Source organism: Pseudomonas sp. Pseu.R1, from assembly GCF_045764065.1.
GTDB lineage: Bacteria > Pseudomonadota > Gammaproteobacteria > Pseudomonadales > Pseudomonadaceae > Aquipseudomonas.
In genome coordinates this window covers 6,289,350-6,346,706 of record NZ_JBJGEE020000001.1, presented here as the reverse complement: position 1 = coordinate 6,346,706, position 57,357 = coordinate 6,289,350, and the positions used below count along the sequence as shown (strand labels likewise).

Below are 57,357 nucleotides of genomic sequence, written 5' to 3'. Positions count from 1 at the left end.
TGAGCCTGTTGCGGGCCTTGCAGATGGGCGTCGGCCAGTGCGGCGAGTTCGGCGTGCGCCTTGTCGCGCCCGGCCAGGTAGCTGTAGCCGGTGCGCCCATCCGCCAGGCGCACCACACAACGGGTCACCGTCATTTCGCCGACGTTGAAGGCAGCGCCGCTGCCGCCCATGCGACCGCGCACCAGCGTCATGCCGACTTCCGGGGCGCGGATCAGTTGGTAGTCGGCGTCACGCAGGGCGGCTTCATGGGCCAGCAACTCGGCGTGACGGGTACGGGACAACACGCCAATCCAGTGCTGGCGAGCGGTCAGTTCAAGAGGTATCGAAGCAGTCATTGAGTCCGTCATGGGCGACATCTCCGTCAGGTGATGATCTGGTACTGGAAGCGATCCGAACGGCTGGTGGAATGGGCAATCTCCACCGGGTGGCCGTCCGCATCGCGGGATAGGGTCAGCACGGTCAACGCGGGTAAATGGCGCGGCATCAGCAGCACGCTCGCCTCCTCACGGCTGGGCAGGCGAGCGCCGACCAGGCTGAACGCGCGAGTCAGCGTCAGATCACGGGACTTGAGGTATTGGCGCACTGATCCGCTGACGTAATCGGCCATCAGGTCGGCGTGGCTGGCGCAGTAGCGGTGACGAATCAGGCTGACCGGCAGGCCATCGAGACGCCGCAGGGTTTGCAGTTCGATCAGCGGCGCATGTTCTTCAAGGCCCAGATGCTTGGCTTCTTCACGGGTGGCCGCGCATTGACGCCGCTGCAAAAGTACGGCCTCGACGCCATGACCCAACGCAGACAGCGACTGGCTGTAGGCGCTTTCAGCAGCCACCGGGTACAGCAGTGGTCGCCCCAACACCTGCGTGCCTTTACCTTGGCGGCGCAGCAGGCTGCCTTCGCGCACCAATTCATCGATAGCCCGGCGCACGGTGTGGCGGTTGACGTCGAAACGGGCCGCCAGTTGAGTTTCGGCGGGCAAGAATTCTCCGGCGATGTAGCGGTTCAATTCGCGCCGCAAGGTATCAGCGAGTTCCCGATACCTCGGTTCTCTTTGCAGCGGTTCCCGCTGCGGGCGTTCGGATTGTCTAGACAACTGCATGGCTAAAAAAAGGGTTCGCACCCTCTCCTGTCAGAATCGTTAGATGAACTGCTTGCGCAGGCGCTGGGAAAAGATGTCGATGACACTGACCACCACGATGATCACCAGCAGCACCGAGCAGGTCTGGGTGAACTGAAAGGCGCGGATGTTTTCCCAGAGGATCACACCGATGCCGCCTGCGCCGACCATCCCCACCACCGTTGCCGAGCGCACGTTGGATTCGAAGCGGTACAAGGCGTAGGAAATCCACAGCGGCATGACTTGCGGAATCACCCCGAAGATCACTTCCTGCAAGGCACTGGCCCCGGTGGCGCGCACCCCTTCCACCGGCCCCGGATCGATGGCTTCGACCGCCTCCGCGAACAGCTTGGCGAGCACACCGGTGGTGCTGATCCACAGGGCCAGAACACCGGCAAACGGACCCAGCCCTACCGCGACCACGAACAGCATCGCGAAGACCATTTCGTTGATGGAGCGGAACGCATCCATGACGCGGCGCAAGGGGTGGTGAACCCACCATGGGGTGATGTTTTCCGCGCACAGCACACCCAACGGCACCGAACAGACAATGGCCAGAAAGGTGCCCCACAGGGCGATGTGGACGGTGACAAGCATTTCCTTGAGGTAGGCGCGCCACTCGTGGAAGTCAGGCGGGAAGAAGTCGGCGGCGAAGGTCGCCATGTTGCCGGAGTCGCGGTACAGGGCCAGCGGGTTCATCTCGGCGCCGTGCCAGGCCCAGGCCATCATCGCCAGAAACAGACCCCAGCCCAGGTATTGCGGCCAGGTGCGTTTGCCGACCGCGTCAGCGTATACAGCGTGTGTGGTCATCAGGGGATCTCGATATCGAGTGCATGAGAGACGGGCGCGACGACTCAACGTCGCGCCCTGCTGGTTAGCCCGCCTTGGCGGTGCCCTGCTTTTCCAGCTCCGAGATGCGGTCCTGCAACGTCGTCAGGCTGGCGTCGATCTCTTTAAGGCGGCTGGCCTTTTCATCAGCGCTCAGGCTGGTGCTGGCGGTGGTTTCGGTCTTCTGCTTGAACAGTTCCAGTTGGCGAATGGTCAGCAACTGGTCATCCGAGGACTTGAGGAACTTGCCCATCTGCATGTTCTTCAACACGCCCTTCTCTTCCTCGGTGTCGCCATAGGTCGCGAAGAATTCGCGGATGGTGTTCTTGGTTGCGTCGGACAGGCCCTTGCGCCAGACCATCGGGTCGGCCGGGATGATCGGCGACTTCCAGATCACTTTGAGCTTGGCCGCGCTTTCCGGCTGGGTGACCTCCAGGCGGTCCATGCTTTCGGTGTTGAAGGTGGCAACGTCCAGTTGACCTTTGGCGACGCTGAGGGCGTTGACTTCATGGCTGGAGTTCAACGTGCGCTTGAACGCAGTGGCGGCATCGACGTGGTTCTTGGCGAACACGTAGTAACCCGGCACCAGATAGCCTGAGGTGGAGTTCGGGTCGCCATTGCCGAAGGTCAGCTCTTTGGCGTGCTTGAACATGTCGTCAATGGAATTGATCGGGCTGTCCTTGCGCGCAATGATCAGGCTCCAGTAACCCGGCGCGCCGTTGGCAGCAGCGGTCTGGGCGAAGATCTCGCCACCGGAACGGTCCACCGCTTCCATTGCCGCCTTGTTGCCGAGCCACGCCACATCGACCTTGTTGAAGCGCATGCCCTGAATCAGCCCCGCATAATCCGAGGCAAAAGTGGCGTTGACTTTCAGGCCGGTCTTTTTCGACATGTCGTCGAGGAACGGCTGCCACACGCTTTTCAGGTTCTGGGACGATTAGGTGGACATGATGCCGAAGTTGATAGTGGTCTCATCAGCGTGCGCGGTGCCCATCAGGCAGCCTGCGACGACGGCGGCAGACGCGAACACGCGACCGATACGGTTCAACATGAAATGCTCCTGGTACGTGGGTTGAGGTGTTGTGTGTTGTGTGTTGTGTGTTGTTGGATTTCGATCAGGCTTGAGCCAGCATCAAGCGCGTCGGGCGCTCGGCGCTGCGGGCCTGGTCGGCGAACATCAGGCTGGCGTCGGCATCGGCACCGTATAGGTCGTTGAGGAACTGACCGCTGAGGTCGGCACCCTGGCCGTCGAAATGAATGCGTCCGCCTTTCAAGGCCACCGCGCGTGGGCAATAGCGCACGGCGTAGTCCACTTGATGCAGGGTCACGACCACGGTTTTGCCGTCACGGCGATTGATGTCAGCAAGGATTTCCATGACCTTGCGTGCGGACTCGGGGTCCAGTGAAGCGATGGGTTCGTCGGCCAGAATCACTTCAGCCTGTTGCGTCAAGGCGCGGGCAATGGCGACGCGTTGCTGCTGGCCGCCCGACAGGGTGGACGCGCGTTGCTGAGCGAAATCCGCCAGCCCGACGCGGTCCAGATTGGCCATGGCACGGGCCTTTTCTTTGGCGCTGAACATGCCCAGGCTGCCACGCCAGCGCGGCATGCGGCCCAGGCAACCGAGCAGGACGTTGTCCAGTACGCTCAGGCGATTGACCAGATTGAATTGCTGAAAGATGTAACCGATGTCGGCGCGCAGACGGCGCACTTTGCCGTTGAGACGGCCCGAAGCCTGCACTTCGCGGCCCAGCACGCGGACACTTCCGCCGTTGCTGCGGTCGCAGCACGCGAGACCGGCCAGATGGCGTAAAAGCGTGGATTTACCCGACCCGGAAGCGCCGATCAGCGCCACCATTTCTCCGGGTTGTATAGACAACGCCAGATCAACCAGAGCGGTCTTGCGGGCGAATGTCTTGTTCAAGCGGTCGACGTGGATAGCAGCGTTCATGGAAGGCGTCTCTTGTCTGTCTGTGGGCGACGTTCAGTGCCAGTGACACTAGAGAGACGCTATGGCAGTTCAATGAACCGGCGATGACCACCGCATAACAGTTTGTTGACCGTTTGATGCCAGGTTTTTCATGGATTTTGTCGACAACTTCGATGAAGGTGGCGCTGTAGAGAGGTTGTTGGCTAGACAAGTGGGAGGAGGATCATCCAAAGCAATCCGACGCGCGCAATCTCCCATCAACGAAAATGTCGGAGGAATTGCCATAAAGACGCCAGTCACGCTATATGACTGCCATCCCAGACAACGTCCGCGAGGCTACAGTGCTTCCCGAAACCATCACCCTCAACGACGCAGCCAAGCGAATGGCCAAAATGCGCGGACGCGTTGGGCTGTGTTTCGTTGCCAGCCTTTCAATCATCGCAGGCATGACCGATGCGATCGGCTTCATGGTCGCTGGCGACTTTGTATCGTTCATGAGTGGTAACACCACGCGATTGGCGGTGGCTGCTGGCAGCGGTAACGGCGCGCTGGTTGTGCACATCGGGATGCTCATCGCCGCTTTCGTGTTCGGCAATGCGGTCGGGGTGATCGCGGCTCGAATGTCAAGGCGACGCGCCTGGCCGCTGCTGATGGCGATTGGAGGATTGCTTTGCCTCTGCGGACTGATGGATGTTGGCGCATTCCCATTCTTGTTGGCGGTGCTCGCGATGGGCATGATCAACGCTGTGGTGGAGGAAGTGAACGGGCTGCCGATCGGCCTCACCTACGTCACTGGCGCCCTCTCCAGATTTGGTCGAGGCCTCGGACGCTGGATAATAGGCGAGCGCCGCAATGGTTGGCGGGTTCAGCTCATACCGTGGGGTGGAATGCTGCTAGGCGCCATTCTTGGCGGTGTGCTGGCCCAGTCTCTGGGCATCAAAGCCATGCTCGTCAGCGGTGCCACCACCTTCCTGCTCGCCATGTTGTCAGCCGCTATCCCGCGGAGCTGGCAACTGAGTTTTATGCCGAAATAGGACTCAACGGCACACATCATCGATATACGATTGGGTCGCCTTCAAGGCGGCCTGGTCGTCACCTGCCAAATCCGTGCCTGGGTGACCGAATATGAACCATCCACGACGAATACCCATCCATCGCCATACAACTGCCGTCGCGACTGTGCGACAATGCGCGCAAATTCCAAGGTGACCCCCGCCCTCATCGCCCGGCAGCTCGGCACACTCCGTGCAGACGCTGCCGTTGACGTTTGGGCGCTGAAAAAATTCCGGCCGCTATCGTTCCGGTCTCCGGCCACCTTTTTGCTTTCCGTAAGTTATTGATAGGTAAACGCTTTGATCTCCACCGCGAATATCACCATGCAGTTCGGCCCCAAGCCGCTGTTCGAGAACGTTTCGGTCAAATTCAACAACGGCAACCGTTATGGTCTGATCGGTGCCAACGGCTGTGGCAAGTCGACCTTCATGAAGATTCTGGGCGGTGATCTGGAACCGTCGGGCGGCCAGGTGATGCTGGAGCCGAACGTGCGTCTGGGTAAATTGCGCCAGGACCAGTTCGCCTACGAGCAATTCACCGTGATCGACACCGTGATCATGGGCCACGAGGAGCTGTGGAAGGTCAAGGCCGAGCGTGACCGCATCTACTCGCTGCCGGAAATGACCGAAGAAGACGGCATGGCCGTGGCAGAGCTGGAGACCGAGTTCGCTGAAATGGACGGCTACACCGCCGAATCCCGCGCCGGTGAGCTGCTGCTGGGTCTGGGCATTCCGCTGGAACAGCATTTCGGACCGATGAGTGAAGTCGCACCAGGCTGGAAGCTGCGGGTGTTGCTGGCTCAGGCGCTGTTCTCCGACCCGGAAGTGCTGCTGCTCGACGAGCCGACCAACCACCTGGACATCAACACCATTCGCTGGCTGGAAACGATTCTTACGGCGCGTAACAGCACCATGATCATCATTTCCCACGACCGTCACTTCCTGAACAGCGTGTGCACCCACATGGCTGACCTGGACTACGGTGAGCTGCGCCTGTTCCCAGGCAACTACGACGAGTACATGACCGCCGCGACCCAGTCCCGCGAGCAACTGCTGTCGGACAACGCCAAGAAGAAAGCCCAGATCGCCGAACTGCAGACCTTCGTCAGCCGCTTCTCGGCCAACGCCTCGAAAGCCAAGCAGGCCACTTCCCGCGCCAAGCAGATCGACAAGATCCAGTTGGCCGAGGTCAAGCCATCGAGCCGCGTCAGCCCGTTCATTCGCTTCGAGCAGACCAAAAAGCTGCACCGCCAGGCCGTGACCATCGAGAAGATGTCCAAAGGCTTCGACGGCAAGACCCTGTTCCAGAATTTCAGCTTCACCGTTGAAGCGGGCGAGCGTGTAGCGATCATCGGCCCGAACGGTATCGGCAAGACCACCCTGCTGCGCACCCTGATGGGGGAACTGACCCCGGATGCCGGTTCGGTCAAATGGACCGAAAGCGCGGAACTGGGCTACTACGCTCAGGACCATGCCCACGATTTCGAAGACGACGTCACCCTGTTCGACTGGATGGGCCAGTGGACCCAAGGCGAGCAGATGATCCGTGGCACCCTGGGCCGCATGCTGTTCTCCAACGATGAAATCCAGAAGTCGGTGAAGGTGATTTCCGGTGGTGAGCAAGGCCGCATGCTGTTCGGCAAGCTGATTCTGCAAAAGCCGAACGTACTGGTGATGGACGAACCGACCAACCACCTGGACATGGAATCCATCGAAGCGTTGAACCTGGCGCTGGAAAACTACCCGGGCACGCTGATCTTTGTCAGCCACGACCGCGAGTTCGTGTCGTCGCTGGCCACGCGCATCATCGAACTGAGCGCGAACGGTGTGACCGACTTCAGCGGCACCTATGATGACTACCTGCGTAGCCAGGGCGTGGTGTTTTAATCACGCTGTTTTTCAGTAGCTCCCCGCTTCAAAACCTGTGGGAGTGAGCTTGCTCACGATGGCGTTTTGTCAGTCACTATCAATGTGACTGCGCTTCAGCAATCGTGAGCAAGCTCACTCCCACAATGTTCCTCATGCATCAGCCGGGACGGGACCACCCATGCGTTCCTTGCCAAGTTTAAATCGTTAGCCTGCTTTCTTTTCAATTTGCCTCAGGCGATGATGACGCACTCCCACCGCTCCAGCGAAGAGTCCTCATGTCTGCCGCCCTGCCGCCCCATACGCCTGCCCAGAACGTCAGTTCGATGGCGATCACCCTGCAAATCGTCTCCATCGTTTTCTATACGTTTGTCGCCTTCCTGTGCATCGGCTTGCCGATTGCGGTCATGCCCGGCTACGTGCACAACCAGTTGGGGTTCAGCGCGGTAGTCGCGGGACTGGTGATCGGCTCGCAATACCTCGCAACGCTGATGAGCCGCCCGGTGGCGGGCCGGATCTGCGACACGATTGGCACCAAACGCGCCATCGTCTACGGGCTGCTGGGCATCGCGCTCAGTGGTGTGCTGACGGTCGCGGCGGTGCTGCTGGAGCGGTCTGCGGGCGCCAGCCTGGTGATTCTGGTGATCGCGCGCCTGATCCTGGGCGGCTCTCAGGGCTTGATCGGTGTGGGCACCATCAGTTGGTGCATTGGTCAGGTGGGCGCAGAGCACACGGCACGCTCGATTTCCTGGAACGGCATTGCGTCCTACGGCGCCATCGCCATCGGCGCGCCGCTGGGGGTGTTGATGGTCAATGCACTGGGCTTCGTCAGCCTCGGACTGGTACTCACGGCGCTCGCCTGCGGCGCCTTGTTGCTGATCCGCAACAAGCCACCCGTTCCCGTGGTGAAGGGAGAGCGCATGGCCTTCTGGTCGGTGTTCGGCCGGGTTGCGCCTTACGGGCTGGGCCTGACCCTGTCGTCGATCGGCTACGGCACCCTGACCACCTTCATCACCCTGTATTACGTCAACCGCGGCTGGGAAGGCGCAGCGTGGTGCCTGACGGTGTTTGGCGTCTGCTTCATCGTGGCGCGGCTGTTCTTTATCAGCGCGATCACCCGCTTTGGCGGTTTCCGCTCGGCCATCACCTGCATGTCGGTGGAAACCGTCGGCCTGATCATGCTGTGGCTGTCGCCGAACACGACCGTGGCCTTGATCGGCGCGGGCCTGACCGGTTTCGGTCTGTCGCTGGTGTACCCGGCCATCGGCGTCGAAGCGATCAAACAGGTCCCCAACAGTAGCCGTGGCGCGGGGCTTGGGGCTTATGCGGTGTTCTTCGATTTGGCGCTGGCCATCGCAGGCCCCTTGATGGGCGCCATTGCGCTGGGCATGGGCTACGGCTGGATTTTCTTCTTCGCCGCGCTGCTGTCCGTCCTCGCCCTGGGCCTGACGTTGCTGCTGTCACGCCGTCCGGCTGTCGACACCCGGGTCTGAGCCGACGCTAGTCAGCGGCGAGCAGAAAAAGCTGAACTGCGGTCAGGCAGACCGGTCGGAACTAGCACATTCCCTCGCAACAGGAGCGAGCGCGTGACTTCCGAATCCGCTGGCGCAAGCTTTCCCCCCTCGGACATGGCCGGGGCTCGCGATGTCCACCGGCTGCGTGTACTCACGGTCAACACCCACAAGGGGTTCACGGCGCTGAACCGGCGTTTCATTCTGCCGGAACTGCGTGAAGCCGTGCGCAGTACGGGGGCGGATCTGGTGTTCTTGCAAGAAGTGCTGGGCGGCCACGACCGTCATGCCGAGCGTTACCACAACTGGCCAGTGACCTCTCAATACGAATTTCTCGCCGACAGCATGTGGAGCGATTTTGCCTATGGGCGCAACGCGGTGTACCCGGATGGCCACCATGGCAATGCCCTGCTGTCCAAGTACCCGATCTTGCAATACCGCAACCTTGACGTCTCCATCACCGGCCCCGAACGCCGTGGGCTGCTGCATTGCGTCCTGCAAGTGCCCGGTCACGATGAGGTGCATGCGATTTGTGTCCATCTGAGCTTGCTGGAAAGCCACCGTCAGTTGCAGTTGGACTTGCTTTGCGCCTTGCTCGACTCCTTGCCTGAACAGGCGCCAGTGGTGATCGCGGGAGACTTCAACGACTGGCAGTTACAGGGCAACAAACGTCTGGCGCGCTGCACCTATTTGCATGAAGCGTTCGAACGTAGTCACGGACGGCTGGCCAAGACCTACCCGGCGCGGTTTCCGCTATTGCGTCTGGACCGGGTGTACCTGCGCAATGCCACCAGTCACAACCCGAAGATTCTTGGGACTCGGCCTTGGACGCACCTTTCGGACCATTTGCCGTTGGCAGTTGAAGTGCATATGTAAAGGCGCGCTTTGTTAAACACGTACACCGTTGCAGCACCGCTTGCTGACGGTAGTGTCCTGGGCACCGTTGCCAGCGGCAGGCCAAATTGCAGAAAAGGAATCTGCGTACGCCGAAAGGCGCTTTGCCACTGTATCCGTCTGTCCGGTAATGCCCGGATTGTTTAAACCAACCGCCGCTTGATCCATCCGATTAAGGGCGAGCCACATGACTCGCTTTTCTCATAACAAGAGGTAAGTAATCATGGCTAATACCGGAAAATCGAACCCTGGCAATTTCGCCAACGATCGCCAGAAAGCCAGCGACGCAGGCAAAAAAGGCGGCCAGGCTTCGGGTGGCAGCAATGTCGCCAACGACCGGCAGAAAACAACCGACGCCAACCGCGCAGACGCCAACAAAAAAGGGGGCTCAATGCCACAAGGCGGCGCAGGGCGTAAATCCTGATCAATGGCTGATCAGTGCAATGAGCGAGGGCGCAAGCTCTCGCTCTTTTTTATCGTCAAGAAATGAACCCGTTCACTCGTCCGGATCGATCAGCGGCACCGTAGCATCGCGGTCGAACTGAGAACCGGGGTCTTCGTTGCCGGGATCGTTGTCGACGTCCACTTCCACGTCTTCGTCGTCCAACGGCTGCGGTGGGGTGTGCAGTGGGCTGTGCATGGCAGGTTCCTCATACAGTGGGCAGATTCAGCTGCCGCTGACCATCCAGTGGACGGCGTGTTCGTCGAACCTCAATTGCTCGACACGATGGGCGATACCACAGGCAATCGAGTCTTCGGCGCGAATCACTTTTTCTTCCGATGACAGGCAGCGGCCGATGTCCAGCGGCTGCGACGCCCCCTCGGTTTCACTCAGGTAAATGTTCACGTAGCGTTGCAGGTCGTTGTCCAGGCTGCGCAGGTATTCACGGATGCGTGAGTGATCCACCGAACTCTGGTTGAAGTACCAGCTCATCGGGTGAATCAGGAATCGCGAATGCGGACAGACGATTCGCTCCTGGGCCGCCAGGTACATGACGATGCCCATGGACTCGATGTTGCCGCTGTTCAGCGCGCGAATCGGCACGTGCAACGACTTGAGAAAATTGTAGAGGGTAAAGCCCAACGCCGTGCTGCCCCCAGCCGTCGACAGGTTGAGCAAAAGACCCGTCGCGCCCTTGCCGATGGCCTCCAGGCAGCGGTCGCGAAAGTGCTCGGTACTGGTCTGATCGACTCCACAGTGGAAATGGACGATGTGCTCGCTCATCGACTTCCCTCCCTTTCCGGTTGATTGAAGCGCTCTGAAAAATTGGAAGCCACGCGTTCGGGAAAAGTTGCATCGCCCAGGTTGAGTCGAACTCCTGCTTCACTGAACGATCTCTACCCCATGCCGGACAGCTCCATTGCCGGTTTTCCATGACGCCAGACAGGACACTTTCATGAGTCTGCACGACAAGATCATTGGCCGCCTCGGCTTCGGCGCCGCGCCACTGGGCAACATGTTCCGCGACATCAGCGAAGAGGAAGCCATCGCTACCGTGCAATCGGCTTGGAATCAGGGCATTCGCTACTTCGACACCGCGCCGCTGTATGGCTCAGGCCTGTCCGAGCAACGACTGGGCAAGGCGTTGGCCCATGTACCACGGGATCAGTACACCCTCAGCACCAAGATCGGACGGCTGGTCTCCGATGAACTGGACTCCCAACCCCGCAGCGGCCCGTTCACCGATGGCCTGAAGAACAAGATCCTCACCGACTATTCCGCCGATGCAACGCTACGTTCCATCGCGGCCAGCCTTGAGCGCCTGAACACCGATCGGCTGGACATCGTGTTCGTTCATGACATCGCGCAGGACGCTCACGGTGACGAGTGGATCGAACATTTCAACGTCGCGCGCAAAGGTGCATTTCGCACCCTCACTCGTTTGCGCGAAGAAGGCGTGATCAAGGCCTGGGGCCTGGGCGTCAACCGTGTCGAGCCTTGCGAATTGACGCTGGATTTGAGTGAAGCACAACCCGACGGCTTTCTCTTGGCCGGGCGCTATTCATTGCTCGATCACGATCAGCCGTTGCAGCGTTTGTTCAACAAAGCCCGTGAGCACAATGCTGAATTCGTCGTCGGTGGGCCGTACAGCTCGGGGGTGTTGGTGGGCGGCAAGCACTTCGAATATCAGGAAGCGCCCCAGGCGATGCTGGACAAGGTCGCACACATTCAGGAAATCGCCCGGCAGTATCAGGTCGACATCAAGGCCGCTGCATTGCAATTCGTGCTGGCCAACCCGTTGGTGGCGGCGGTGATACCAGGGGCCAGCCGTCCGTCGCGAATTGCCGAAGACGTTGCAGCGCTCAATGCATCGGTACCGGTTGGCTTCTGGCAGGCCATGCGTGATCAGGGGTTCATTGCGGCGCAGGCACCGGTGCCCGTAAAAGCTTGACCTGCCTCGGCCCGGTTTCTGCCCGGAGGGCGAGCGTGGCTTGGTCTGGGCTTCATCTGTCACCCAAACATTGACTCAACTGTCATTTCCGATAGTCTTGCCGCTGCACTGTATACAAAAACAAATACAAATAGCGCCGGAGATTGTTGAACATGCCAGTTGACAACACCCTCGATCCAGACCTCGCTGTCCGTGCCTCCACCGCTGAATATCCCGCACTCAGCCCCCGTCTTTACAACGATGACCTGGCGCCAAGCAGGCGCGAAGGCCGCACTTGGGGTGGATACAGTATCTTTGCCTTATGGACCAATGATGTACACAATCTCGCCAACTACTCCTTCGCCATCGGCCTCTATGCCTTGGGCCTCGGCGGTTGGCAGATCATGTTGTCCTTGGCCATCGGCGCCGCGCTGGTGTATCTGTGCATGAACCTGACCGGCGACATGGGCCAGAAGACCGGGGTGCCATTTCCGGTGATCAGCCGGGTCAGCTTCGGGATTTTCGGCGCGCAGATTCCGGCGTTGATTCGCGCGGTGATCGCCATCGCCTGGTTCGGCATTCAGACTTACCTGGCCTCAGTTGTCCTGCGGGTGTTGCTCACCGCACTGGAACCGGCGCTGGACAATTACGACCATGATTCATGGCTGGGCCTGTCGACCTTGGGCTGGTTGTGTTTCGTCGCCATCTGGCTGGTGCAGTTCATGATTCTGGCCTATGGCATGGAGATGGTCCGCCGCTATGAAGCGTTTGCGGGTCCTGTGATTCTGGTGACCGTGGCCAGCCTTGCCGCATGGATGTTCATTCAGTCCCATGGACAGATTGCCTGGTCGATAAAGTCGCCGCTGGAGGGCGCGTCCATGTGGCGCAGCATCTTCGCGGGCAGCGCGTTGTGGCTGGCGATCTACGGCACGTTGATTCTCAATTTCTGTGATTTTTCTCGCTCGGCGCCGTGTAAAAAGACCATCCGCAAGGGCAATTTCTGGGGCCTGCCGGTCAACGTGCTGCTGTTCGCCTTCATCACCGTGGTCATCTGCGGCGCGCAGTTCTCGATCAACGGCCAGGTCATCGAAAGCCCGACCGATATCATCAAAACCATCCCCAATACCTTCTTTCTGGTGCTGGGTTGCCTGGCCTTTCTGATCGTCACGGTGGCGGTGAACATCATGGCCAACTTCGTCGCCCCGGCCTTCGTACTCAGCAGCGTGGCGCCGCGCTACCTGACCTTCCGCCGTGCCGGGATGCTCAGCGCCACCGTCGCGGTCCTGATCCTGCCGTGGAACCTCTACAACAGCCCGGTGGTGATCGTGTATTTTCTGTCAGGCCTGGGTGCCCTGCTCGGCCCGCTGTATGGCGTGATCACCGCTGACTACTGGCTGCTGCGCAAGGGCCGGGTCAACGTGCCGCAGTTGTACAGCGAAGACCCTGAAGGCGCCTATCACTACTGGCGTGGTGTGAACCCGCGGGCCGTCGGCGCGTTCATTCCGGCGGCGATGATTTCCACGGTCACGGCCCTGGCACCGGCCTTCGAGTCGGTATCGCCGTTTTCCTGGTTGATGGGTGCAGCCATCGGTGCCGCCTTGCACCTGCTGCTGGCCGACCGCCGCCAAACCTTCAAAGACGTCAGTGGCGAGGCCATTGCCGTCAACACCGTTCAGCATTGATCGCAAGCGAGAGACCGTCACCCATGCGAATTTTGATCGTCAACGTCAACACCACCCAATCGATGACCCAGACCATCGCCGAGCAGGCGCGCAGTGTCGCGTCGCCTGGCACTGAAATCGTCGGCCTGACCCCGCGTTTCGGTGCCGAGTCGGTGGAAGGCAACTTCGAAAGCTATCTGGCGGCGATTGCCGTGATGGACCGGGTGCTGTCCTACGATCAGCCCTATGACGCCGTGATTCAGGCCGGTTACGGCGAACATGGCCGCGAAGGTTTGCAAGAGTTGCTGGACGTGCCGGTGGTGGACATCACCGAAGCGGCAGCCAGCCTGGCGATGTTGCTCGGCCACAAATATTCGGTGGTGACGACGCTGGACCGCGCCGTGCCATTGATTGAAGACCGGCTGAAGCTGGCGGGCGTGTACGAGCGTTGTGCATCGGTGCGGGCCAGCGGCATGAGCGTGCTGGAACTGGAGGAAATGCCGGACCGCGCGCTGGAGGCGATTGCCGGTCAGGCCGTCGAGGCGGTCAAGCAGGACAAGGCCGAAGTGATTTGCCTGGGCTGCGGCGGCATGGCGGGGTTGGACCAGTTGATTCGTGATCGCGCCGGGGTGCCGGTGGTCGATGGCGTGACCGCGGCGGTGGCGCTGGCCGAATCGCTGGTGCGCCTGGGGTTGAAGACCTCCAAAGTGCGCACATACGCGACCCCGCGCTCTAAAAAGGTGGTGGGTTGGCCGTTCAAGCTCTGACCCACGCTGCCCCTGATCACGCGTAGCCACGCTCGGTCTGTAGCAGTCCGGCTTGCCGGCGGTGGCGTCCTTGAAATCGTCGCCGCCGGCAAGCCGGACTGCTACAGGTCAAGCGGCGGGCAATGAGCACCCGGCGGCGACATAGCGATGTGCGATCTTGCGCCAATCGTTTACTATCCCCGCCGCCGGTTTCCACACGGAATTAATAGGGAATCCGAAGGCCCGTCCACCGGGCCGAAACGGAACTGTCCCCGCAACTGTAGGCGCTGAGCCCTGCTTCCCGTTTGCCACTGGGTCACCCCGGGAAGGCCGAAGCAGGACGACGATGCGCCAGTCAGGAGACCTGCCGGCAAGCGTCAATCATTCACCGGCGGGGTGTCCGGGGGAGGACTCCCGAGTGCGCCTCGCGCCGCTTTCGCTCGTCTGCCAGCGATTCGGGATGTACTTTCCACTGCCTGCGCCGGTCATCAGGTTCATTGGAGAAGCCCTCGATGTCGCTGCGCCGCCTTGCCTCATTGTTCACCGGTCTGACGCTGTCCAGCGCAGCCTTCGTGTCCACCGCCATCGCGGCGCCGACCCACTATCCCCTGACCGTCAACAACTGTGGCGTGCCGCTGACGTTCACCCACGCCCCGCAAAAAACCGTGACCATCGGCCAGGCGGCCACCGAGATGCTATATGCGCTGGGCCTGAGCCAGCAGGTGGTGGGCACCTCATTGTGGTTCAACGAGACCCTGCCACAGTTCAAGGCTGAGAATGCCACCATCGAGCGCCTGGCCGACAATACGCCCAGCTTCGAATCGGTGATCGGCAAACGCCCGGACTTCGTGCCCGTGCAGTTCGAATGGATGGTCGGCCCCCAAGGCGCGGTCGGCACGCGCCAGCAGTTTCAGGACTTGAAGATTCCCACCTACATCCTGCCCTCGGACTGCGAGGGCAAGAACAACCTGGTCGGCGCCGACGGCACGCGCACCGAGGCGTTTCGCATCGACACGCTGTACAAGAGCATCGCGCAACAGGCAGAGATCTTCGACGTGCAGGATCGCGGCCAGCAGTTGATCGACGGCTATAAGGCTCGCCTGGCCCACGCCATCGATCAGGCAAAGCAGCATGACGCCCGCAACGTCTCGGCGGTGTTCTGGTTCTCAAGCCCCGACATCAACACCGACCCTTATGTGGCCGGGCGCAAAGGCATTCCCAACTTCATGCTCGACACCCTGGGCATGCGCAATATCATCACCTCTGACGAGGAATGGCCCACCGTGGGCTGGGAAACCATCGCCAAGGCCAACCCGACGATTCTGGTGATTGCACGCATGGATCGCCGCCGATTCCCGGCGGACGATCACGAGAAGAAACTGGCCTTTCTCAAATCCGATCCGGTGACCCGCAACATGGACGCGGTGAAGAACAACCGCATCGTGATCATGGACGCCAGTGCCATGGAATCCGGTATTCGCCTGTTCGACGGCATCGAGCAACTGGCCAAGGCCACTGAGACGCCATGAACACCTTGAGCGTCGCCCGATGGCTGGGCCACGGGGTATGGGTCAGTGCGTTGCTGCTGGTGGCGATTGTCGCAGGCGTGGCCATTGGCGAAACGTCCATCAGTCTGTCGGCCATCGCTCAGGTGCTGGCCAACAAGCTGTGGGCTGCAGGTTTCCCGGTGGACCCGATCGACGAGGGCATCGTCTGGAACTACCGCTTGACCCGTGCCATCGTCGCGGCGGCCTGTGGCGCCGGACTGGCGATTTCGGGTGTGGTGCTGCAATCGCTGCTGCGCAATGCCCTGGCCGATCCGTACTTGCTGGGGATTTCGGCAGGGGCATCGACCGGCGCCGTGCTAGTGGCCATCGTCGGCCTGGGTGCCGGGGCCATTTCCCTGTCCACCGGCGCGTTCGTGGGTGCTGTCGCTGCGTTCGCCATGGTCGCCCTGCTCGCCCGTTCGTCACGCACCGGGAGCGGTCCCCATGCAACGGGCCAGATCGTTCTCGCGGGTATCGCCGGGTCGCAGCTGTTCAACGCCCTGACCTCGTTTCTGATCACCAAATCGGCCAACGCCGAACAGGCCCGGGGCATTCTGTTCTGGCTGCTGGGTAATCTGAGTGGTGTACGCTGGAACTCCGTGGTCCTGGCGGTGCCAGTGGTGCTGCTGGGGCTGGGTGTCTGCCTGTGGTATCGACGCTCGCTGGATGCCTTCACCTTTGGCACCGACTCGGCGGCGTCACTGGGGATCCCCGTACGTCAGGTGCAAATCGTATTGATCGCCACCACTGCATTGGTCACGGCAGTGATGGTCTCCATCGTCGGTTCGATCGGTTTCGTCGGGCTGGTGATCCCCCACGCCGTGCGCATGATGGCCGGGGTGCGACACTCGCGACTGCTGCCATTGAGTGCCTTGAGCGGCGCGCTGTTTCTGATCGCGGCGGACGTCGTTTCACGCGTCCTCATCAAGGGTCAGGTCTTGCCCATCGGGGTCATTACCGCGTTGGTGGGGGCGCCGGTGTTCGCGCTGATTCTGATCCGGGGGAACCGCAGCCGATGAATGCTTGCGTGGAACAAGCCTGCAGCGCACTCGCAGGGGTCAATCTGAGTTACAGCGTCAAGGGCGCGGTACTGCTGCGGGACGTCAGTCTGGCGATTCGTCCGGGGGAAAACCTGGGGATTGTCGGCCCCAACGGTTCGGGCAAGTCGACCCTGATCCGGCTGCTCGCCGGGATTGTGATGCCGTCGGCGGGCGAGGTGTCATTGTCTGGCCAACGTCTGACGTCCCTGCGTCGACGCGACATCGCGCAGCGTCTGGCGGTGGTCGAACAGCAGGCCGAAACGGACGATGCCATCAGCCTGCTGCAAGCCGTGGAGTTGGGGCGCACGCCTTGGCTGTCGGCGTTGGCGCCGTGGAGCGCGGAAGATACGCGCATTGTCGATCAGGCAATGGCCGACGTAAGTCTGCATTCCCTGCGTCATCGGGCTTGGCATACGCTGTCCGGTGGCGAACGCCAGCGCGCGCACATCGCCCGGGCACTGGCGCAGCGACCGCAGATTCTGTTGCTGGACGAGCCGACCAATCATCTGGACATTCAGCAGCAACTGTCGATTCTCAAGCTGGTGCATCAATTACCGGTGACCACCGTGATTGCGCTGCACGATCTGAATCAGGCGCTGGCCTGTGACCGTCTGGCGGTGATGGAGCATGGACGGCTGGTGGCGTTGGGATCGCCCTTCGAGGTGCTGACGCCGGAGCGCTTGCACAGCACCTTTGGCGTTCACGGACACTGGCTGACCGATCCATTCGATGGCGCGCGGATCCTGCGCTTGCGATAGCAAAGGCAAATCCCCCATCCCCGCACACCCGTTACCCATGTCCCCGGTCCATACATCTTGGCGAATGGGTGAAACCGCTTCGCTCCTCGCTTGGCTCTGACTGACGCCAGAGTCCCTTCTCTCTGGCGCCGCTCCGTGAGCACGCAAGTCGCGGTCGGCGGTGTCTGGGCCATTGCGTTTAAAGAGCGACAGCACGAGCGCGGTTACGCTAGACCACCGCTGGCAAGGTAAATACGAACGTCGCGCCGCCATACCGCGCAGGCATTGCGTAGAGCCTGCCGCCATGGGCGTGGATGATGGTTCGACAGATCGCCAGCCCCATGCCCATGCCTTTATCCTTGGTGGTAAAGAAGGCGTTGAACACCTTGTCCAGATGCTCCGGATCGACACCCGGCCCGGTGTCTTCAACACTGACGACCAGATACTCGCTGCCCACCGCCTCGCTGGTAATCGACAGCCTGCGCAGCACCTGATCGCCGGGACTCATGGCATCCAGCGCATTGAGAATCAGGTTCAGCACCACTTGTTGCAACTGCACGCTGGACCCATTCACCTGAAGCGGCGAACGGGTCAAGTGGGTGGTCATGAGCACACGCTGCTGCTCGACTTCAGCCAGTGTCAACGCGACCACATGCCGTATCACATCGTTGATCAACAACCGACGGCGCTGTTGAGCGCCCTGTCGCGCCAGCGATTGCAAGGCATTGACGATGTCTCCGGCGCGTTTGCCGTCCTGCACGATGTCGCGCAAACCGGACAGCGCCTCATCGACGCGCGGCACATCGCGGTTCAGCCAACGCAGGCTGGCGGCCGCATTGGACACCATGGACGCCAATGGCTGGTTGATTTCGTGAGCAATCGAGGCCGCCAACTCCCCCATGACCGTCACCTGCGAAACCTGCGCCAGCTTGGCCCGAGCCGTGTGCAGCGCAGTTTCGATGTCAAGACGCCGGGCGTTTTCTTCCATCAGTTCATGGTGCAGGCGAGCGGTTTCCAGCGACACCGCCGCCTGAGTGGCCAACAGTTCCAGCACGCTGGTGCCCCGTGCCGTGAACACGCCGGGCATGAGGCTGTTCTCCAGATACAGCACGCCGATTACCTGGCGCTGCTTGAGCATCGGCAGGCACAGCACCGAGCGCACGAGGTGGTCCTTGAGGTAGGCATCGTCTCCGAAATACGGGTCCACGCTGACGTCGTCGAAAATCAGTCGGTGCCGCGTGCGCATCACCCGGTACAGGATCGACACCGGCATCAGGCGCACACTGGGCACCTCGTCCGTCAGTTCCACGCGCAAGTCTTCGTCGTCGGCGTAGCCGAGCGCACACACCAGCGGCGCGTCATTCTTGACCAGCATCAGCAAACCACGCTGCGCCCCGGCATGCATCATGGTGGTGCTCATCAGGATCTCGATGAGGCGGTCCTGATCCGTTTCCTCGCTCAGGGCCTGGGCAGTTCTCATGATCGACGACAGGTCCAGTGTGTCCTGCCCGCCGGGAATGGCGATCGAGGTGCGGGAGGCCAGCAGCGCATCCCGTGATTCAGCCTGCGCCATCAACGCCTGGCGGTAGGCGGCATTTGGCGCTTGCGGCTGGCTCAGCGGCGGATTCGGGATGTCGTACAGGTGTTGCCACTGACACTGGCAAGAGCGCAGGTCGGCCAGCAAACTCGTCGCGGTCTGGTAGCGTTCGTCCGGGTTCTTCGCGATCAGCGTGTGAACCAGTTGCGCCAGCGCCGGGGGGATGTCGCCACGGGCCAGATTCAAGGCAGGCGGCTGCCGGGCGACGTGGCTGTAGACCCAGCCTACCGGGTCCTGGGCCTCGAACGGCAGATGACCGGCCAGCCATTCGTAGAAGGTCATGCCCAGTGAATACAGGTCGCTGCGTTGATCGGCATGCCGCTCGACCCGTCGCGCCTGCTCCGGCGCCATGTACGCCAGCGTGCCGCAGATCGTGTCGCCCACCGAGACATGCCCGCCGGGATGTGCTTCAACGCTCACCCCGAAACCGCTCAACCGCACCACGCCGTCGTCGCCCTCCAGCAGGTGACAGGGTTTGATGTCGCGGTGCAGCAAGCCGTGGGCATGGACTTGGGCCAGCGCGCCAGCAGCGCCCGTTGCCAGGTGCAGGAAACGCTCGAGGGTGAAAGGCTGATCGTCCAATTCGTGCAGCGGGTGCCCACCGGGATCGCTCAGCACCAGCAGCGGCCCGTCGTCGGAGGACAACAGCGCCAGCGGCTGCAACGCCCAGTTCGGCGACAGGCGCCCGGCCAGCGAAAACTCATGGGCCAGCCTGCGGGTGATGCTCTCTCCAGCCCGACGCCCGGCCCTGACCACCCGCCACTGCCCTTCACGCCCATCGGCAAAACGCACCCGGTAATGATTCAGTTCGCCGTCTGTCAGCAGCAATGTCCAGGTGAGCCGATCCAGCCACCCGGGTCCGAAAACCGGTGCAGCGTCAGCCGATCCGTTCGATGTGTGAGAGACATTACTCATGAAGGCCCTTGCCAACGATGACCGCGAGTGTCGTCAAATCACGCTGTCGCCGTGGCGGTGAAAGCAGATTAATCCCTGCGAAAAATCAGACCACCCCAACAGCGGCGCTCCGAATCATAGGCCGAACTTTAGCGCTGTCAAAGTTGACCTTAATGACATGTCAAGCGCCATACCCAGTTCAATTTCCGCCCTATGAATAAATGTGCGGTTATTCATTCGAGCACTTCACCCAGGCGCTCGTGCATCTTCAAAAGTTCGATGACATTGCGCGCATTCATTTTTGTCATCACGTGCTTCTTGTGAACTTTTGCCGTAACTTCACTGGTGCCCAGTTCCGAGGCGATCTGTTTGTTCATCTTGCCGGTGATCAATAACGCCATCACTTCCTTTTCCCGAGGCGTCAGTTGATTGAAGCGTTCCCGGGCATCGCACACTAACCGACGCTCGCTGAGATTGAGAGCGTCGGCGGCCAGCGCTTCGCGCACCAGATCCAGCAAGTGCTCCGGCTCGAAGGGTTTGGTGAGAAATTCATGGGCACCGGCCTTGATGGCCTTCACCGACATGGCAATGGTGCCGTAACCGGTCATGAAAATGATGGGGAAATGCTGGCCGCGGGATTGCAGTTCATCCTGCAGATCGAACCCGGTGCCCTGGGCCAGATTGACGTCCAGCAACAGGCAGGTGGGCGCTTCGTCCAGCGTTTGCGCAAGAAACGCCTCTGCGCTGTCGAACGCGTTGCAGGCGATGTCTTCCGAGCTCAACAACCGTTGCAGCGCGGTGCGGATGGCAGCGTCGTCATCGACGACATACACCCTGGGGGTCACTCTCATACACTCTTCCGTCGTTCAGCGGCTGACCGCCAGTGCTCTCTGATGACGGCCATGATACCCGCCAGCACTGGCGGGCACAGCCTTGAACGCAGAAACGGGCGCCGCCGGGCTGCTGTAACGCGGGTCGAGCTTGAGGGTTTCGCCGCTGATTTCCTGGGACTGAACCAGTCGCAGGCAGGCACGGGTCGCGGCCAGCATGCGATAGAAACGGAATGGCCCCTGCGCCGTCACCGTCAGCAGGGATTTGGTGGCCAGCCTGACCATGCAGTCCATGATGCAGGCTCGCGCCAGGGTTGCGCACTGCAAGGCATGACAGGCCTGCTCCAGCGTGAACGGCCCTTCCAGATCCGCCAGCAAACGCAGCACCGCGCGTTCGTCCTGGCTCAACAGGCGATAGCTCCAGGCCAGCGAGGCGTGCAACGTCTGCTGACGGGCCGGTGCCGTACGCAAGCTCGCAGCCAGCAGGTGAACGCTTTCGTCCAGGCTTTCCACCAGTTGATACAAGCCCAGCGCACAGGCGCGGGCGGCCGCCATTTCCAGCGCCAGGGGAATGCCGTCCAGACGTCGACACACCTCACCGACCAGCTCGATGCTGTAATCGTCCAGCTCGACGTCCAGGGTATTGGCCATGTGGCAATCCAGCGCCCGCCAATGACGCAAGAACAGTTGCGCTGAACCGGCCCCCAGAATCGTCTGGCGCGTCGCGTCGGCATCAGGCACCGTCAACGGCGGCACTTGCAGGCTGCGCTCCCCCACGATGCGCAACGGCTCACGGCTGGTGGCCAGAATTTTCGTGCCCGGCGCGCCTTGCACCAGTTGCTCGGCGAGTGCCGCCACGGGGTCGATCAGGTGTTCACAGTTGTCGAGAATGATCAGGCCGGGGTGTTCAGCCAGATACGCAACGAGGGAATCGACGCTGCTCCCTGCGCCCAATGCGCAGGCCAGCGCTTCGGGCAGACGATCAACGCTCTGCACGTGGGCCAGCGCCACGAAATAGACCGGCGCCTGATCACGTTCCAGCCACTGTTGCCCCAACGCCACCGCCAGGCTGGTTTTGCCCACACCGCCGGGGCCAATCAGGGTGATCAGGGCATGGGCATCCAGCAATGCCGAATCCACCTCGGTCAGCAGCGATTCGCGCCCCACCAGCTCGATCGCGGGCGGCAAGCGATGGCCGCCACTGCTGCGCAGCAGGTGAAGGGCACGGGCATCGTCGTGGGGCACGCCGTCAACGGCAGGTTCCTCGCTGCCCAGCAGCATGTAACCGCGCCCGGGAATCGTGCGAATCAGGTCGCGGTCGCTGCCCAATGCCTTGCGCAACGCCGAAATGTGCACTTGCAAGTTGTTTTCTTCGACGACCGTGTCTGGCCAGACACGCTGAAGGATCTGCTCCTTGCTCACCAGTTGTCCCTGATGGCGGATCAGCAGCTCGAGAATATCGAATGCGCGAGTGCCGATACGCAGGGCAACGCCGTCTTTGAAAACATCCCTGAGGTCCAGGGACACGGTAGCCTGACCGAGACTTATCATCGTATTCACGCAGTCCTTAGAGTGGATTCGCACGCCCTGATGTCATCGAGCGTGCTCACAGGTATTCCCCTCGCGAGCGCGATCGATGCAGCTGACCCATTTTTAATCAGCCTTCATCTAATCACTAAAAAGCACACGTCGATATTATCTGTTGGGGTAGTTACCTGTTCGTAACTTGATGAGATGAACAGTCTTGGCGGCTATTGATCCACGTCGAAGTTAGAACTGCCATTAGTTCAATGCACGAAAAACATCGTGCCGTTCTGGCGTTTGCGCCAGACGCTGGGGGTCTCCCCGACCATTCGGGTGAACACCCGTGTGAGATGGGGCTGATCGGCGAACCCGCACTCCTGCGCAATTTGTGCCATCGGCATCAGTGGCAACGCCCGCAACAACGTCTGCGCCCGCTCCACCCGCATCTGCAACAGCCAGGCGTGAGGCGCCATCCCCGTGGCCTGCTTGAAGGCGCGAGAAAAGTGGCTGCGGGTCAGCGAACATTCCTGAGCGATACGCTCCACCGACAATTCGCCATCCAGGTGATGGGCGATGAGTTCTTTGGCAATCGCCAGTTGCGCCGGCGTCAGGCTGGCGTGGAGCTTGCCGGACGGCGGAACGATTCGGCCATAACGCTCGATCGCGTGGCTGGAGATGGCCAGCAGCAGATGATCCAGATACAGCCGATTGGCGGTCTCCGGGCGTTGCAGGGCCGGTAACAGCGCTTGAGCCAGGTGATACAGAATCGGGTCTTCGACGCCGCCCGCTGCGTAACGGAACACGCCGATGCGCTTGCTGCCCTGTTCGGACTGCAACGCGTCGAGCATCTGGCGCGACAGGGTCAGGCGCAAGTTGTCGTAACCGGAACGGTGCTGACAGCGCAACTGATCGCCCATGAACGGCAGCGACACACAGCCTTGCCGATAACCGCCCGAATAGCTGAGGCGACGGCCACGCCACAGGCGATGCGCTTCGAAATCCTGCAATTGGACAATGATCGAAAACGCATCCGCGCATGGCATCTCGATGACGGCGTCCGGATCCGGCGTGGTATGGCGGATGCGGACGGCGGAGAATGCCTCGCCGTTCAACTGGGTGATCTGGGGTGCGCTCACGGTCCGGTCCTGTGTGATGGGCGATCATGGGCGCACTTTCCCCGAAGTGGGGCGACTTGCGCAATGGTCAATGATCGTCTTGCTTCACACCGTCAATGTCCCGCACGCGCCGGATGCGCCCCGCTGCCCCGTGTCAGGCGTGGTCACCGGTCGCCTGTTGACGGGCGCTGCGACCCCACCACCAGCCGATCGCCAGCACACATACGGCGCCCACCGCACTGCCCGCCCAATGCAGCCAGCCTGCCGCAGGCAGATACCCGGAGAGCACCTGGTCTTCTACCGCCATACCGCCCGCAATCCAGCCGATCAACGCGCCACCGGCGGGGATCAGCCACGGCAGACGATGCAATGCCGCGAGCACCAACCGGCTGCCCAGCACGATGATCGGAATACTGATCAACACCCCGGCCGCCACCAGGTAGACGTTGCCATCGCCCGCCGCAGCAACGGCCAGCACGTTGTCCAGCGACATCACCACGTCAGCGATGACGATGGTGCGGATCGCGGTCCACAGGCGTGTGCCACCGTCGATGTCTTCGTCGCCGTCTTCCTGATTGGCCACCAGCTTGATGCCGATCCACAGCAGCAAGACCGCACCTACCAGTTTAAGGAATGGCAACGCCAACAGGTGCACCGCGCAGAACAGCAGGATGATGCGCAACAGAATGGCGCCGATCATGCCGCCGTAAATCGCTTTGGTCTGCAATTCACGGGGCAGGCGGCGACAGGCCATGGCGATGACCACGGCGTTATCGCCCCCCAGCAGCAGGTCAATGGCGATGATTTGCGCCAGAGCGCTCCACAGTGAGGGGTCGTAAAGCCAGGTCATGGGGCAACCTTATCGAACAAAAAGAGGAAAGATCCCCGTCAGCAGCGACACCGCCAACAGGATGAAGCAGTTGATGACCGACCATTTCATCGTGAACCGCTGATTCTCGGCGTAATCGAGTTTCAGCATGCTCACCACCAGGTAGGTCGACGCCACCAAGGGACTCAAAATGTGCACCGGCTGGCCGATCAACGACGCCCGGGCCATTTCGATCGCCGTAATGCCATGGTGTTGCGCGGTCTCGGCGAGGATCGGGAGGATACCGAAATAAAACACATCGTTGGAGACCAACCACGTCACTGGAATGCTCAGCAAGGCCGTGATGACGGCCATGTACGGCCCGAAACTGGCCGGAATCACCTGCAACAGACCGGTTGCCACCGCATTGGCCATACCGGTGCCGGATAACACGCCCGTGAACACGCCTGCGGCGAAGATCAGACTCGACACCGCCAGAATCGGCGGCGCGTGCAAGGCCAGTTGTTCCTGTTGATCCTTCAGCGACGGGAAGTTCACCACCAGCGCCAGGCACGCGGCGATCATGAACAGGTAGCTCAGCGGGAACACTTCCAGGCACAGCCCCAGAATCAACGCCCCGGTGAGCACCCAGTTGAAGTAGAAGCGCCAGCCTTCGCCGCGATGCTCGCGGTGTTCGGCGAAATCGCCATTGAGGTCGATGGTGCCACCCAGCCGCGCACGTTCATGACGGCCGAACAGCCAGGCCAGCACAAAGGTCCAGATCGCGCAGGCGATCATGGCGGGCAGCATCGGCACGAACATCTCGCCCACATCCACGTGCATCGCCGTGGCCGCTCGTGCGGTCGGTCCGCCCCATGGCACCATGTTGCCCAGCCCGGAGACCTGCAACAGCAGGCAGCAGACCATCGGCAGCGACAGGCCCAGGCGCTTGTAGATCGGCAGAAACGCCGAGAGCACGATCATGTAGATGGTCGCGCCGTCGCCATCCAGCGCAACGATGAACGCCAGGAGCACGGTGCCGACGAAAATCTTCACCGGATCGCCGCGCACGGCTTTGACGATCTTGCTCACCAGCGGGTCGAACATCCCCGCTTCGGTCATGGTCAGGAAATACAGCATGGCGAAAATCATCAGCACGCCGTTGGGCGCGACCATTTTCAGGCCATCGATCACGTATTTGCCCAAGTTGGCCTCGAAGCCGCCGATCAGGGCAAACGCGGTAGGAATCAGTATCAGCGCCGTCAGGGCCGACAGGCGCTTGCTCATCAGGAAATAGATGAAGCAGGCCAACATCAAGCAGCTCAGTAGCATCAGCATGGCGAATCCTGTTTTTTATAGTTGTACAGGCGTGCCGCGCCCAACCGAGAGGGCTGAGCGCGTCTCATCGGTCAGATCAAACCGGCAAACCTTTCGCTCGTAACAGCGCGTTAAACCGTTCCGGGTCAGCCGTCCCCTTCTCGTTGGTCTCGCGAATCCCCGCCTCGCGGTCCAGGTGCGCGAGGGTCTTAGGCAACAGCGCTTCGACGTCGGCAGCCGGAATCGCGATCACCCCGTCGGCATCGCCCAATACCAGGTCCCCCGGCAGCACGCACAGCCCGGCACAGGCGATCGGCACGTTGATTTCCCCCGGGCCGTCTTTGCTTGGCCCACGATGGGTATGGCCGGCGGCGAACACCGGGACGATGCCCTCGGCCAGTTCTTCGAGGTCGCGTACGGCGCCGTCGATGACGATGCCGCCCAGTTTCACCCGCAGGGCCGTTGTGCGCACCAGCCCGCCGATCACGGCCTGGCTGACGTCCCCACCGCCGTCGATGACCAGCACGTCACCGGGCTGAACCATCATCAGCGCCTTGTGCACCATCAAGTTGTCCCCCGGGCGGACGCGGACGGTGAATGCTGGGCCACACAGTTTCAGTGACACATCGCCGTGGTAAATCTTCAGGCCACGGGCACCAATGCTACGGCCCATACAATCCCCTGCCACCGCGACAGGAATCGCGCGGAACGCTTCGATCAATTCGGCGGACACACCTTCGACGCGCGGGTTGATGCGATAGCCCACAGGCCAGGTTTGAGTGCTGCTCATGGAGGTCTCCTGATCAGTTATCGAAAACATAGGGATTGACGCAAGCACTGGCCGACACCGGCGTGCCATTGAGGTAGCCGAGCACGTTGCGCGCCGCGCCTGCGGCCATGCCAGCCAATGCCGCCGGGGTCGAACCGCCGACGTGGGGGGTCAGTACGACGTTGTCCAGCCCCAACAATTCGCTGTCGGCGGGCAAGGGTTCGACGGCCATGGTGTCCAGGCCTGCGGCGTACACACGACGCTCGCGCAGGGCCTGGATCAAGGCGCGCTCATCGACCACCTCGCCCCGTGCGGTGTTGATCAACAACGCGTCCTTGGGCAGCAGCGCCAGTTGCTCGGCACCGATGAAGCCGCGGGTCTTGGCGGTCAACGGAACGTGCAGGCTCAGCACTTGACTGCGTGGCAGCAAGGCATCCAGCGAGTCCACGCGTTCAGCGCCTTGCAGGTCGCTGTCGGCAGGCAGCAACGGATCGAACACCAGCACCGGCATGCCGATAGCCTGGCAAGCGACCGAAACACGCCGTGCCACCTGACCGAAACCGACCAGCCCCAAGGTGCGTCCGCTCAGTTCAAGGCCATCTTGTGCGCGGGACCAACGGCCACTGCGGATTTCCCGGTCCATCCAGCTCACCCGGCGGGCGGCGGCGAACATCAGGGCCAGGGTCATTTCGGTGACCGATTGCGCGTTGGCCCCCGGCGTCACGTACACCGGAATTCCCCGCGCAGTGGCGGCCTCGACATCGATGTTGCTGACACCGACGCCGTGCTTGGAGATGACTTTCAGTGTCGGGCAGGAGGCGATGGCCTTGGCTGTCAGGTCCAGCGTGCGTGAGATCACCGCATCAACCGGCTCACTGGCCAGAATCCGTTCGATGTCTTCGGCCCCCCGCTCCGCCGCGATGAACAGCACGCGGCAGTCTTCGGCGTTGAGCAGGTCCAGGCCTGCGCTCGCAAGCTTCGGCGCAGTGACGAGAATGGTGTGGGGCATGGGTCAAGCCTTCAGCTGTGGGGTGATGACGAAGCACAGCAGCGCCGCAACGGCGGTCGCTGCGAAGGCTTCGAGTCAGGTAACAGAATTCAAAAAAGCGTCGGTCACGCCGCTGTGTTCACAGGGTGGGGGGACAGTTTCAGAGGGGTGCGCGGCAGCAGCGAACATGACGTGATCTCCGGCTTTTTATTGTGATGCCTCCCGGTTCGGGAGTGCGCCGTCAGTATCACTACAGGGATTGTTTGGATCTAATGGTGAAAATTCAACGAATGATTCCTGCAAGGAAAGAGTCAGACATCCTGCGCTTGCAGGATTTCGATGAAACGCCGGGTGGCCGGAGACAGGTAAGCGTCGGCGCGATGCACGATGCCAAAGCGTCGGGGCATGGTGGTGGCGGCGTTGCGCACTTCCACAAGGCCGGTGCCGCTGGCCAGGTTGCGTCGGGACATGAAGCTCAGCAGCCCGGTTTCGTTGATCAGGTTGCGCATCGACGCCAGCGAACTGGAGACAATCGCCACGTTCGGCGCAGGCAGGCCCTGATTTCTGAACGCGGACTCCAGCCATTGCCGCGTGGCCACCGAGGGCGGCGACAGAATCCAGCGCTGTTCACACAGTGCCTGCATCGACACCTCACGCCCGGCCAACGGATGATCGGCACTGGCCACGACCACCACTTCATCGTCCATGATCGGCAGTTCGGTCAACTCCTCATCCCGCGTCCCCAACGGGCCGACCACGATGTCCAGCGTGCCTTTGCGCAGGGAGTCGTGAAGCACGTCGTTCATGCCGATCTGCATGTCCAGCAACACGGCGGGCGCCTGCTCCTGCAACACGCGGCAGGCTGCGGGCAACATGAACTCTGCCGTGGTAGCCGCCGCGCCGATGCGGATGATCCCGGCCAGGCCCTTGCCCATGGACGAGGTCTGGCGCATCGTTTCATCCAGCACCCGTTCCACCTGCTGCGAGCGTTCACAGAGCAATTGCCCGGCGCTGGTCAGGCGAATGCCGCGCCCTGCCCGTTCGAACAGCTCGGCGCCGTAAGCCTCTTCCAGACGGTCGATGCACTTGGACAGGGCGGACTGCGAGATGTGCAGCGCTTCCGATGCCCGCCCCAAGTGGCCGAGTTCAGCGATTTTCATGAAGTAGGCAAGGTCGCGAATCTGCAGATTGATGCTCATGAACACAGGCTCCGTTGCCCTTGCGAAAAAAAGTGCGGCACAGGGTAGCAATCGGGCTTGTGAAGCACCATCTGAGAGACATTGCGCGCGGTGCGAGAGCCGGCGCCCTCACTCAACCAGAGGAAACACTGAACCATGACCACTCGAACCGAAACCGCGCTGCTGGCTGGCGGCTGCTTCTGGGGCATGCAAGACCTGCTGCGCCGCTACCCCGGTGTGATCTCTACCCGCGTCGGGTACTCCGGCGGTGACGTGGAAAATGCCACCTATCGCAATCACGGTACTCATGCCGAGGCGATCGAAATCGTGTTTGATCCTGAGCTGATCACCTACCGCAAGATTCTGGAGTTTTTCTTCCAGATCCACGACCCGTCCACGGCCAATCGTCAGGGCAACGATATCGGCCTGAGTTATCGGTCTGCGATTTTCTATCTGAGCGAGGAGCAGAAAGCGATTGCCGAAGACACGGTGAAAGATGTCGATGCGTCAGGGCTGTGGCCTGGCAAGGTGGTGACCGAGATCAGCCCGGCGGGCGCGTTCTGGGAAGCCGAGCCGGAGCACCAGGACTACCTGGAACGCATTCCGAATGGCTACACCTGTCATTTCATTCGCAAGGATTGGGTATTGCCGAAGCGGTAGCGTCGGTCTGCACTTCGCAGTTTTGCCACTGCCGTTGATCTTGATCTTGGGACGCGCCCTCACAGACACCGCCAATCGCGACTTGGGTGCAGGCCGCGTGCAGGCGACGCGGAGTGGGTTCAGCCGCAGGATGCGGCGAGAGCGCCGGGACAGGGACGTCCCTGTCCCGGCTTTCTACGTGGGAATGAATCGGATGATCAGTGACACACCAACCCGTCGCTGATCTTCATGCTGTCCACCAGAAACGCATTGCTGTGCAGGTCCCAGGCCTTGGTCTGCCCGCCTTCGGCCTGCCATTCCCGCAACCCGGCTTGCAGCAGACGCAGGCTCTGTGGATCAGGCTGAGCCAGGTAAACCCGCACGTCGCTGTCCGCCTCAAGGGTCTGCGGCAGCAGACGATAGAAACGCCAGTCAGGCGTCTGCAACAGGCTGGTGAGCACAGTACGTTCGTCGGCCAGCAACTGACAGTCACCCGCCATGAAGGCTGTCGCGGCGCGGATACCGGACACGTAGGTCTGAAGCTGCGCACCCTGAAGCTGCAACGTATGAATCCAGGGACTGCCATTGGCCACGCAGACGGTCTGGCCTTTGATCGGCCCCTGCGCAGCGTTGCGCAAACTCAGTAACGCGCCCTGATCATAGGCTCGCGGTACGTCACTGAGTGCAGCCCGCTGGCGCTCCAGACCAGGAAGGTCCAGACTGCCCGCAATCACCACGTCCACCTCATCCTTGCGCAAAAAGCCCCCAACGTCCTGTGCGGGGATGGCCGTCAGTTCCACCTTGACGCCCAGGTAGCGGCCCAAGGCAGTGGCCAGCTCGCTGTCCATTTCATCCGGCTCCGAGACCAGCGCCTCGGTGCTGTATGTGGGCCGTGGATAGCTGCGAACCCCCACTCGCAACACCTGCCGGGCCTGCACCTTCGCCAATACCGGCCCCGGCACCAGCTCGGCGCCGTCGATCATCGGCATCAACCACAGCGCACACACCGCGGTTGCGCCAATCACCCCGGCCAGACTCCAACGAATCCAGCCGCCTGTGAACGCTGCCGCCAATTCATGCCTCATGCCGAACCTGCATGTTTCAATCCACGCCGCCAACGGGTGAAGCGTCGCTCCAGCAAGGCCAGCAGGAAGTTCAGCAACAATCCCACCACCGCCAGCAACAGGATCCCCGCGTACATGCTCGGGATCTGAAACACTTCTTGCGAGTTGAGGGTCAGGAAGCCCAGCCCCGAATGGGCGCCGATCATTTCCGCCGCCACCAGCGCGGTGATGCAGTACGCCCCCGCCAGCCGTACGCCGGTAAAGATCGACGGCGAGGCCGACGGCAGCACGATCTTGAGAAACAGGAAGCGTCGATTCGCCCCCATGGACAGCGCCGAGTTGATCAACAGGGTGTCCACCTGCTTCACCCCGCTGATGGTGCTCAACAGGATCGGCCAGAACGATGCCCAGAAAATGATCGCGATTTTCGAGCCTTCACCAATGCCCAGGAACAGGATGAACACCGGAAACAGCGCCAGTGCGGAGGTCTGGCGGAACAGTTGCAACAACGGGTCGAGAATCCGCTCCAGTCGCGCGAACCAGCCCATCAACAGGCCCAGCGAGATACCCAGAACAATAGCCAGCGCAAGACCCGCCAGAGAGCGAATCAGGCTGGCCTGCAAATGTTTGACCAGCGCGCCATTGCCCGCCATGTCGGCGATGGCGGCCAGTACCGCCGAAGGGGGACTCAAGTAGCCCGGGTTGACGATGCCCAGTCGCGGCAGCGCTTCCCACAACAGTAAAAACCCGACGATACCCAGTGTGCTGTCCAGCACCCGACGCGAGGCTTTGGCCCAACGCACGGTCAGGGTCTGACGCCATAGCGCAGTCGACGTCATGCTCATACCCCCACCCGAAGGCCGCTGTGGCGCGTGATCTGTTGCCAGCTTTCGTGGCGAGTGAGTTCTTCGATTTCCGCCGGGCTTTGCACGTCGCCACCCATGCCTTCACGCAACGACGCCCACGCCCGCTGTCGCAAATGGACGAACGCGTGGCTGTTGCGCAGTTGAGGCAATCGAGGCCGTGGCAGATCGATGTCGATGATCTCCTTGATGCGGCCCGGACGCGGTGTCATCACCGCCACACGGTCCGACAGGAAAATGGCTTCGTCGAGGCTGTGGGTGATGAACACGATGGTCTTCTTGTGCAGATCCCAGATGCGCAGCAGTTCGTCCTGCAAGGTCTCGCGGGTTTGCGCATCGAGGGCGGCGAAGGGTTCGTCCATCAGCAGCACATCAGGCTCGTACACCAGCGAACGGGCGATGGCCACGCGCTGACGCATGCCGCCGGAGAGTTCATGGGGGTAGCGCGAGCCGAACCCGGTCAGGCCCACCAGGTCCAGGTATTCCCGCGCCCGCTCCCGCCGCTCGTGCTTGCCGACGCCACGAATTTCAAGGCCTACGGCGATGTTGTCGAGCACGGTGCGCCACGGCAGCAACGCATACCCTTGAAACACCACGCCTTGATTGCGGTTGATGCCCTGCAGCGGCTGGCCGTCGATGTTCAGCGTGCCGCCGGTTTTCTGCGCCAAGCCCGCGAGGATGTTCAGGTAGGTGGATTTACCGCAACCCGAGGGGCCGAGGATCGACAGGAATTCGCCTTGACGCACCTGCAGGTTGAAATCCTTGAGTACCTCGACCCGCTCGCGCTGGCCATCTTCGTTCTGCGCTTCGTATTCCATGTGCAGGCCGGATGTGGAGATTTTGTGCACGGGTGCCTCTGTTGGTCTTCAAGTAAACGCCAATTCGTCTGCATCAGCCTGAGCTGTGGGAGTGAGCTTGCTCACGAATAGCCAGTACATCCGCATCGGTGGCGGCGTCCGGTCACTTTTCTTCGTGAGCAAGCTCACTCCCACAAGGGGAAGCATCGTCTATGAGCTGCTGCGGTTACGCCTGCCCCTTGGCCCGCGAATTGAACTGGTTGGTGTACACATCCTTCACGGCTACGGCACCCGGCTTGATCTTCTTCTCGCTCTCCAGGATGTCGATGTAGTACTGAATCGGCGGTTCGGTGATGACCAGGTCGTCGACATAGGCGTAACGCTCCACGAGTTCCAGCGGCGTGCCGATGCGTTGGGAGACGATTTTGCGTGCATCGTCAGGGTTGGCGTTGACCCAGTTCGCGGCCTTGACGATAGCCGCGACGAAATCCTCGGTGGCCTCGGGGTTCTCGCGAATGAACTTGCCATAGCCGCTGTACGGCGCCATGCCACCCAGCCCTTTGTCGAGGTCGTAATCGCTCCAGAGTTTGCGCAGTGCGGGGTTGTGCTCGGCGCCGCCCGAAGCGGGCGGGTGGATGATCGCGATGTCGACGTTGCGACTGAGCACGGTCTGTTCGCCCTGATTGTCCGGCACCACCACCCAGTTGATCGAATCGACGTTCACCTGATGTTCACGCAGGTATTTTTTGGTCACGAACTCGGCACAGGCGCCAAAGCTGTTGAAGCCCACGGTTTTGCCTTCCATGTCCTTGGGCGTGAAGATGCCCGAATCGGCGCGCACGAAATACTTCATGTGCGGCGCTTCCTGAAGCGTCTTGCCACCGGCGGCCACCACTTTCAGGTCCAGCCCGCTGGCGATCGCCGAAATCACCAGTGGCACCATGCGCGTGCCAAAGTCGATTTCGCCAGTCCCTACCAGGGGAATGATCTGTGGCGAGGCAATCTTGCCGATGTAATTGGGTCGGGTACGGGAACCATCGAAATAGCCCAGCGAGTCGGCCAGGTAGACCAGATCGAATGACGGGTTGTCCGGGTATTTGAAACTCACCACCTGATCGGCGCGTTTCTTGATCACGGCGGGCGCGGCATTGGCGGTTTTTTCCTGCTTGTCGCAGCCTGGCAGCATCAACCCGGCGGCGGCGGCCGTGCCCAATAACGCGACCTGTTTGAGGAAGGCCCTGCGGCTGTGATGGTCTTGCATGGTGAGCGCCCTTAGTGACCCGGAAAGATAAATGATCCCATGCGTAAACCTGGCAAATTAATAGGGCCAAGTCTTTTCGCAATAAAAGTGCGGGGACAATAATCACCTGCTTCAAGACCCGTCAATCATTGAACTCGTTATCGCTATAACGTTTTCAACTATTCATAGAGCGCTTTTAAATCAACTAACTTTCAAGTGTTGCCCCAGCAACACCGCTTCAGCAGAACAGCCCTTTTTACGCGAAAAACCCTCATGTTACGGGCCTTGGAAGGCACACCACCTCAATGTTGAATGCATTAACAACGCGACTCACCCACCACGCGGCATACCCTTTGCAGTCACAATTAATCGTTCTTTCGCGACAAACCACTCATTCAACGCTCTTGCATTTTAGTGCCCCATCGTCACGTTCAACTTTCCACTTCTTCAACTAAGGACATCACTTTTCATGACGCAGCGTAATGAAGTTCTCAAACTCGGCCTGTTCCTGCGCGCCACCGGGCACCACATCGCTGCCTGGCGCGACAGCGGCTCGCAGGCCGACGCCGGTATCCGCCTCGATCACTTCATCGATCTGGCACGCAAGGCCGAAGCCGCCGGGTTCGACACACTGTTTCTGGCCGACAGCGTCTCGGTGCGTGGCATCGACGCGCCGACCTTCGACCGAGTGATCGCGCCAAGCCTCAGTTTCGAGCCGCTGACCCTGCTCTCGGCCCTTGCCACCGTGACCTCGCGCATTGGTCTGGTGGCGACCGCCAGCACAAGCTACAGCGAGCCGTTCAATCTGGCCCGCCAGTTCGCCTCGCTGGACCAGATCAGCGGCGGTCGAGTCGGCTGGAACCTGGTGACCAGCAGCGACCCGGATGCCGCCAAAAACTTCGGCGGCGCCTCCGAGCGCGACCAACCGGCCCACGCCGACCGCTACAGCCGTGCGCGAGAATTCCATGAGGTGGTCAACAAACTCTGGGACAGCTGGGAAGACGATGCCCTCTTGCTGGACAAGGAGAAGGGCCTGTTTCTGGACCGTGAAAAACTGCACCTGGCCGACCATCACGGCGAGCATTTCCATGTGCGCGGGCCGCTGAACGTGCTGCGCTCGCCACAGGGCAGACCGGTGCTGGTGCAGGCCGGAGCGTCGGAGGATGGTCGCGCACTGGCCGCAGCCACTGCCGAGGCGATCTTCGCCGCGCATCAAAGTCTGGCCGACGCGCAGGCGTTCTACAGCGACATCAAAACCCGCGCGGCCGTCCTTGGCCGCAAACCCGAGCACATCAAGATCCTGCCGGGCGTGACCATCTTCACCGCACCGACCTCGGCGCAAGCCCACGCCAAACATCAGCGACTGCAAAACCTGGTGCACCCGCAGGTCGGCCTGAGCCTGCTGTCGGGTCTGTTGGGCGGCGTCGACCTGTCTCACCTGCCGCTGGACGGCCCTTTGCCTCAGGACCTGCCCGCCACCAATGCCTCGAAAAGCCGTCAACAGTTGATTCTGCAACTGGCCGCCGAGGGCCTGAGCATTCGTGAGCTGTACCTGCGTCTGGCGGGGGCACGCGGGCACTGGACGCTGGTCGGCTCGCCTGAAGAAGTGGTCGACCAACTGCAAGCCTGGTTCGAAGGCTACGGCGCCGATGGCTTCAACATCCTGCCGCCGACCTACCCGGAAGGGCTGGACGATTTCATCACCCTGATCCTGCCGGAACTGAAACGTCGGGGCCTGGTGCCGCAGGACGGTCCGACCGGTAACACCCTGCGCGAACGCCTTGGCCTGCCGCGTCCCGCGCACCCGGCCACGCTGCTGCGCGACCAGCCCCTGACCGTCTGAACATCCCTGTTTCCATTGGCGACTTGAAAAGAGAGCTTGAGCATGACCCATCAAATCAACGCGGCCTGGGGCGCAGGCCCCTGCGCAGGTTACGAGCAACTGGCCGAACGCTTTCGCCCGTTGTTCGCCCACTTGCGCGAAGGTGCCATCAGCCGCGAGCTGGAGCGCCGCCTGCCGTTCGAGGAACTGCAGTTGCTCAAGGCCTCCGGCTTCACGGCCCTGAGGGTCCCCAAGGCATACGGGGGTGGCGGTATCACCCTGCCGGAACTGACCAATCTGCTGATCGAACTGGGCGAGGCCGACTCCAATCTGGTGCAGGCCCTGCGCGGTCACATCGGCTTCACGGAAAACCTGCTCAACAGCCGCGACGAAGCACGGCGCACCGTCTGGTTCGAGCGTCTGGTGCGCGGTGAAACCGTAGGCCCGGCCACTGGCGAGGTGGGCGCTACGCTGCAATCGCACCTCAGCTCGAAGCTGTATCTGGACGGCGAGCAATGGCGCATCGACGGCAACAAGTTCTACACCACCGGCTGCCTGTACAGCGACTGGATCGACGTGGCGGTCAGCGACCACGATGACAAGCGCGTGTTCGTGACTGTGCGGCGCGACGCCGAGGGTGTGGAGGTGGTGGATGACTGGAATGGCTTCGGCCAGCGACTGACCGCCAGCGGTACGACTCATGTACGCGGCGTGGCGGTGGACGCCCGCAACATCGTCAGCGTCGAGGACAAGTTCCAGTATTCCCCGGCGCTGTATCAGATTGTCCACTTGGCCAACCTGGCGGGCATCGGCCGGGCGCTCAGCGGTGAAGTCGCGGCGGCGGTCGCCGGCCGCACCCGCAGTTTCAGCAACGGCAACGCGCCGCGGGTCGCGCAAGACCCGCAAATCCTGCAAGTGGTCGGCAGCCTGCGGGCCGCGGCGTACAGCGCAGGAGCCATCGTGCTGAAAACCGCCGAGGCGCTGGAACGGGCGTATCAGGCCAGGTTGAACGGCGATGCCGAACAATTGAAACGAGCGGTCGATATTGCCGAACTGGAGATTGCCCAGTCCCAGACCGTGGTCAGCGACCTGATTCTGGACGCCAGCACCCGCATGTTCGATGCCCTGAGCGCGTCGGCCACGCTGCGCCCACTGGGACTGGACCGCTTCTGGCGCAACGCCCGCACACTGACCTCGCACAACCCGCGCATCTACAAGGACCGGATCGTCGGCGATTACGCGGTCAACGGCACGCCGCCTCCGGCGCAATGGAAAATCGGCGTTGTCTGACGCCGGCCCTTTGACATGATGAACGGTTTCAGCAACCCCTGTGAACCGTCACAGGGGTCTGTGACGGCCATCCGGGTGCCCGATTCTGCCAAAGTGCCCCGCTGCCGATGACCGCTGTGCATCCCTGCGTATACTCAGCGCCAACGACACGAGACGCTTTGATCACGGAGGGGGTGATGCCAGACGAACGTCCATCCAGGCGCTCTCCGGGAACCGGCGGCGCTGCAGACCAGCCTTGGTGTGAGTACCACGACATGTCCCCGTTACCGCGGGCAGACGTGCCGAGCTGGCACTTGTCACCCGATCCTCACAGCGGCATCGCCATCGTCCCGCTGTTGTCCCCCGGCGCCCCCCAGCGGCTGGGCGTGCTGGAACTTCGATCTCACCGCCTCACGGCGCCCGCCCCAACACCGCTGCCCTGCACGCAAGCCGAGACTGCACGCAACGCCCATTTGAAAGTCATGGGTGAACTGACGGTGTCCATCGCCCATGAGATCTGCCAGCCGCTGCTGGCCATCGCGTCCAACGCCGCAGCATGTGTGCGCTGGTTGCAGCGGGACACCCCCAACCTCGATGAAGCGATCGATGGCCTGAGTGACATCCGCAAGGACTGCGAGCGCGCGGCCGGGATCGTCGCTGCGCTGCGGGCGCTGGCCAAACAGTCCACCTCCGCGCCGCAAGCGGTCGATGTGAACGAGGTAATCCTTGAGGCTGCCCGGCTGCATACCCCGTCGTTGTCGCATCACAACATCACCCTCGACATCGAGCTGCACGCCGAGCACCCGGTCATCGCCGACCCGGTACAGATCCAGCAGTTGGTGTTCAACCTGATCGCCAATGCCATGGAAGCGGTGGGCGCCCACCGTTCGACGGGCGGGGTTCTGCGGGTGTCTTCAAAATCCCTGCGCGACGGCGTGCAAGTGTCCGTCGAAGACAATGGCCCCGGCATTCCGGTCGAGGCCCGGCAACAGATCTTCGACGCCTTCTACACCACCAAGACCAGCGGCCTGGGCATGGGCCTGACCATTTGCCGCTCGGTGATCGAGGCCCACAAAGGCAACCTCTACGCCGAGGCGTCCGAACTGGGCGGCGCGATGATCCGGTTCCAATTGCCGATGGGGTGTGCGGCGAGCGACACGCGCACCCCATTATAGGAACCGGCTTGCCAGCGGTGGCGTCTGCACAATCATCGTTCACCGTGTCGCAGTCCGACTTGGTGGCGTCCGCAAGATCGCTGCCGCAGGCAAGCCATGCGGCTAAGGGATGTGCTTCACCTTCCGCTCATCTGCACCGTAAATTCCTTCCCAATCTGTACCGAAACGACACTCACTTGCCCTAAACTGCCGCCTTGTAAACGGTGTGGGCCCGCTCGGGCCAGACAGAAGGCGATTGAGGCATGCAAGGTCCCAAGGCTCATAAAACAGTGGTGATGGTGCTGTTCAACGACGTGCTGATGCTCGACGTGACCGGCCCCATGGACGTGTTCTCCATCACCAATCGCTTGCTCCCCAGGGAAAAGCACTACCACTTGCTCACCGTTTCGGAACGGCCGGGGCTGGTGCGCAGTTCATCCGGGTTGAAGGTGCAGGCCGATTTCCGGCTTGAAGACTGCCCCTGCGACATCGACCTGCTGCTGGTGCCCGGCGGTCCTGGCGCGTACGGCGTCGGGCATCCGGCCCTGAACGCGTGGCTGCCCGACGCCGCCCGCCGCGCGAATCGTTTCGGGGCGATCTGCACCGGGATTTTTCTGCTGGCCGAGGCCGGGCTAATCGATGGCTATCGCTGCACCACGCACTGGAATTACGTCGAGCGGCTGTCGCAGCGTTTTCCCGAAGCACGGGTGGAGACCGAACAGATTTATGTGGTGGACCGCAACCTGATCACTTCGGGTGGCATTACCGCCGGGATCGACATGGCGCTGGCGGTGGTCGCCGAAGACCACGGCAAGGACATCGCGCTGGAAGTGGCCAAGGTGCTGCTGGTGGTGATGAAGCGCCAAGGCGGCCAGACGCCCTATAGCCCGCTGCTGGCGGCGGTGCCGCGCGACGGCAGTGCCGTTGCGAAAGTACAGGCCCACATCGTCGACCACATCGAGCAGACTTACACCATTTCACGCATGGCCGAGATTGCCGCCATGAGTCCGCGTAACTTCGCCCGCGCCTTCCAGCGCGAAGTCAGTATGACGCCGATGCAATACGTGCAGAACGCCCGTATCGACCACGCCCGCAAGTTGCTCGAAACCTGTGACGTGCCGCTCAAGGTCCTTGCCTCCCGCTGCGGTTTTGGCAGCGCACGGCACATGCGCAAAGTGTTCAGCGAACGCATCGGGTTGTCGCCCAATCAGTATCGACAGCAGTTCGGCGGGGAATAACGCGCCCGAGGGGTCGCTCCGTACCCGGTAGCCTGAGGCGAAACGGATCAGCGCAACACCCGACCAGATTTTGTATCCCTGTGTATCCGGGCCTGCTCCGGATACGCAGCGTTGCAACTTCAGGCCTGCGAGACACACCACAGATACGTGATCGCGTTGAAATGCACGCAAGGTTCGAGGGGGATCAGCCTGATCCCTCGCCCATTGACATGCACGGAGACGCCACCATGAAACTGCCTGGACACCCTCACAGCCCCCGCCTTCAGCCACGCCGGATTGTCAGCGCCTCGCTACTCGCATTGGGTCTGTTGGGCGCGGTGGAAGTGGCCCACGCGCAGGACACGGCGGCGCCAGCCGTCAGCCATGCAGCGCCCTCGCCCTTTGGCCCGTTGAAACACATCAATGCCGGGCTGCTGGACGTGGCCTACGCCGAAACCGGCCCTGCCGACGGCCCGGTGGTGATCCTCCTGCACGGCTGGCCTTACGACATTCACAGCTACGACGACGTCGCGCCTCTGCTCGCCGCCAAGGGCTATCGCGTGCTGATGCCTTACGCCCGCGGCTACGGCGACACCCGTTTTCTCTCCGACAAAACCCTGCGCAATGGCCAGCCTGCGGCGCTGGCGAGCGATGTCATCGACTTCATGGACGCCTTGAAGATCAAGACCGCCGTGCTCGGTGGCTACGACTGGGGCGCACGCTCGGCGGACATCGTCTCGGCACTGTGGCCAGAGCGGGTCAAGGCACTGGTCTCGGTCAGCGGTTACCTGATCGGTAATCAGGCTGCCGGGAAAAACCCGCTACCACCCAAGGCCGAACTGCAATGGTGGTATCAGTTCTACTTCGCCACCGATCGTGGCCGCGCAGGGTACGAAAAGAACACCCACGACTTCGCCAAGCTGATCTGGCAGACCGCATCACCGAAGTGGGCATTCGACGACGCGACCTATGACCGCAGCGCCAAGGCGCTGGAAAACCCCGATCACGTCGACATCACCGTGTTCAACTACCGCTGGCGTCTGGGCCTGGTGCAGGGCGAATCCCGCTACGACGCACTGGAACAGAAACTGGCCATCGCGCCGTCCATCAGCGTGCCGACCATCACCCTGGAGGGCGACGCCAACGGCGCACCGCACCCGGCGCCGGAGGACTACGCCAAACGCTTCACCGGCAGATACGAGTTCCGCCTGATCAACGGCGGCGTCGGCCACAACCTGCCGCAAGAGGCCCCGCAAGCGTTCGCCCAGGCGGTGATCGACGCGGATCATCTTTAACCCGTGACACGGGGCAGCGGATCCTGCCCCGGCACCCCATACCCGAGAATCCGCTCGACATTCTCCAGCACCAGCCAGTGGCCATTACCCAGTTGCCAGTCGAAGAAGTCGGAGAAATCCTGGCGAATCAGCGCGCGCACGGTCTTGGACACAAAGCCATGCCCGACCAGTAACACGTCCTGCCCCGAGGCCCGCTGCACCAGGCCCTGCAACCCCTGATGCACACGTACCACGGTCTCGGCGATGGACTCGCCCTGGGGCGGGCCGACGTGCCATTGGCGGGTGATGTTCCGTTGCCAGAGGTCGGGGTACAGCGCCCGCGCTTCGGATTGATTCAATCCTTCGAACACCCCGACATTGCGCTCCCGAAAGGCCTCGTTCACCTGCAAGGGCAGGTTCAACCGGTAATTGATGATTTGCGCCGTCTGTCGCGCTCGGCGCAGCGGTGACACCACGATGCCGTCGATGGCATCCGGCAGTTCAAGGCGCAACGCGGCCGCCTGTTCGCGGCCGGTGGAGGTCAGTTCCGGGTCGAGCGAACCCAAGTAACGGTGCTCGGCATTGGCTTGGGTCTGGCCGTGGCGTACGAGGTACAAGCGCATGTGAGGTCTCCTGACAAACGGGTCCTGTGGCGCAAGCCTGCCACATCGGCAGGCCCGTCAACGGGTCAGAACCGGAATGAAACGCCCGTGGTCACGTTGATCGGGTCCCCCGGGTAGAAATTCGCCGAATCCTGCCCCTTCGCGTCGTACGCCGTGTTGGTGGCGGTGGCGTAGCGTTCGTTGGTGAGGTTGCGTGCATCGACGAACACTTCCCACTTCTTGCTCGGCGCTTCATAGCCGAATTTCGCACCCCACAAGGTGTAGGACGACGCGGACAGGGAGTTGGCGAAGTCCACGTAGTAACTGGATGCCGCCCGGGCGTTGAGTTGCGCGTAGAAACCGCTGGCCTGACGGTACTCCAGTTCAGCCTGATAGACCTGGCGCGGCAGGCCGGGCAGTTCGTTGTCGCCAAAGGTGGCGTCGTGGCGGTAGTGGAAGTCGTTGTAGGTGTAGGCCTGACGCAGCGTCACGGTGTCGCCGCCCTGTCCTTCCCACAGCAAGGCATTCAGACCCGCTTCGATGCCCTGATGAATCGTCGGGCTGCCGTTGGAGGTGGCCACCAGTTGGTCCTGAGTGGCCGTGGCCTGGCGCACGACCACCGACAGCAGCTCCTTCTGCACCCACGAGCGGTACAGCGTCAGGCTGCCATCGAAAATGCCGTGCCCGCCGCGGATACCGAATTCCACGGTGTTGGCCTTTTGCGGGCGAACGTCACGAATGTAAGGCGTGCCGGTGCTGCCCAGTTGCCAGGTCACCGGAGGGTCGATGGAGCGGCTGACGTTGCCGAACAGTTCGAACTCGGGGTTCAGCTTGTAACGCAGACCGATGCGCGGTGCGAGGTCGTGCTCTTCGTACTCGACGCCATTGGGGAACGCGGTGGTGTTGGTCCCGGTGGTGTATTCGATGTTGGCCTTACGCTTGATGTCGATGAACGACAGCCCTGAGGACAGCCAGAGGTTGTCGGTCAATTGCAACTCGTTGCCCAGCGAGAAGACCGTGTCGCGAGAGCCGGTGTAGTCGGTTTCCTGCTGCTTGATGTGGGTCGCCTTGCTGTGGGATTTCACATCCGCGAGGTAAGCACGGGTGGTGCTGAAGGTGACCGTGCTGTCGCTGTTCAGCCCCAGAAAGGTGTCGCCGGTACGCAGGTAGCGCAGGGTCAGGTTGATGTCCTTGGAGCGCCAGTCCTGAGGGGTCGCCGAGTAACGCCAGCCGTTGTACAACGGGTAGTCGTTGTAGCCCAGTCCCACTTCCAGTTTGGCGTTGTCATCGAAGGTGTAGGTGGTCTTGCTGCCCAGCAGCGTGGTGCCGTCCTTCTTGCGGCCAAAGGGTACTGCGTTGCTGGTGGGGTCGTGTTTGATCTGATACTTGGTCAGCGTGTTGCCCTGGCTCAGAGTTTCTTCGCGATAACGCAAGAAGAACCGGGTTTCCAGTTTCGGGTTGAACACGTAACCGAAGTTGGCCACGATGCCCTGCCCTTTGTTTTCGGTGTCGTCCTGATAACCGTCGCGCTCGTTGTGTTGCACGCTGACGTAGTAATCGGCATTGCCCTCCACGCCCCCGGTACTCAGCACCTGTTTGCGATAGCCGTAACTGCCGGCCTCGAACCGCGCATAGTTGCCAGGGTCGGTGCGGCCGGTCTTGCTGACGAAGTTGATCGCGCCACCCAGGGACAGCGCCGAATAGTTGAACGCGTTGGCGCCGTACAGCACTTCAGTGTGATCGACCCCGGCCATGTCCAGCATGTCTTCCTGCGTACCGCCGGGGCCGGTCAGCGGCAGGCCGTCGAAGAGGAATTTGATGCCCAGCACATAGCCTTGATAGAAGGTGTTCAGCCCCGATCCGCGAATCGAGATCTTGTTCGCCGCCGAGCCACTGGTGGCCTGCGCGAACACGCCGGGCTGCAGGGCCAGTACGTCTTCGGCGTTGGATGCACGACCCCGTTCGATCTCATGGTTGTCGATCACGGCAGTCTTGCCCGGCACCTTGGCCAATTGCTTTTCGGCCTTTTGCGCTTCGCTGGCCTGTGCACCGGTCACCGTGACGGTGGCCAGACGTGGGTCCTGTGCGGTCGAATCATCGGCGGCCAGCGCCACTCCATGAACCAGCATCAACAAAATGCCAAGGCTGGAAGCGGTGGTCAGTGATTCAAAACGGCGAGCACGTAATTCAAACTTTTGCAGCATCGACTTTCCTGCTCCTGCGTTAATCAATAAGTGGGAGCATCTATTCGTATAGTCGCGCTCTGAACCCACTTAGCAGGGTTCGTGCCACGCGTTATTGGCCGGTTTTCGGAGAACACCGCCTCAATAACGTCGTATCGCAACGACACTTTGCTTGCCCACTGTTCAGATATCAACACTGCACACGCGCTCTTCGCAGACCGTTGAAATACCTGTGCCAGACACACCGCCCGCCTGTTATAGCCAGATCAAAGAGGGTCATAACAGCCACTGTTTATCGAACAACAGTTGAGAAACAAAAAGTACCTCTCTCACAATTAAAACCATTGAAACTCGTGGTATTAAGCCAGTTTTACAGGCGTTCATTAGTTGGTATGGCTCTTGCTCCCCTTCCTGATGTCACCTGTCGGCGCTGATTCAATTGCTCATGCGCCTCATTGATAACGTTCACGGAACAAGTGTTCCGGTTTTGTATAACAGCAGGAGTCAATCAATGGCCAATGCCCAAACAGCGAGCGCACTGGATGTGCTCTGGCGCCAGGCGCCGGGCGGCGAGTTGCTCGATCTGGGTCGGGTCTACCGAGGCCCGCTGGCGCTGTCGCGGCTGCACACCACGCCCCGGCGCATTCTGAGTCGTCGCGAAGGCGTTCTACTGGGGGTGTTCGCCCTGGTCTTGCACGGGGCAGTGATCTACTGGGTCAACAGCAGTTCGACGCCGCCGTTGCCCGTGGTGCCACCGGAAATCCCGCCGATGACCATCGAGTTTTCCCAACCCGCGCCCCCGGTGGTGGAGCCACCGCCGCCCGAGCCTGTGGTGCAGCCCGAGGAACCGCCACCGCCCGTCGAGGACGAACTGGCCGCCAAACCACCGCCCAAGCCGCTGCCCAAACCCAAGCCGAAAGTGGCAAAACCGGTGCCTAAACCTGCGCCCAAACCGGTCGAGCAACCGCCAGCACCACCACAGCCGGTGGCCGCCCCGGCGCCGCCTGCACCGCCAGCCCCTGCCCCGGTCACTCCGGCCTCGGCCAATGCCGGTTATCTGCATAACCCGGCACCGGAGTACCCGGCACTGGCCATGCGTCGCAACTGGGAAGGTACCGTGCTGTTGCGGGTCCACGTGCTCGCCAGCGGCAAGCCGGGTGAGGTGCAGATCCAGAAAAGCAGCGGTCGCGATCAACTCGACGATGCCGCACTGGCCGCCGTGAAGCGCTGGAGTTTCGCCCCCGCGAAACAGGGCGATACCCCGGTCGATGGCTGGGTCAGCGTGCCGATCGACTTCAAATTGCAGTAACCCCTGACACCGATTCATCACATCGCGGGCTACCTGACCAAAGGCGCATCGCTACAACGATTTTCATGCCTTGTTGGAGTGCCTCACATGAGCCTTATCGCTTCGCCTTTTGAATCCATTGAGCACGCGGTCATCTGGTTGTTGATCGTCTTTTCCGTCGCCACTTGGGGCCTGGCCCTGCTCAAAGGCGTACAGTTCGCCCGCCTCAAAGGGCAGGACAAGAAATTCCACAAGCATTTCTGGGCCGCTTCCAGCCTGGACTCGGCCGCTGAACTGGCGCAGACCCAACCGGGCGCCGCTGCCCGTGTAGCCCTGGCCGGCTATGCCGCCATTCAGGTGCCTGAGGGCACTCAAGCCACCGACCTGGCGCATTCGATCAATCATCAGGACCGTCTTGAGCGGGCGCTGCGTCAGCAAATCGTGCGTGAGCGCCGTTCGCTGGAAACGGGCCTGGCGATCCTCGCCAGTATCGGCAGCACCTCGCCCTTCATCGGCCTGTTCGGCACGGTCTGGGGCATTATGTCGGCGCTCAAGGGCATCAGCGCTGCGGGTTCGGCGAGCCTGGAAACCGTGGCCGGTCCCATTGGTGCAGCCCTGGTGGCCACGGGCGTCGGGATCGCCGTCGCGGTGCCTGCGGTGCTGGTGTACAACTATTACCTGCGCCGTTTGAAACTGACCGCCGCCGATCTGGACGATTTCGCCCACGACTTCTACAGCCTGGCGCAGAAAAACGCCTTCCGTGTGCTGCTGCACCCGGTGCTCAAATCCGGCGCGACCGGCTCGGGTCAGAAAGTGAAGGAGGCGTCCTGATATGGCCTTCTCGACCCAAGACAGTGATGAAGTGCTGAGCGAAATCAACGTCACGCCGTTGGTGGACGTGATGCTGGTGCTGCTGGTGGTGTTCATCGTCACCGCCCCGCTTTTGACCAACTCGATCCCGATCAACCTGCCCAAGACCGAATCGGTCGCCCCGGTGGAGCAAAAAGACCCGCTGGTAGTGAGCATCGACGATCAGGGCAAACTGTTCATCAACAAGGACGAAATCCAGCCGGATCTGCTGGAAACCAACCTCAAGGCCGCCAAGGAAAAGAACGCTGACGTGCGCGTGCAATTGCAGGCCGACAACGGCGTGAATTACGGCGAAGTGGCCCGGGCCATGGCCTCCATCGAGAAGGCCGGGATTACCAAGCTGTCGGTGATTACTGCGAAGTAGAGAGCAACACCAACCTGTTGCCTCCCACAATGACCGTGCCGGACCTAAGCCTTTTGTTCGACGCCGAACCTGTGGGAGCCGACTTGCTGGCGAAGGCTTAGGGTCAGCGACGAATGTATCGCCTGACAGAATGCCCTCGCCAGCAAGCCGGCTCCCACAGGTTAGCGGCGAGCGGCCGGGCTGTGTCCACCCCAAGGAAGAGGTATCCCCGTGACTGTCACCTATCTCAACGCCCGCAAGGCGCCACTGGACATCGCTCGTGAGCTGGCGAGCGAGTTTGCCCGCACTGCCGTCGACCGCGACGCCTTGGGCGGTACACCCAAGGTAGAGAGAGACCGGCTGCGCCATAGCGGCCTGCTGGCCCTGAGCATTCCCGGCCCGTTCGGCGGGTTGGGCGCCAACTGGTCGGAAACGTTCGAGGTCATCCGCGAGTTCGCCCGGGTCGACAGCTCCATCGCGCACGTTTTCGGCTTTCACCACCTGATGCTGGCCACCGTTCGCCTGTTCGCCAAACCCTCGCAGTGGCAGACCTGGTTCAAGCTCACCGCCAGCCACAACTGGTTCTGGGGCAACACGCTCAACCCGCTGGACACCCGCACCGTGGTCAAGGGGCGCAACGGCTGGCGCGAATTTTCCGGGCAAAAGAGCTTCTGCTCCGGCGCCAACGATTCGGAAATGCTCATCGCCTCAGCGGTGGATGAAGCGGCGGGCGGCAAGCTGCTGATCGCCGCGATCCCCAGTGCACGCAGCGGCATTACCCTGCACAACGACTGGTACAACATGGGCCAGCGCCAGACCGACAGTGGCAGCGTGACCTTCAAACGGGTGCGCGTCGAAGAGTCTGACCTGTTGCTGGACCCCGGCCCGCTGAGCACACCGTTCGCGTGCCTGCGCCCACTGATCGCGCAACTGCACTTCGCCAACATCTTCCTTGGCATCGCCGAAGGCGCATTTGAGGAAGCGCGAAAGTACACCCGGGAAGAAACCCGCCCGTGGTTTCGCTCCGGGGTCTCGGACAACACGCAGGACCCGTATGTGCTCAGTCATTACGGGGAGTTCTGGGTCGCGCTGGAAAGCACGCGGCTGCTGATCGAACGCGCCGGACGCCTGCTTGACGACGCCTGGGCCAAGGAATCGGCACTGACTTCGGAAGAACGCGGCGAAGTCGCCATTGCCATCGCCACCGCCAAAGTCGCGGCCAGCCGTCATGGCCTGGAACTTTGTAGCAAGGTCTTCGAGGTCACCGGCGCCCGCGCCACCCACGCTTCCGTGGCCCTCGACAGGCACTGGCGCAACCTGCGCACCCAGAGCCTGCATGACCCGCTCGATTACAAACTCCATGAACTGGGGGACTGGGCACTGAACCGCACCTCGCCCATCCCGACCTTTTATTCATAGGGATCATCATGCAACTGCTGACCTTACCGCCCTCGCCCGCGCTGGCCACCTCGATCCGCGCCACCGCGCAAGTTTTCGAAGACCCCAAATCCCAGGCCCTGCTGCGCCACTTGCAACAGATCGCCCCAAGCGAGGCCAGCGTCCTGATCATCGGCGAAACCGGCACCGGCAAAGAACTGGTAGCACGCCACGTTCACAACCTCAGCGCACGCAAGGCCCAACCCTTCGTGGCCGTCAACTGCGGCGCGTTTTCCGAATCGCTGGTCGAGGCCGAACTGTTTGGCCATGAGAAAGGCGCCTTCACCGGCGCTTTGAGTGCCAAGGCAGGCTGGTTTGAGGAAGCCAATGGCGGCACCCTGTTCCTCGATGAAATCGGCGACCTGCCGATGTCGATCCAAGTCAAGCTGCTGCGCGTACTGCAAGAACGCGAAGTGGTCAGACTGGGCTCGCGCAAGAGCATTCCAATCAACGTCCGCGTGCTGGCCGCGACCAACGTGCAACTGGAAAAGGCGATCAATGCCGGACACTTCCGTGAAGACCTGTTCTATCGCCTCAACGTGGTCAATCTGGAACTCAGCCCGCTGAGGGACAGCCCAGGCGACATCCTTCCACTGGTGCGGCACTTCATCGCCAGCTACAGCAAACGCCTGAACTACGGCGAGATCCGCCTGAACCCGGACGCTGCGCACAAGCTGGAAACCTACACTTGGCCAGGCAACATCCGGGAACTGGAAAACGTGATTCATCACACCCTGCTGATCTGCCGTGACGGAGTGATTCACAGCGATGACTTGCGCTTGTCTAACCTGCGCCTGGAGCGTCACGAAGACACGCTGCCCGCCAATCAGTCGGGACTGGGCCTTCTCGAGACCGCCCTGCAACAATTGTTCGAAGAACAGATCGAGCATTTGCACGAACACGTCGAACGCACGCTGCTCAGCGCGGCCTACAAGTTCTGTCATCACAATCAGGTGCACACCGCCGAGCTGCTGGGCCTGAGCCGCAATGTGACGCGCACGCTGCTGATCAACCTGGGTGAACTCAAGGTCAACAAGCGCCGCCCCCATCAGACGACCGCCGACGAGCGCGTGCTGCACCTGTCGATCTGACCCTCAAACGCGGTGTGACGGGCACACCGCGCCTTTCCCTCCGACCTCAGACCGCCTCACCCAGCTCATCGCTGAATTGCTGATTCCACAGCCGCGCATACTGACCACCCAGACGCAACAACTGCTCGTGCGTGCCGTCCTCGACCACCCGGCCTTTGTCGAACACCAGAATCCGGTCCAGATGCGCCACCGTCGACAACCGGTGCGCGACCACCAGCACCGTTTTGTCTTCCATGATTTCGTCCAGTTTGTCCTGAATGAAGCGCTCGGTGATCGAATCCAGACTCGACGTTGCCTCGTCCATCACCAGAATCGGTGCGTTCTTCAGCAACACCCGGGCAATGGCGATGCGCTGCCGCTGGCCACCCGACAGCTTGACGCCGCGCTCCCCAACCAGCGACTCATCACCCTGCTCCATGCTGTCGATGAACTCACTGGCCCCTGCTCGATGGATGGCTTCGGCGACTTCGTCCAGAGACGCGTCGAGACGTCCGTAGTGAATGTTTTCCCGAATGCTGCGATGGAAGAGGCCCGGCTCCTGCGGAATAAGGCCAATCTGCTGGTGCAGTGAATGCTGGGTGACGTTGCGCACGTCGACACCATCGATCAACACCTCGCCTTTTTGCACGTCGTACAAGCGCAGCAACAGGCTGAGCAGGGTCGACTTGCCTGACCCAGACGCGCCCACCAGACCGACCTTCTGCCCGGCCGGGATCACGATGTTCAAGTGCTGAAAAATCGTCTGATCAGCGCCGTAACCGAAACCCACATCGCGAAACTCGATATCGCCACGCTTGACCTGCAACGCCCTGGCGCCCGGCCGGTCCACCACTTCGTGTGGGCGAATCAGCGTGCGCACCCCGTTGGCAATATTGCCGGTGGCCTCGAAGAATTCCAGAAAACGCCGGGACAGGTTACCCACATCGCTGATGATCAGCAGCGAGAGGCTGGTAGACATTACAAAACCGGCGATGTCGATCTGCTGCGTGCGCCACAACTGCAACGCCAGCAACAGCAGACCAAGCTTGAGCAGAACGCCGCAGCCGGTCTGAAACCATCGAATCTTCTCCATGTAGCCCAACGAGCGATAGGCCGCCGCCACCTCTTTGTCGAGGAAGCTGCCCAGGTAAGTGTGTTCATAAGCATGCCGAGCGAACAGGCGAATGTTGGCCAGGTTCGACACCGCGTCCACCACCTTGCCGGAACTGGTGCTGCGGGCCGCTGAATACTGCTGCGCCAGCGGATGACTGCGCCGTGCGAGCAAGTAACAGACGACAATGAACAGCACCGACCAGCCCGCCATGAACACCGCCATCAGCGGCGATGCGGTCCACAACAGCGCGGTGGCCAGCGACAGCGTCACCAGCAACGGAATCAGGTCGAACAGCAGAATGCTCAGGGTCTGGTTGACCCCTAGCGCCACCTCCGAGACCCGGTGCGCCAGCGCGCCCGCGAATTCGTTGCTGATGAAGCGGTGGGAATGTTGTTGCAGGTAGGCATAGACCACATGGGTCACGGTGCGCCGTTGCAACGGCAATACGTGGATATGGCATCCGGCAGCCGCGCGGGTGAACAGCACCTCGGAGACCAGCACCGCCGCAAACAGCGTGAGCGGCCATTGCAGCACGACAAACGCCTGCCCGGCATCGAGGCCGTTAGTGACCGTGCGGGTGATCTGCCCCAAGCCCCAGGGCACCAGCAGCGTGCAAATCACCGCCGCGATCTGGAGCAACAGAATGGCAACGTACCACCCTTTGAAATTACCGATGAAAAAACCCACGAATGCCACCGGCTTCGTCGGCAGGTGCTGGACATTCCAGCTGCGCAATCGACGATCACGGGGAGCGAAAGAGGAAAAGGACGAACTCATGGCAGATACGGTTCCTGAATGACGCCTGTGGCCGCGCAGCTTTCAGGCAGGAGGGGCCAGCAACCGGATGCTGGCCCCTATGAAATACGACGCCCCTTCCAGGGGCGCCACGAACGCGTCCCTCGGGCGTCTGCACGGCTCAATCAGGATTCATGCCAGCGATGCAGCCCTCTGTCTCTGCGGCTTTAGCCCGTCAGCAGCACAAGAAAAGTGGTGTTGACGACACCGTCTGTGCATTGCCTGTCGCAAACCCAACAGCGATGACTCCAGCGACGTTCACGTAGGAAAGCTCCTCATATCAATTAGGAACCGTCCTCTTCACTGTCATTGCTCTGGAAAAACAGGCGGATTCCATTCATTTTTTCTAAGCCCTCACTGACGTGTGAGGCGTGAAACTTTGCAAAAAAAGCGCTCGGATGCGCTGGATCAACTATCAAGGATGAGCAACATGTTTATGACCCCCATTTCGGCGTTCAACAAACGCCATGACACGCCTTTACCCCTGCCCGATTTGTCGCTCGATCACACCTCGTGGGAAGAAGAAGAGGAAGAGGAAGAAGAGCTGAGAACTCCGGGTATCATTCTGCGCCTGGGCCTGTTTTTCGATGGCACCGGAAACAATCGGGACAACGTCGCTGCCACGGCGCAGTGCCGACGGCTGGACCTGAAGTCATGCAGCGCAAGCGAGCTGGCAAATATCAAAACAACGTGCTCGAAATACGGTTTCGGTGATTTTGACGGCACCCGCTTCAACTCGGTACCCGGCACCAGCTACGGCGGCGCGCCGACCAACGTGGTTCATTTGTACGAGCTGTACCCGGACCATTCGAAAAGCCCGATCGACACCAGAACGCCCATCGCCTATCTCAAGGCCTATGTCGACGGCATCGGCACACGCAGCGGCGGCCAGGACTCCGCCGTCAATGGGCAACTACTGGGGCAAGGCGAAACCGGTGTACTGGCCAAGGTCAAGCGGGCACCTGATCTGATTGCCCGGCAGGTTGAGACCTTCAGAAAACACCACCCTGGCACCGTCATAAAAGGCGTTGAGTTCGATATTTTTGGCTTCAGCCGAGGCGCCGCCGCTGCCAGACACTGCGCCAACGAATTGCTCAAACCAGGGCACGGAGCGTTCAGACCGATGCTTCAAGCTGGCCGCTTCGGTCCAGCAGCGATGACCGACGTGAGCATGAACCTGATTGCGCTGTTCGACACCGTCGCCGCCATCTCGGACCCGGCACACGGGGATTTCGGCCCCGGCAACGACATCAATCGCGGGATCAACCTGTACCTGCCACCGGGCTGCGCGCGTAAAGTCATTCATCTTCACGCGCGTGACGAGTACCGCTTGAATTTCCCGCTGAATAAAGTGCACGCCAGCCATCAGTCCATCGTGTTGCCCGGCGCCCACGCGGACATTGGCGGTGGTTACCTCCCGCAGACCCGTGAGCAGCTGTGGATGACCCAACCCGTACGCGCCACCGTCCGGGATGATGAGACGGTACAGGCCAGCCAGGCATGGGCCACGGCACAGGCGCAAGCCAAGCGGCTCCGGGACTCCGGAATCGCCCAGACAGGCAGCGTAACGGTTCAGTCCTGGCGCGCAGCTGGGGGCGCAGGTGGCGCGTCGGGCTCGGTCAGTCAGGACTATTGGATTTGCGTGCGAATGGAAAGACAGGTGCGCCACGAACTGGCCTTGATCCCTCTGCGCGTCATGCGCGAACTGGGGGTACGCCATGGCGTCCCGTTTGCCGCCATCGCCGAAACGGACCCGCGTTTTGCGCTGCCTGCGGATCTGAAACCCATCGCTGCACACGTGCTGCAACAGGTCACTGCGGGAAAACCCGTGACCCTGAGTGCCTCCCAGGAAACACTGCTGCGCAGCCAATACATCCATCAATCGGCGCATTGGGCGGACACCGGGCCTTATTACTTCAGCAAACCGGCACCCAACAACCGCCGAGTCACTTTTGAGGATCGGCCACAAAAAGGCTATCCGGAATAGTCTTTAGCACCTCATGCCATAGCGTGGGCGGCGGCCACCCCATCGATGTGTCCGCTTGCCCGGCGTGAACGCCTCATTCTCATCGCTCCCCCGACGCGTAAACCGCCGATCCGGCGGTGACGGAAAGCCTGCGGTACACCAGCGCCGACGCCACGCACAAGACGCCCGCCAATCCCATGACCAGTGCGATGTCACTCTCCGTGAGGACGGCGTGTTCACGCCACACCATGATCAGGCTGAGCAGCGCCGCGGCCACGCCCACTGAGAGGCTCATGGTCAGTTGAATGCTCATGGCCGAGAGGCTGCTCGCGGCACTGGACTGCGGCGCAGGCACGTCGGCGTAAGTCAGCGCGCCCAGGGTGCTGAATTGCAACGAGCGAATCACCCCACTGATGAACAGGACCACGATCACCACCCAGTACGGCGTGGTGATGTCGAACAGACCTGTGGCCGCCAGCGTCAGACCGGTCAACACGGCGTTGCCGATCAGGGTCCGTCTGAACCCGAAACGGCTGACGATGCGCACCGCCAGCAGCTTCATCAGAAACGCCCCCGCCCCGCCGACGAAACTGAGCAGCCCGGCCTGCAAAGGATTGAGACCAAAACAGAGTTGGAACAGCAGCACCAGCAGGAACGGTTGTGACGCGCTGCCAATGCGCATCAGGTTACCGCCCCAGAAACTCACGCTGAACGTGGGGATGCGCAACAACGACAGATCAATCAACGGATGCGTTGCGCGTCGGGCATGGTGCACGTACAGCACCGCGCTGAGCAGTCCCAACCCCACCAGCGCCAACGACCCGTAGCGCGGCAACAGGCCATGACCAATGGCCTCGAAACCGAAGACCAGCCCACCCAGCCCGATCGCACTGAGCAGTAGCCCGCGAACATCCAGCGGTCGATGACGCGCGCCGGGATAGTCGGGGATGTAGCGCACCACCAAACCGATCCCGAGCACGCCGATGGGCACGTTGATCAGAAAGATCCATGGCCAGGACAACAGCGTCACCAGCAACCCGCCTAATGGCGGACCGAGAATCGGCCCTATCAGCGCCGGGATGGTCAGGTAGGACATCGCTCGCAGCAGGTTTTCCCGCGCGGACCAGCGCAGCAGGATCACCTGCCCCACCGGCACCATCATCGCGCCCGCGACCCCTTGGGCCAGACGCGCCAGCGAGAGTTGCAGCAACGAGGTCGAACAGGCACAGGCCACCGATGCCAACGTGAACAGCACGATGGCACTGACGAATACGCGCCGGGGCCCGAAGCGATCCGCCGCCCAACCACTGACCGGCACGAACAGCGCCACTGCCAGCAGGTAAAGCGACACCACCAGATTCATTCGCACACTGGGCTCACCGAATTCCCGTGCCATTTGCGGCAATGCAGTGAGCACAGCGGTAGCGTCGATCAACTCCATGAACAACGCGCAACCGATGATCATCGGAATGCGGCACTGGAGGGGGGTGGGCAATGGTTGCGCAGGGCTGGTGACAACGTCTTGATAAGTACCCATGGGTGCATGAAATCTACGCAGAAATCGAACAGATGCGGACGCTGCCGCTCCAGGTGAAGCCGTCCTGCCAGGGCGCACCACCTGTCAGCCGCCCCATGTGTTGCAGATATCACGCATTCGCCAGCAAGCCGGCTCCCAAAAGGATCGCGTCGAACAAAACGCCCAGGTCTGGCACGGTCATTGTGGGAGCCGCCTCCGGTGGCGAAGGCGCTTGACCAGACAACATAGAATCTCCCACAGGTTAAGCGTCGAACAAGAGGCCAGGCTCCGACGCAGCCATTGTGGGAGCTGGCTTGCTGGCGAACGCGATCTATCTGTCGCCGTTTGGCCTTAGAACAACCCGGACGTCGGCGGTGGCGTGCCCTTCAACTGCCAGGCCCCGACGGCCGCGGCCTTCCAGTGGCGAGGGTTGTGATTGGAGACTGTGCGTGCATTGCGCCAGTGTCGGTCAAGGTTGTGAGCCCGCCCCGTGGTCGAGGCACCGCCGACATCGAACACTAACTCCGCCGCCTTGAGCGCCGACTCGGCCGCCACGTATTGCGCCTGCGCCACATCGACCGCCGCCTGATCCACTGCCACCGAATCCAGCCCCGCGACCCAAGCCCGGTCGATGGATTCTGCCGCGCGCAAGACCACCGCTTCGGCCGTAAACGCCCGAGCAGAAACGTCGCCCACGCTCAATTCCACATAGGGGTCGTCCACCGAGCGCGTGGCTGTACTGTGCTTGATCGGCCGCGCATGGGTCGTGGCAAAACTCACGGCATCGTTCAGCGCATTGCGGGCGATACCGGCATTGACCGCAGCGAGGAACACTTGCAGAAACGGCGTGACGATGGTCCGCTTGCCCTCTTCCACCGTGCGCGTGCGAATCTCGTCGGCCTTGACCAGCACGTTGCGCAAGTGCGTCGTGCCGCTGGCGGTCAGACGCTGACCCATGGCATCGAAATCGTCGAGCAATTCAAGCCCCTGACGGTCGCGAGGCAGGATGAACGACACCGGCTGCTCGTTCTCATCCAGCGCCACCGCACTGACCCAGTCGGCGTACAGCGAACCGGTGCTGTAATACTTGCTGCCGGAGGCCCGATAGTGATCACCCTCGCGCACGATGCGTGCGCTGACCGAACCGTTCGCCCCGCCGATTTCCCACCCGGCATTACCCACCACCGCGCCGTGCAGATAGCGCGCAAACCAGCGCTCGCGCTCGGCATCTGCGCCTTCGGCCTTAGATGCCAACAACCCCTCGACAAAGCCGAAGCCGGGACGCAGGGCCTGTGCCACGTTGGAGTCCGCCGAGGCAATGCGGATCAGCAGTGCGATCACGTCCCTGACCGAACCGCCCGCACCGCCAAAGCGAGTGGGAATACGGGCCGTGAACACCCCGGCCTTGGCCAGTTGCGCCACGGCTTCATAGGGCAGTTGGCGTTCGCGCTCACGCTGCGCAGCGCCTGCGGCGATCTCCGGCAGCAGACGGTCCAGGCGTGCGTTGAGTTCATCCACCGTGATCACAGCGGGTTGGGCGACAGCAGACAGCGTACTCATGGGCAGTTCCTTGTTCCAAGGAGAAGTTCTGAAAAAAAAGTTCTGAAGGCGACGTTCCGAAAGCGAACCTAAATGGCGATCTTCCACAGCCGAGATTCGTCGAAGAGCAGCACCTCGCTCTCCGGTTCCAGCGGCGGGACGACCAAAGGGGTCGCCGCACCTGGCAGGCGCGGCACGGCGCCCAGCAGACGACGGGTGTATTCGTGTTGCGGATGGTCGAACAGCGCTTCGACGGCGGCACTTTCCACCACCTTGCCGTGGCGCATGACCAGCACCTCGTCGCTGACGTGGCGAATCACCCCCAGATCGTGGGAGATGAACAGGTAGGCCAGCCCCAGAGACGCTTGCAAGTCGGCGAGCAGGTCGAGCACCTGCGCCTGCACGGACACGTCCAGCGCCGAGACCGGCTCGTCGCAAATGATCACTTTCGGGTTGCTGGCAATCGCCCGGGCAATGGCCACGCGCTGTCGTTGCCCACCGGACAGCTGCAGCGGACGACGGGTCGAGAGTTCGACGGGCAAGCGCACTTGATGTAGCAGTTGCGCGATGCGTGGGCGTTGTTGCTCGAAGGGCACGCCCGCCACGTCCAGTGCGTCCGCCAGAATCTGCCCTACGCTCCAGCGCGGGTCGAACGAACTGAGCGGGTCCTGATAGATCACGCTGATGTCGCGACGGTGCAGACGCCGAGTCCGCTCTTCGACGCGCCCCTTGCCCGCCACCGACCACGGGATGTCGAGAAACTGTACGGCACCGGCATCAGGCTCCAGCAAGCCCAGTGCGATACGCGCCACAGTGGTTTTGCCGGAACCGGACTCTCCGACGATGCCCAACGTGCGTCCCGCGCGCAGTTCAAAGCCGACGCCGTCGACCACCTGCCGAACTTGCTGGTCCGGGCCGACGTAGCGCTTGCCCAGACCTTCGGCCTTGAGCAGCACGGGCGCATCGGATGCCGAACGCCGCGCGACTGGCTGTTGCCCGCCATCTGGCGACAACCGGGTGCCTCGCGCATGTTCGGCGGGCACAGCATCGAGCAACGAACGGGTGTACGCGTGACGTGGATTGCGCAGCACCTGATCCGTCGGCCCCTGCTCGACCACATCCCCGTGGCGCAACACCAGCACCTCATCGGCCAGTTGCGCCACCACCGCCAGGTCATGGCTGATGATCAGCAGCGAATCGCCTCGCGCCTTGATCTGTTGCAGCACTTCAAGAATCTGCGCCTGCACCGTGGCATCCAGTGCCGTGGTCGGCTCGTCGGCGATGACCAACCCCGGGTTCAAGGCCAACGCGCTGGCGATCAAAGCGCGCTGACGCAAGCCGCCGGAAAGCTGATCAGGGCGCTGACGGGCACGCAAGCGCGGTTCGGGCACGCCCACGGTTTCTAGCAGTTCGATGACCCGTTCTGCGCGGCTGGCGCGATCTCCCCAGCGGTGGGTTTCCAGCACTTCCAGGATTTCTTTGCCCACGGGACGCAGCGGGTCCAGCGACACCAGCGCATCCTGCAACACAAAGCCGATGTCTTTGCCGCGCAGGTCGCGCCAGCCACGTTCCGACAGGTTCAGCAGGTCCTGCCCGGCGTAACTCAGCCTGCGCGCAGTGATACGGGCGCCCTCACCCGCCAATCCGATCAGGCTGCGGGCGGTGACGCTTTTGCCCGAACCGGATTCGCCCACCAGCGCCAGGGTTTTGCCCGGCTCAAGGGTGAAGGAAAGGTTGCGCACCACCGACTGCCCGGCGAACTCGATGGACAGCCCTTCGACGATCAAACGTTTCTGCTCGCTCATGACAGGCGGCCCTCCAGACGTTGTTGCAGATAGCGACCGGCGACCGTGGTCGACAACGTGGTCAGCACGATGAACAGGCCGGGGAAGAACGTCAGCCACCAAGCGTTGGCGATGAAGTCACGGCCCATGGACAGCATGGTTCCCCATTCCGGCGCCGGGGGACGAGCGCCCAGCCCCAGAAAGCTCAAGGCCGACGCCCAGACGATGGCCTGACCGACGCCCATGGTCAGGGTCACGATCAAAGGCCGCATTGCGTTGGGCAGCAGTTGCCGGGCGATGATGCGCCCTGTCGGGTGCCCCAGCGCCTTGGCCGACTCGATGTAACCGGCGTTACGCACAGCGAGGACCTGACCACGCACCATCCGCGCATACCCCGGCGCACCGCCCAACCCCGTGGCAACGATCAGCGGGCCGATGCCACTGCCGAAAATCGCCACGAACAGCAGCGCCAGAATCAGGCTCGGAAAGGCAAACAGCACCTCCAGCAACCAGCCTACGCCCCGGTCGAGGCGCGCCCCGCCGAGACCGCCGAGCAGGCCCAGAACGATGGCGATGCTCATCGCAATCGCCGTGGCCGCCAGACCGATGAACAGCGACTGGCGAGTACCATGAATAACCCGAGAAAAGATGTCGCGCCCGGATTGATCGGTGCCGAACCAGTGCGCCCAGCTCGGTGGGTGAAACGCGTCGCGAGGCACGATGGCCAGCGGGTCGCTGTGGGCGAATAGCTGCGGCACGATGGCCGCGACAATCACCAGCAGCAGAAAAGAAATGGCCAGCAATGGCCCCGGCCGTAGCTTACGCGCCGTACGTTGCACACGAACGGCGGGCAGCGGCGTATTCAATGTCAGTTCGCTCATCACGCTTGCCCCTGTTGGCGTGGGTCGACCCAGAGGTACAGCAGGTCGACGAGGATGTTGGCCAGCACGTAACCGGCGGCGACCACCAGGCTGATGCCGATGGTCAATGGCAAGTCCTGGGCCTGTACGGCCTGATACAACTGACGCCCGAGACCCTTGCGGGAGAAGATCACTTCGATCACCACCGCCCCGCTGATCAGCGCACCGATGGCCCAGCCCGACAGCGAAATGCCGGGCAGTACCGCGTGGCGCAACGCGTGCTTGAAGCGCACCTTGATGTCGCTCATGCCCCGGGTTCTGGCCGTGAGCACGAA

50 protein-coding genes, 1 pseudogene and 1 riboswitch (2 of these 52 running past the window's edge) are annotated in these 57,357 nt (G+C 61.7%); of the genes and pseudogenes, 23 read left to right on the top strand and 28 right to left on the bottom strand.

The genetic code is table 11. From position 1 onward, the window contains the following. From phnG to phnC, 5 genes and pseudogenes are all read right to left on the bottom strand, one after another. On the bottom strand, positions 1–335 hold the 5' portion of the coding sequence (gene phnG, locus ACI5GA_RS28775) for a phosphonate C-P lyase system protein PhnG (RefSeq protein WP_404637585.1). Its footprint begins 121 nt before the window's first position; only the first 335 of its 456 coding nucleotides appear in the window; it begins with the start codon at positions 333–335; the stop codon falls past the left edge of the window. A gap of 26 nt (positions 336–361) precedes the next feature. Then, complete coding sequence (gene phnF / locus ACI5GA_RS28770) at positions 362–1,096, bottom strand: phosphonate metabolism transcriptional regulator PhnF (protein ID WP_404637583.1); 735 nt, start codon at positions 1,094–1,096, stop codon at positions 362–364. A gap of 39 nt (positions 1,097–1,135) precedes the next feature. Continuing rightward, entirely contained in the window at positions 1,136–1,924 is a 789-nt protein-coding gene (phnE, locus tag ACI5GA_RS28765) for a phosphonate ABC transporter, permease protein PhnE (RefSeq protein ID WP_404637581.1), read from the bottom strand. 64 nt (positions 1,925–1,988) lie between these two features. Continuing rightward, a pseudogene (gene phnD, locus ACI5GA_RS28760) lies at positions 1,989–2,993 on the bottom strand (phosphonate ABC transporter substrate-binding protein). A gap of 64 nt (positions 2,994–3,057) precedes the next feature. Beyond that, positions 3,058–3,891: a phosphonate ABC transporter ATP-binding protein gene (gene phnC / locus ACI5GA_RS28755; RefSeq protein ID WP_404637577.1), complete on the bottom strand. Its 834-nt coding sequence runs from the start codon at positions 3,889–3,891 to the stop codon at positions 3,058–3,060. Between the two features lie 320 nt (positions 3,892–4,211). On the opposite strand from phnC, the gene ACI5GA_RS28750 reads away from it, so the two are divergent. The 5 genes from ACI5GA_RS28750 to ACI5GA_RS28730 all read left to right on the top strand — a co-directional run bounded on the left by ACI5GA_RS28750 (position 4,212) and on the right by ACI5GA_RS28730 (position 9,617). After that, positions 4,212–4,904, top strand: a complete 693-nt coding sequence (locus tag ACI5GA_RS28750) for a YoaK family protein (protein WP_421425560.1) — start codon at positions 4,212–4,214, stop codon at positions 4,902–4,904. A 318-nt stretch (positions 4,905–5,222) separates the two neighbouring features. After that, positions 5,223–6,809, top strand: a complete 1,587-nt coding sequence (locus ACI5GA_RS28745; protein WP_421425365.1) for an ABC-F family ATPase — start codon at positions 5,223–5,225, stop codon at positions 6,807–6,809. Positions 6,810–7,066: 257 nt separating this feature from the next. Further along, positions 7,067–8,281: an MFS transporter gene (locus ACI5GA_RS28740; protein WP_421425363.1), complete on the top strand. Its 1,215-nt coding sequence runs from the start codon at positions 7,067–7,069 to the stop codon at positions 8,279–8,281. A gap of 135 nt (positions 8,282–8,416) precedes the next feature. After that, positions 8,417–9,175, top strand: coding sequence for an endonuclease/exonuclease/phosphatase family protein (locus tag ACI5GA_RS28735; RefSeq protein WP_421425559.1), 759 nt, complete (start codon positions 8,417–8,419; stop codon positions 9,173–9,175). 241 nt (positions 9,176–9,416) lie between these two features. After that, positions 9,417–9,617 (top strand): general stress protein, encoded by a 201-nt coding sequence (locus ACI5GA_RS28730; RefSeq protein ID WP_421425362.1) that lies wholly within the window; start codon positions 9,417–9,419, stop codon positions 9,615–9,617. Between the two features lie 72 nt (positions 9,618–9,689). On the opposite strand, the gene ACI5GA_RS28725 is transcribed toward ACI5GA_RS28730, so the two are convergent. Both ACI5GA_RS28725 and ACI5GA_RS28720 read right to left on the bottom strand, forming a co-directional pair. Continuing rightward, positions 9,690–9,833: a hypothetical protein gene (locus ACI5GA_RS28725; RefSeq protein WP_404638083.1), complete on the bottom strand. Its 144-nt coding sequence runs from the start codon at positions 9,831–9,833 to the stop codon at positions 9,690–9,692. A 27-nt stretch (positions 9,834–9,860) separates the two neighbouring features. Beyond that, the gene (locus tag ACI5GA_RS28720) at positions 9,861–10,418 is read right to left on the bottom strand and encodes an ATP-dependent Clp protease proteolytic subunit (RefSeq protein WP_421425361.1); all 558 of its coding nucleotides are present in this window, start codon (positions 10,416–10,418) and stop codon (positions 9,861–9,863) included. Positions 10,419–10,590: 172 nt separating this feature from the next. On the opposite strand from ACI5GA_RS28720, the gene ACI5GA_RS28715 reads away from it, so the two are divergent. The 6 genes from ACI5GA_RS28715 to ACI5GA_RS28690 all read left to right on the top strand — a co-directional run bounded on the left by ACI5GA_RS28715 (position 10,591) and on the right by ACI5GA_RS28690 (position 17,317). Further along, the gene (locus ACI5GA_RS28715; protein WP_421425360.1) at positions 10,591–11,586 is read left to right on the top strand and encodes an aldo/keto reductase; all 996 of its coding nucleotides are present in this window, start codon (positions 10,591–10,593) and stop codon (positions 11,584–11,586) included. 152 nt (positions 11,587–11,738) lie between these two features. Then, positions 11,739–13,247 (top strand): NCS1 family nucleobase:cation symporter-1, encoded by a 1,509-nt coding sequence (locus tag ACI5GA_RS28710; protein WP_421425358.1) that lies wholly within the window; start codon positions 11,739–11,741, stop codon positions 13,245–13,247. A 23-nt stretch (positions 13,248–13,270) separates the two neighbouring features. Beyond that, positions 13,271–13,993: an aspartate/glutamate racemase family protein gene (locus ACI5GA_RS28705; RefSeq protein WP_421425356.1), complete on the top strand. Its 723-nt coding sequence runs from the start codon at positions 13,271–13,273 to the stop codon at positions 13,991–13,993. A gap of 169 nt (positions 13,994–14,162) precedes the next feature. Next, positions 14,163–14,358, top strand: a riboswitch (cobalamin riboswitch). A gap of 126 nt (positions 14,359–14,484) precedes the next feature. After that, positions 14,485–15,501 (top strand): ABC transporter substrate-binding protein, encoded by a 1,017-nt coding sequence (locus tag ACI5GA_RS28700; RefSeq protein WP_421425353.1) that lies wholly within the window; start codon positions 14,485–14,487, stop codon positions 15,499–15,501. Beyond that, positions 15,498–16,538: a FecCD family ABC transporter permease gene (locus ACI5GA_RS28695; protein ID WP_421425350.1), complete on the top strand. Its 1,041-nt coding sequence runs from the start codon at positions 15,498–15,500 to the stop codon at positions 16,536–16,538. Before ACI5GA_RS28700 ends, ACI5GA_RS28695 begins: the two co-directional genes overlap by 4 nt. Then, the gene (locus tag ACI5GA_RS28690) at positions 16,535–17,317 is read left to right on the top strand and encodes an ABC transporter ATP-binding protein (protein WP_421425348.1); all 783 of its coding nucleotides are present in this window, start codon (positions 16,535–16,537) and stop codon (positions 17,315–17,317) included. The genes ACI5GA_RS28695 and ACI5GA_RS28690 overlap by 4 nt, the downstream gene beginning before the upstream one ends. A gap of 208 nt (positions 17,318–17,525) precedes the next feature. Here the strand turns inward: ACI5GA_RS28690 and ACI5GA_RS28685 are convergent, their stop codons facing one another. From ACI5GA_RS28685 to ACI5GA_RS28645, 9 genes are all read right to left on the bottom strand, one after another. Then, complete coding sequence (locus tag ACI5GA_RS28685) at positions 17,526–19,808, bottom strand: ATP-binding protein (protein ID WP_421425346.1); 2,283 nt, start codon at positions 19,806–19,808, stop codon at positions 17,526–17,528. 212 nt (positions 19,809–20,020) lie between these two features. Continuing rightward, positions 20,021–20,638 carry a response regulator transcription factor gene (locus ACI5GA_RS28680; protein ID WP_404638100.1) on the bottom strand — a complete coding sequence of 206 codons (618 nt, stop codon included), beginning with the start codon at positions 20,636–20,638 and terminating at the stop codon, positions 20,021–20,023. Positions 20,639–20,653: 15 nt separating this feature from the next. Further along, positions 20,654–22,168: an ATP-binding protein gene (locus tag ACI5GA_RS28675; protein ID WP_421425558.1), complete on the bottom strand. Its 1,515-nt coding sequence runs from the start codon at positions 22,166–22,168 to the stop codon at positions 20,654–20,656. 236 nt (positions 22,169–22,404) lie between these two features. Then, the gene (locus ACI5GA_RS28670; RefSeq protein ID WP_421425343.1) at positions 22,405–23,277 is read right to left on the bottom strand and encodes a helix-turn-helix domain-containing protein; all 873 of its coding nucleotides are present in this window, start codon (positions 23,275–23,277) and stop codon (positions 22,405–22,407) included. A gap of 133 nt (positions 23,278–23,410) precedes the next feature. After that, positions 23,411–24,106, bottom strand: coding sequence for a TerC family protein (locus ACI5GA_RS28665; protein ID WP_421425341.1), 696 nt, complete (start codon positions 24,104–24,106; stop codon positions 23,411–23,413). Positions 24,107–24,115: 9 nt separating this feature from the next. Beyond that, complete coding sequence (locus ACI5GA_RS28660; RefSeq protein ID WP_421425338.1) at positions 24,116–25,402, bottom strand: CitMHS family transporter; 1,287 nt, start codon at positions 25,400–25,402, stop codon at positions 24,116–24,118. Between the two features lie 76 nt (positions 25,403–25,478). Continuing rightward, a complete protein-coding gene (locus ACI5GA_RS28655) occupies positions 25,479–26,171 on the bottom strand; it encodes an RraA family protein (protein WP_404638108.1) in 693 nt (230 codons plus the stop codon). A gap of 13 nt (positions 26,172–26,184) precedes the next feature. After that, positions 26,185–27,159, bottom strand: a complete 975-nt coding sequence (locus tag ACI5GA_RS28650; protein WP_421425336.1) for a hydroxyacid dehydrogenase — start codon at positions 27,157–27,159, stop codon at positions 26,185–26,187. 290 nt (positions 27,160–27,449) lie between these two features. After that, a complete protein-coding gene (locus tag ACI5GA_RS28645; RefSeq protein ID WP_421425334.1) occupies positions 27,450–28,337 on the bottom strand; it encodes a LysR family transcriptional regulator in 888 nt (295 codons plus the stop codon). A gap of 135 nt (positions 28,338–28,472) precedes the next feature. On the opposite strand from ACI5GA_RS28645, the gene msrA reads away from it, so the two are divergent. Continuing rightward, positions 28,473–28,976 (top strand): peptide-methionine (S)-S-oxide reductase MsrA, encoded by a 504-nt coding sequence (gene msrA, locus ACI5GA_RS28640; protein WP_404638114.1) that lies wholly within the window; start codon positions 28,473–28,475, stop codon positions 28,974–28,976. Between the two features lie 197 nt (positions 28,977–29,173). Here msrA and ACI5GA_RS28635 read toward each other — a convergent pair whose 3' ends face one another. The 4 genes from ACI5GA_RS28635 to ACI5GA_RS28620 form a co-directional block, all read right to left on the bottom strand. Then, positions 29,174–30,040 carry an ABC transporter substrate-binding protein gene (locus ACI5GA_RS28635; protein WP_421425332.1) on the bottom strand — a complete coding sequence of 289 codons (867 nt, stop codon included), beginning with the start codon at positions 30,038–30,040 and terminating at the stop codon, positions 29,174–29,176. Beyond that, complete coding sequence (locus tag ACI5GA_RS28630; RefSeq protein ID WP_404638118.1) at positions 30,037–30,864, bottom strand: ABC transporter permease; 828 nt, start codon at positions 30,862–30,864, stop codon at positions 30,037–30,039. The genes ACI5GA_RS28635 and ACI5GA_RS28630 overlap by 4 nt, the downstream gene beginning before the upstream one ends. Further along, positions 30,861–31,730 carry an ABC transporter ATP-binding protein gene (locus tag ACI5GA_RS28625; protein WP_421425329.1) on the bottom strand — a complete coding sequence of 290 codons (870 nt, stop codon included), beginning with the start codon at positions 31,728–31,730 and terminating at the stop codon, positions 30,861–30,863. Before ACI5GA_RS28625 ends, ACI5GA_RS28630 begins: the two co-directional genes overlap by 4 nt. Positions 31,731–31,905: 175 nt before the next feature. Further along, positions 31,906–32,940: an ABC transporter substrate-binding protein gene (locus ACI5GA_RS28620; protein WP_421425327.1), complete on the bottom strand. Its 1,035-nt coding sequence runs from the start codon at positions 32,938–32,940 to the stop codon at positions 31,906–31,908. A gap of 448 nt (positions 32,941–33,388) precedes the next feature. Here ACI5GA_RS28620 and ACI5GA_RS28615 point away from each other — a divergent pair, with 448 nt between their 5' ends. From ACI5GA_RS28615 to ACI5GA_RS28595, 5 genes are all read left to right on the top strand, one after another. Continuing rightward, positions 33,389–34,762 carry an LLM class flavin-dependent oxidoreductase gene (locus ACI5GA_RS28615; protein WP_421425325.1) on the top strand — a complete coding sequence of 458 codons (1,374 nt, stop codon included), beginning with the start codon at positions 33,389–33,391 and terminating at the stop codon, positions 34,760–34,762. A gap of 42 nt (positions 34,763–34,804) precedes the next feature. Continuing rightward, on the top strand, positions 34,805–36,031 hold the full coding sequence (locus tag ACI5GA_RS28610) for an acyl-CoA dehydrogenase family protein (protein WP_421425323.1): 1,227 nt from the start codon (positions 34,805–34,807) through the stop codon (positions 36,029–36,031). A gap of 254 nt (positions 36,032–36,285) precedes the next feature. Beyond that, on the top strand, positions 36,286–37,185 hold the full coding sequence (locus ACI5GA_RS28605) for a sensor histidine kinase (protein ID WP_421425321.1): 900 nt from the start codon (positions 36,286–36,288) through the stop codon (positions 37,183–37,185). Between the two features lie 242 nt (positions 37,186–37,427). Continuing rightward, positions 37,428–38,402 (top strand): GlxA family transcriptional regulator, encoded by a 975-nt coding sequence (locus ACI5GA_RS28600; protein ID WP_404638130.1) that lies wholly within the window; start codon positions 37,428–37,430, stop codon positions 38,400–38,402. 227 nt (positions 38,403–38,629) lie between these two features. Further along, on the top strand, positions 38,630–39,676 hold the full coding sequence (locus ACI5GA_RS28595; protein ID WP_421425318.1) for an alpha/beta fold hydrolase: 1,047 nt from the start codon (positions 38,630–38,632) through the stop codon (positions 39,674–39,676). Here the strand turns inward: ACI5GA_RS28595 and ACI5GA_RS28590 are convergent. Further along, the gene (locus tag ACI5GA_RS28590; RefSeq protein ID WP_404638134.1) at positions 39,673–40,278 is read right to left on the bottom strand and encodes a histidine phosphatase family protein; all 606 of its coding nucleotides are present in this window, start codon (positions 40,276–40,278) and stop codon (positions 39,673–39,675) included. The two genes, ACI5GA_RS28595 and ACI5GA_RS28590, sit on opposite strands and share 4 nt — an antisense overlap. Positions 40,279–40,343: 65 nt before the next feature. Then, entirely contained in the window at positions 40,344–42,461 is a 2,118-nt protein-coding gene (locus ACI5GA_RS28585) for a TonB-dependent receptor family protein (RefSeq protein ID WP_404638136.1), read from the bottom strand. Positions 42,462–42,951: 490 nt separating this feature from the next. On the opposite strand from ACI5GA_RS28585, the gene ACI5GA_RS28580 reads away from it, so the two are divergent. From ACI5GA_RS28580 to ACI5GA_RS28560, 5 genes are all read left to right on the top strand, one after another. After that, positions 42,952–43,749, top strand: coding sequence for an energy transducer TonB (locus ACI5GA_RS28580; RefSeq protein WP_404638138.1), 798 nt, complete (start codon positions 42,952–42,954; stop codon positions 43,747–43,749). An 87-nt stretch (positions 43,750–43,836) separates the two neighbouring features. Continuing rightward, a complete protein-coding gene (locus ACI5GA_RS28575; RefSeq protein WP_421425314.1) occupies positions 43,837–44,559 on the top strand; it encodes a MotA/TolQ/ExbB proton channel family protein in 723 nt (240 codons plus the stop codon). Between the two features lies 1 nt (position 44,560). Next, positions 44,561–44,962, top strand: coding sequence for an ExbD/TolR family protein (locus tag ACI5GA_RS28570; RefSeq protein ID WP_404638142.1), 402 nt, complete (start codon positions 44,561–44,563; stop codon positions 44,960–44,962). A gap of 210 nt (positions 44,963–45,172) precedes the next feature. Next, positions 45,173–46,360, top strand: coding sequence for an acyl-CoA dehydrogenase family protein (locus tag ACI5GA_RS28565; protein ID WP_421425311.1), 1,188 nt, complete (start codon positions 45,173–45,175; stop codon positions 46,358–46,360). Positions 46,361–46,368: 8 nt separating this feature from the next. Then, positions 46,369–47,469: a sigma-54 interaction domain-containing protein gene (locus tag ACI5GA_RS28560; RefSeq protein ID WP_421425309.1), complete on the top strand. Its 1,101-nt coding sequence runs from the start codon at positions 46,369–46,371 to the stop codon at positions 47,467–47,469. A gap of 46 nt (positions 47,470–47,515) precedes the next feature. On the opposite strand, the gene ACI5GA_RS28555 is transcribed toward ACI5GA_RS28560, so the two are convergent. Next, on the bottom strand, positions 47,516–49,339 hold the full coding sequence (locus tag ACI5GA_RS28555) for an ABC transporter ATP-binding protein (protein ID WP_404638148.1): 1,824 nt from the start codon (positions 49,337–49,339) through the stop codon (positions 47,516–47,518). 448 nt (positions 49,340–49,787) lie between these two features. Between ACI5GA_RS28555 and ACI5GA_RS28550 the strand changes: the two genes are divergently transcribed. After that, the gene (locus ACI5GA_RS28550; protein WP_421425307.1) at positions 49,788–51,344 is read left to right on the top strand and encodes a DUF2235 domain-containing protein; all 1,557 of its coding nucleotides are present in this window, start codon (positions 49,788–49,790) and stop codon (positions 51,342–51,344) included. A 79-nt stretch (positions 51,345–51,423) separates the two neighbouring features. Here the strand turns inward: ACI5GA_RS28550 and ACI5GA_RS28545 are convergent, their stop codons facing one another. From ACI5GA_RS28545 to ACI5GA_RS28525, 5 genes are all read right to left on the bottom strand, one after another. Then, positions 51,424–52,788 carry an MFS transporter gene (locus ACI5GA_RS28545; protein WP_421425557.1) on the bottom strand — a complete coding sequence of 455 codons (1,365 nt, stop codon included), beginning with the start codon at positions 52,786–52,788 and terminating at the stop codon, positions 51,424–51,426. A 402-nt stretch (positions 52,789–53,190) separates the two neighbouring features. Further along, positions 53,191–54,399, bottom strand: a complete 1,209-nt coding sequence (locus ACI5GA_RS28540) for an acyl-CoA dehydrogenase family protein (protein WP_421425305.1) — start codon at positions 54,397–54,399, stop codon at positions 53,191–53,193. A 68-nt stretch (positions 54,400–54,467) separates the two neighbouring features. Next, positions 54,468–56,183 carry a dipeptide ABC transporter ATP-binding protein gene (locus tag ACI5GA_RS28535; RefSeq protein WP_421425302.1) on the bottom strand — a complete coding sequence of 572 codons (1,716 nt, stop codon included), beginning with the start codon at positions 56,181–56,183 and terminating at the stop codon, positions 54,468–54,470. Further along, on the bottom strand, positions 56,180–57,043 hold the full coding sequence (locus ACI5GA_RS28530) for an ABC transporter permease (RefSeq protein WP_421425300.1): 864 nt from the start codon (positions 57,041–57,043) through the stop codon (positions 56,180–56,182). The genes ACI5GA_RS28535 and ACI5GA_RS28530 overlap by 4 nt, the downstream gene beginning before the upstream one ends. Next, positions 57,043–57,357, bottom strand: the final stretch of a protein-coding gene (locus ACI5GA_RS28525; protein WP_421425298.1) for an ABC transporter permease. The gene runs 675 nt beyond the window's last position; the window shows 315 of its 990 coding nt (coding positions 676–990); its start codon lies beyond the right edge, outside the window; its stop codon occupies positions 57,043–57,045. The genes ACI5GA_RS28530 and ACI5GA_RS28525 overlap by 1 nt, the downstream gene beginning before the upstream one ends.

Bases quoted from the DNA above. Each gene is read 5' to 3' on its own strand.
- phnF (WP_404637583.1), bottom strand. From the start codon at position 1,096: ATGCAGTTGTCTAGACAATCCGAACGCCCGCAGCGGGAACCGCTGCAA.
- phnE (WP_404637581.1), bottom strand. From the start codon at position 1,924: ATGACCACACACGCTGTATACGCTGACGCGGTCGGCAAACGCACCTGG.
- phnC (WP_404637577.1), bottom strand. From the start codon at position 3,891: ATGAACGCTGCTATCCACGTCGACCGCTTGAACAAGACATTCGCCCGC.
- ACI5GA_RS28740 (WP_421425363.1), top strand. From the start codon at position 7,067: ATGTCTGCCGCCCTGCCGCCCCATACGCCTGCCCAGAACGTCAGTTCG.
- ACI5GA_RS28735 (WP_421425559.1), top strand. From the start codon at position 8,417: ATGGCCGGGGCTCGCGATGTCCACCGGCTGCGTGTACTCACGGTCAAC.
- ACI5GA_RS28730 (WP_421425362.1), top strand. From the start codon at position 9,417: ATGGCTAATACCGGAAAATCGAACCCTGGCAATTTCGCCAACGATCGC.
- ACI5GA_RS28725 (WP_404638083.1), bottom strand. From the start codon at position 9,833: ATGCACAGCCCACTGCACACCCCACCGCAGCCGTTGGACGACGAAGAC.
- ACI5GA_RS28720 (WP_421425361.1), bottom strand. From the start codon at position 10,418: ATGAGCGAGCACATCGTCCATTTCCACTGTGGAGTCGATCAGACCAGT.
- ACI5GA_RS28715 (WP_421425360.1), top strand. From the start codon at position 10,591: ATGAGTCTGCACGACAAGATCATTGGCCGCCTCGGCTTCGGCGCCGCG.
- ACI5GA_RS28710 (WP_421425358.1), top strand. From the start codon at position 11,739: ATGCCAGTTGACAACACCCTCGATCCAGACCTCGCTGTCCGTGCCTCC.
- ACI5GA_RS28705 (WP_421425356.1), top strand. From the start codon at position 13,271: ATGCGAATTTTGATCGTCAACGTCAACACCACCCAATCGATGACCCAG.
- ACI5GA_RS28700 (WP_421425353.1), top strand. From the start codon at position 14,485: ATGTCGCTGCGCCGCCTTGCCTCATTGTTCACCGGTCTGACGCTGTCC.
- ACI5GA_RS28695 (WP_421425350.1), top strand. From the start codon at position 15,498: ATGAACACCTTGAGCGTCGCCCGATGGCTGGGCCACGGGGTATGGGTC.
- ACI5GA_RS28690 (WP_421425348.1), top strand. From the start codon at position 16,535: ATGAATGCTTGCGTGGAACAAGCCTGCAGCGCACTCGCAGGGGTCAAT.
- ACI5GA_RS28685 (WP_421425346.1), bottom strand. From the start codon at position 19,808: ATGAGTAATGTCTCTCACACATCGAACGGATCGGCTGACGCTGCACCG.
- ACI5GA_RS28680 (WP_404638100.1), bottom strand. From the start codon at position 20,638: ATGAGAGTGACCCCCAGGGTGTATGTCGTCGATGACGACGCTGCCATC.
- ACI5GA_RS28675 (WP_421425558.1), bottom strand. From the start codon at position 22,168: ATGATAAGTCTCGGTCAGGCTACCGTGTCCCTGGACCTCAGGGATGTT.
- ACI5GA_RS28665 (WP_421425341.1), bottom strand. From the start codon at position 24,106: ATGACCTGGCTTTACGACCCCTCACTGTGGAGCGCTCTGGCGCAAATC.
- ACI5GA_RS28660 (WP_421425338.1), bottom strand. From the start codon at position 25,402: ATGCTGATGCTACTGAGCTGCTTGATGTTGGCCTGCTTCATCTATTTC.
- ACI5GA_RS28655 (WP_404638108.1), bottom strand. From the start codon at position 26,171: ATGAGCAGCACTCAAACCTGGCCTGTGGGCTATCGCATCAACCCGCGC.
- ACI5GA_RS28650 (WP_421425336.1), bottom strand. From the start codon at position 27,159: ATGCCCCACACCATTCTCGTCACTGCGCCGAAGCTTGCGAGCGCAGGC.
- ACI5GA_RS28645 (WP_421425334.1), bottom strand. From the start codon at position 28,337: ATGAGCATCAATCTGCAGATTCGCGACCTTGCCTACTTCATGAAAATC.
- msrA (WP_404638114.1), top strand. From the start codon at position 28,473: ATGACCACTCGAACCGAAACCGCGCTGCTGGCTGGCGGCTGCTTCTGG.
- ACI5GA_RS28635 (WP_421425332.1), bottom strand. From the start codon at position 30,040: ATGAGGCATGAATTGGCGGCAGCGTTCACAGGCGGCTGGATTCGTTGG.
- ACI5GA_RS28630 (WP_404638118.1), bottom strand. From the start codon at position 30,864: ATGAGCATGACGTCGACTGCGCTATGGCGTCAGACCCTGACCGTGCGT.
- ACI5GA_RS28620 (WP_421425327.1), bottom strand. From the start codon at position 32,940: ATGCAAGACCATCACAGCCGCAGGGCCTTCCTCAAACAGGTCGCGTTA.
- ACI5GA_RS28615 (WP_421425325.1), top strand. From the start codon at position 33,389: ATGACGCAGCGTAATGAAGTTCTCAAACTCGGCCTGTTCCTGCGCGCC.
- ACI5GA_RS28610 (WP_421425323.1), top strand. From the start codon at position 34,805: ATGACCCATCAAATCAACGCGGCCTGGGGCGCAGGCCCCTGCGCAGGT.
- ACI5GA_RS28605 (WP_421425321.1), top strand. From the start codon at position 36,286: ATGTCCCCGTTACCGCGGGCAGACGTGCCGAGCTGGCACTTGTCACCC.
- ACI5GA_RS28600 (WP_404638130.1), top strand. From the start codon at position 37,428: ATGCAAGGTCCCAAGGCTCATAAAACAGTGGTGATGGTGCTGTTCAAC.
- ACI5GA_RS28595 (WP_421425318.1), top strand. From the start codon at position 38,630: ATGAAACTGCCTGGACACCCTCACAGCCCCCGCCTTCAGCCACGCCGG.
- ACI5GA_RS28590 (WP_404638134.1), bottom strand. From the start codon at position 40,278: ATGCGCTTGTACCTCGTACGCCACGGCCAGACCCAAGCCAATGCCGAG.
- ACI5GA_RS28585 (WP_404638136.1), bottom strand. From the start codon at position 42,461: ATGCTGCAAAAGTTTGAATTACGTGCTCGCCGTTTTGAATCACTGACC.
- ACI5GA_RS28580 (WP_404638138.1), top strand. From the start codon at position 42,952: ATGGCCAATGCCCAAACAGCGAGCGCACTGGATGTGCTCTGGCGCCAG.
- ACI5GA_RS28575 (WP_421425314.1), top strand. From the start codon at position 43,837: ATGAGCCTTATCGCTTCGCCTTTTGAATCCATTGAGCACGCGGTCATC.
- ACI5GA_RS28570 (WP_404638142.1), top strand. From the start codon at position 44,561: ATGGCCTTCTCGACCCAAGACAGTGATGAAGTGCTGAGCGAAATCAAC.
- ACI5GA_RS28560 (WP_421425309.1), top strand. From the start codon at position 46,369: ATGCAACTGCTGACCTTACCGCCCTCGCCCGCGCTGGCCACCTCGATC.
- ACI5GA_RS28555 (WP_404638148.1), bottom strand. From the start codon at position 49,339: ATGAGTTCGTCCTTTTCCTCTTTCGCTCCCCGTGATCGTCGATTGCGC.
- ACI5GA_RS28550 (WP_421425307.1), top strand. From the start codon at position 49,788: ATGTTTATGACCCCCATTTCGGCGTTCAACAAACGCCATGACACGCCT.
- ACI5GA_RS28545 (WP_421425557.1), bottom strand. From the start codon at position 52,788: ATGATCATCGGTTGCGCGTTGTTCATGGAGTTGATCGACGCTACCGCT.
- ACI5GA_RS28540 (WP_421425305.1), bottom strand. From the start codon at position 54,399: ATGAGTACGCTGTCTGCTGTCGCCCAACCCGCTGTGATCACGGTGGAT.
- ACI5GA_RS28535 (WP_421425302.1), bottom strand. From the start codon at position 56,183: ATGAGCGAGCAGAAACGTTTGATCGTCGAAGGGCTGTCCATCGAGTTC.
- ACI5GA_RS28530 (WP_421425300.1), bottom strand. From the start codon at position 57,043: ATGAGCGAACTGACATTGAATACGCCGCTGCCCGCCGTTCGTGTGCAA.